General features: G+C 48.9%; 41 protein-coding genes and 1 tRNA gene. 17 read left to right on the plus strand and 25 right to left on the minus strand.

Annotated features, from left to right (window positions below):
- Positions 1-399: 399 nt before the first annotated feature.
- The 5 genes from H8S52_RS13910 to H8S52_RS13930 all read right to left on the minus strand — a co-directional run bounded on the left by H8S52_RS13910 (position 400) and on the right by H8S52_RS13930 (position 3,150).
- A tRNA-Ile gene (locus tag H8S52_RS13910) sits at positions 400-473 on the minus strand.
- Between the two features lie 91 nt (positions 474-564).
- A complete protein-coding gene (locus H8S52_RS13915) occupies positions 565-876 on the minus strand; it encodes a DUF4491 family protein (protein WP_117954172.1) in 312 nt (103 codons plus the stop codon).
- Positions 877-973: 97 nt separating this feature from the next.
- Positions 974-1,438: an Lrp/AsnC family transcriptional regulator gene (locus H8S52_RS13920; protein WP_005655574.1), complete on the minus strand. Its 465-nt coding sequence runs from the start codon at positions 1,436-1,438 to the stop codon at positions 974-976.
- A gap of 241 nt (positions 1,439-1,679) precedes the next feature.
- Entirely contained in the window at positions 1,680-2,543 is an 864-nt protein-coding gene (locus tag H8S52_RS13925) for an FKBP-type peptidyl-prolyl cis-trans isomerase (protein ID WP_186910038.1), read from the minus strand.
- A 13-nt stretch (positions 2,544-2,556) separates the two neighbouring features.
- Entirely contained in the window at positions 2,557-3,150 is a 594-nt protein-coding gene (locus H8S52_RS13930) for an FKBP-type peptidyl-prolyl cis-trans isomerase (RefSeq protein ID WP_005655571.1), read from the minus strand.
- Between the two features lie 196 nt (positions 3,151-3,346).
- Here H8S52_RS13930 and H8S52_RS13935 point away from each other — a divergent pair, with 196 nt between their 5' ends.
- Positions 3,347-4,045: an NAD-dependent deacylase gene (locus H8S52_RS13935; protein WP_005655568.1), complete on the plus strand. Its 699-nt coding sequence runs from the start codon at positions 3,347-3,349 to the stop codon at positions 4,043-4,045.
- A 109-nt stretch (positions 4,046-4,154) separates the two neighbouring features.
- On the opposite strand, the gene H8S52_RS13940 is transcribed toward H8S52_RS13935, so the two are convergent.
- Positions 4,155-4,901: a glycosyltransferase family 2 protein gene (locus H8S52_RS13940; RefSeq protein WP_186910039.1), complete on the minus strand. Its 747-nt coding sequence runs from the start codon at positions 4,899-4,901 to the stop codon at positions 4,155-4,157.
- Positions 4,894-6,159, minus strand: a complete 1,266-nt coding sequence (locus tag H8S52_RS13945; protein WP_186910040.1) for a glycosyltransferase family 4 protein — start codon at positions 6,157-6,159, stop codon at positions 4,894-4,896. Before H8S52_RS13945 ends, H8S52_RS13940 begins: the two co-directional genes overlap by 8 nt.
- 226 nt (positions 6,160-6,385) lie before the next feature.
- Here H8S52_RS13945 and H8S52_RS13950 point away from each other — a divergent pair, with 226 nt between their 5' ends.
- The 5 genes from H8S52_RS13950 to H8S52_RS13970 all read left to right on the plus strand — a co-directional run bounded on the left by H8S52_RS13950 (position 6,386) and on the right by H8S52_RS13970 (position 10,641).
- A complete protein-coding gene (locus tag H8S52_RS13950) occupies positions 6,386-7,237 on the plus strand; it encodes a hypothetical protein (RefSeq protein ID WP_186910041.1) in 852 nt (283 codons plus the stop codon).
- Entirely contained in the window at positions 7,234-7,986 is a 753-nt protein-coding gene (locus H8S52_RS13955; protein WP_186910042.1) for a cytidylyltransferase domain-containing protein, read from the plus strand. Before H8S52_RS13950 ends, H8S52_RS13955 begins: the two co-directional genes overlap by 4 nt.
- Before the next feature lie 215 nt (positions 7,987-8,201).
- Positions 8,202-9,245, plus strand: a complete 1,044-nt coding sequence (locus tag H8S52_RS13960) for an N-acetylneuraminate synthase family protein (protein WP_186910043.1) — start codon at positions 8,202-8,204, stop codon at positions 9,243-9,245.
- On the plus strand, positions 9,242-10,105 hold the full coding sequence (locus H8S52_RS13965; RefSeq protein ID WP_186910044.1) for a glycosyl transferase family 2: 864 nt from the start codon (positions 9,242-9,244) through the stop codon (positions 10,103-10,105). The genes H8S52_RS13960 and H8S52_RS13965 overlap by 4 nt, the downstream gene beginning before the upstream one ends.
- 38 nt (positions 10,106-10,143) lie before the next feature.
- Positions 10,144-10,641 carry an HAD family hydrolase gene (locus tag H8S52_RS13970; RefSeq protein WP_186910045.1) on the plus strand — a complete coding sequence of 166 codons (498 nt, stop codon included), beginning with the start codon at positions 10,144-10,146 and terminating at the stop codon, positions 10,639-10,641.
- Positions 10,642-10,682: 41 nt separating this feature from the next.
- Here H8S52_RS13970 and H8S52_RS13975 read toward each other — a convergent pair whose 3' ends face one another.
- From H8S52_RS13975 to metG, 3 genes are read right to left on the minus strand one after another with little or no spacing between them, the layout of a single operon-like run.
- Entirely contained in the window at positions 10,683-11,684 is a 1,002-nt protein-coding gene (locus H8S52_RS13975; RefSeq protein ID WP_186910046.1) for a glycosyltransferase, read from the minus strand.
- On the minus strand, positions 11,674-13,125 hold the full coding sequence (locus tag H8S52_RS13980) for a lipopolysaccharide biosynthesis protein (protein ID WP_186910047.1): 1,452 nt from the start codon (positions 13,123-13,125) through the stop codon (positions 11,674-11,676). The genes H8S52_RS13975 and H8S52_RS13980 overlap by 11 nt, the downstream gene beginning before the upstream one ends.
- Positions 13,126-13,130: 5 nt before the next feature.
- Entirely contained in the window at positions 13,131-15,173 is a 2,043-nt protein-coding gene (gene metG, locus H8S52_RS13985) for a methionine--tRNA ligase (protein ID WP_005655552.1), read from the minus strand.
- 218 nt (positions 15,174-15,391) lie between these two features.
- Here metG and H8S52_RS13990 point away from each other — a divergent pair, with 218 nt between their 5' ends.
- Complete coding sequence (locus H8S52_RS13990) at positions 15,392-17,455, plus strand: acetate--CoA ligase family protein (RefSeq protein WP_118086887.1); 2,064 nt, start codon at positions 15,392-15,394, stop codon at positions 17,453-17,455.
- A gap of 82 nt (positions 17,456-17,537) precedes the next feature.
- Positions 17,538-17,999: a radical SAM-associated putative lipoprotein gene (locus H8S52_RS13995; RefSeq protein ID WP_118086888.1), complete on the plus strand. Its 462-nt coding sequence runs from the start codon at positions 17,538-17,540 to the stop codon at positions 17,997-17,999.
- 13 nt (positions 18,000-18,012) lie between these two features.
- Here H8S52_RS13995 and H8S52_RS14000 read toward each other — a convergent pair whose 3' ends face one another.
- The 4 genes from H8S52_RS14000 to xerD form a co-directional block, all read right to left on the minus strand.
- A complete protein-coding gene (locus H8S52_RS14000) occupies positions 18,013-19,551 on the minus strand; it encodes a YifB family Mg chelatase-like AAA ATPase (RefSeq protein WP_186910048.1) in 1,539 nt (512 codons plus the stop codon).
- A 49-nt stretch (positions 19,552-19,600) separates the two neighbouring features.
- Positions 19,601-20,680 carry a TlpA disulfide reductase family protein gene (locus tag H8S52_RS14005; protein ID WP_186910049.1) on the minus strand — a complete coding sequence of 360 codons (1,080 nt, stop codon included), beginning with the start codon at positions 20,678-20,680 and terminating at the stop codon, positions 19,601-19,603.
- A gap of 113 nt (positions 20,681-20,793) precedes the next feature.
- Positions 20,794-22,485, minus strand: coding sequence for a tetratricopeptide repeat protein (locus H8S52_RS14010; RefSeq protein WP_005655544.1), 1,692 nt, complete (start codon positions 22,483-22,485; stop codon positions 20,794-20,796).
- A gap of 135 nt (positions 22,486-22,620) precedes the next feature.
- Positions 22,621-23,571, minus strand: a complete 951-nt coding sequence (gene xerD / locus H8S52_RS14015; RefSeq protein WP_186910050.1) for a site-specific tyrosine recombinase XerD — start codon at positions 23,569-23,571, stop codon at positions 22,621-22,623.
- Between the two features lie 66 nt (positions 23,572-23,637).
- Here xerD and aroQ point away from each other — a divergent pair, with 66 nt between their 5' ends.
- From aroQ to H8S52_RS14030, 3 genes are all read left to right on the plus strand, one after another.
- On the plus strand, positions 23,638-24,063 hold the full coding sequence (gene aroQ / locus H8S52_RS14020; RefSeq protein WP_186910051.1) for a type II 3-dehydroquinate dehydratase: 426 nt from the start codon (positions 23,638-23,640) through the stop codon (positions 24,061-24,063).
- Between the two features lie 15 nt (positions 24,064-24,078).
- Complete coding sequence (gene pyk, locus H8S52_RS14025) at positions 24,079-25,536, plus strand: pyruvate kinase (RefSeq protein WP_005655539.1); 1,458 nt, start codon at positions 24,079-24,081, stop codon at positions 25,534-25,536.
- 76 nt (positions 25,537-25,612) lie between these two features.
- Complete coding sequence (locus H8S52_RS14030) at positions 25,613-26,242, plus strand: O-methyltransferase (protein WP_060385733.1); 630 nt, start codon at positions 25,613-25,615, stop codon at positions 26,240-26,242.
- 88 nt (positions 26,243-26,330) lie between these two features.
- On the opposite strand, the gene H8S52_RS14035 is transcribed toward H8S52_RS14030, so the two are convergent.
- From H8S52_RS14035 to H8S52_RS14045, 3 genes are all read right to left on the minus strand, one after another.
- Positions 26,331-27,563, minus strand: coding sequence for an FtsX-like permease family protein (locus H8S52_RS14035; protein ID WP_005655537.1), 1,233 nt, complete (start codon positions 27,561-27,563; stop codon positions 26,331-26,333).
- A gap of 16 nt (positions 27,564-27,579) precedes the next feature.
- Positions 27,580-27,912 (minus strand): 30S ribosome-binding factor RbfA, encoded by a 333-nt coding sequence (rbfA, locus tag H8S52_RS14040; RefSeq protein ID WP_005655535.1) that lies wholly within the window; start codon positions 27,910-27,912, stop codon positions 27,580-27,582.
- 416 nt (positions 27,913-28,328) lie between these two features.
- Positions 28,329-30,842, minus strand: coding sequence for a YfhO family protein (locus tag H8S52_RS14045; protein WP_186910052.1), 2,514 nt, complete (start codon positions 30,840-30,842; stop codon positions 28,329-28,331).
- A 202-nt stretch (positions 30,843-31,044) separates the two neighbouring features.
- On the opposite strand from H8S52_RS14045, the gene H8S52_RS14050 reads away from it, so the two are divergent.
- Positions 31,045-31,749 carry a 5'-methylthioadenosine/adenosylhomocysteine nucleosidase gene (locus tag H8S52_RS14050; protein ID WP_060385663.1) on the plus strand — a complete coding sequence of 235 codons (705 nt, stop codon included), beginning with the start codon at positions 31,045-31,047 and terminating at the stop codon, positions 31,747-31,749.
- Between the two features lie 24 nt (positions 31,750-31,773).
- Entirely contained in the window at positions 31,774-32,262 is a 489-nt protein-coding gene (locus H8S52_RS14055) for an S-ribosylhomocysteine lyase (RefSeq protein WP_005655530.1), read from the plus strand.
- 129 nt (positions 32,263-32,391) lie between these two features.
- On the opposite strand, the gene H8S52_RS14060 is transcribed toward H8S52_RS14055, so the two are convergent.
- The 3 genes from H8S52_RS14060 to H8S52_RS14070 form a co-directional block, all read right to left on the minus strand.
- A complete protein-coding gene (locus tag H8S52_RS14060) occupies positions 32,392-34,038 on the minus strand; it encodes an AMP-binding protein (protein WP_151878354.1) in 1,647 nt (548 codons plus the stop codon).
- Between the two features lie 210 nt (positions 34,039-34,248).
- Positions 34,249-34,824, minus strand: a complete 576-nt coding sequence (locus tag H8S52_RS14065) for a helix-turn-helix domain-containing protein (protein ID WP_005655526.1) — start codon at positions 34,822-34,824, stop codon at positions 34,249-34,251.
- Between the two features lie 228 nt (positions 34,825-35,052).
- Positions 35,053-35,541, minus strand: a complete 489-nt coding sequence (locus tag H8S52_RS14070) for a DUF4251 domain-containing protein (protein WP_117907252.1) — start codon at positions 35,539-35,541, stop codon at positions 35,053-35,055.
- A 96-nt stretch (positions 35,542-35,637) separates the two neighbouring features.
- Here H8S52_RS14070 and H8S52_RS14075 point away from each other — a divergent pair, with 96 nt between their 5' ends.
- Complete coding sequence (locus H8S52_RS14075) at positions 35,638-36,165, plus strand: GNAT family N-acetyltransferase (RefSeq protein WP_186910053.1); 528 nt, start codon at positions 35,638-35,640, stop codon at positions 36,163-36,165.
- Positions 36,166-36,267: 102 nt separating this feature from the next.
- On the opposite strand, the gene rpsO is transcribed toward H8S52_RS14075, so the two are convergent.
- Positions 36,268-36,537, minus strand: coding sequence for a 30S ribosomal protein S15 (rpsO, locus tag H8S52_RS14080; RefSeq protein WP_005655520.1), 270 nt, complete (start codon positions 36,535-36,537; stop codon positions 36,268-36,270).
- Positions 36,538-36,693: 156 nt separating this feature from the next.
- Here rpsO and typA point away from each other — a divergent pair, with 156 nt between their 5' ends.
- Complete coding sequence (typA, locus tag H8S52_RS14085; protein ID WP_005655518.1) at positions 36,694-38,493, plus strand: translational GTPase TypA; 1,800 nt, start codon at positions 36,694-36,696, stop codon at positions 38,491-38,493.
- Positions 38,494-38,602: 109 nt separating this feature from the next.
- Here the strand turns inward: typA and H8S52_RS14090 are convergent, their stop codons facing one another.
- Both H8S52_RS14090 and pckA read right to left on the minus strand, forming a co-directional pair.
- Entirely contained in the window at positions 38,603-39,250 is a 648-nt protein-coding gene (locus H8S52_RS14090; protein ID WP_186910054.1) for a nitroreductase, read from the minus strand.
- Between the two features lie 94 nt (positions 39,251-39,344).
- A complete protein-coding gene (gene pckA / locus H8S52_RS14095) occupies positions 39,345-40,952 on the minus strand; it encodes a phosphoenolpyruvate carboxykinase (ATP) (RefSeq protein ID WP_005655514.1) in 1,608 nt (535 codons plus the stop codon).
- Positions 40,953-41,264: 312 nt separating this feature from the next.
- Between pckA and upp the strand changes: the two genes are divergently transcribed.
- Positions 41,265-41,924, plus strand: a complete 660-nt coding sequence (gene upp, locus H8S52_RS14100) for a uracil phosphoribosyltransferase (protein WP_117985584.1) — start codon at positions 41,265-41,267, stop codon at positions 41,922-41,924.
- Positions 41,925-42,080: 156 nt separating this feature from the next.
- Here the strand turns inward: upp and H8S52_RS14105 are convergent, their stop codons facing one another.
- A complete protein-coding gene (locus H8S52_RS14105; protein ID WP_186910055.1) occupies positions 42,081-43,775 on the minus strand; it encodes a SusD/RagB family nutrient-binding outer membrane lipoprotein in 1,695 nt (564 codons plus the stop codon).
- Positions 43,776-43,810: 35 nt separating this feature from the next.
- Positions 43,811-47,191, minus strand: coding sequence for a SusC/RagA family TonB-linked outer membrane protein (locus tag H8S52_RS14110; RefSeq protein ID WP_060385668.1), 3,381 nt, complete (start codon positions 47,189-47,191; stop codon positions 43,811-43,813).
- A 176-nt stretch (positions 47,192-47,367) separates the two neighbouring features.
- Here H8S52_RS14110 and H8S52_RS14115 point away from each other — a divergent pair, with 176 nt between their 5' ends.
- Positions 47,368-47,532 carry a hypothetical protein gene (locus H8S52_RS14115; RefSeq protein ID WP_153881346.1) on the plus strand — a complete coding sequence of 55 codons (165 nt, stop codon included), beginning with the start codon at positions 47,368-47,370 and terminating at the stop codon, positions 47,530-47,532.
- The last annotated feature ends 283 nt before the right edge of the window (positions 47,533-47,815 follow it).

Genomic DNA, 47,815 nt, shown 5'->3' on the forward strand with positions numbered 1-47,815 from the left:
TTTGGCTGCTAAACCTTATTTGCGGGGGAATACCTAAAGATACAAAAAAGCCAACTAATTCGCAATACTTTGTGTATGAATTAGTTGGCTAATTTTATACTATTTAATGAATGTCCCTATTTAATGAATGTCCCTATATTAGCCTACCAATTGGCTTATTCTTTGTTTCCAACGGCTTACAAATATACTTAATGGAAAATCCTGTTTTCAATTTGAAGTGTGCATCATGTTTCGCAATATCAAGTCCACAGTAGGATAAAAATCTATAAAAATTCTCTGCAATCCAATGAAATTTCAGAAGGTCACTTTTATAAAGTTTCGCTTTAAAAAGGTCACCTGAAGGTCACCAGTAAAAGAAAAAGCACCTACAGAAACTCTGTAAGTGCTTGATTTTCTTCGTGGACCAGCCTGGGCTTGAACCAGGGACCTCCAGATTATGAGTCTGTTGCTCTAACCAACTGAGCTACAAGTCCGGTGTATCCTTATATCGGATAGCGGGGACAAAAGTAGTATTTTCTCTTGAAATATGCAAGCGTTTCAGATAAAAATGCGAATGCTTTTTGTTTAGAATTTATATGTTCGTTTAGGATTCTTGGGAAACCACCCTTTTTTTACCCGCTCTTCTTGTTCAAATACTTCTTTGATGGTCCAAAATGAGGAGAAGGCGAATACGCCTAGCAGCGAGGCTACCAAAATATTATCGGTACACAGTGAAGCAATGGTACCGCCGATTCCCAACAATAGGAAAATCCACCAGCATTTAGTTCCCCAATAATATTCGGCTTTTACTACTATGGGGTGGAAGATGCCTATGATAAGGAAAGTACAGATACCGATTACAAGTCCTGACAGGTGATATTCGTTTAAGAAATCCATATTTATATAAAGTGATAAGGTGATGAAATCATGGGGTTATGTCAAAACAAATAATAAGTGTTTTTTGTTTCGGCACAACCCCATTGTTTTATTTATCTTACTTTTCCGGGCAAATAGGAATTTCTTTCTTGATGCTTTGTTCCAGTGAAATTAATGTTTCTGTTGCAGTGACGCCGGGGATTTCCTGCATCTTGTTATTCAGCAAGTCCATTAGGTGTTCGTTGTCACGCGCATACACTTTGGTCAGCATGGTGTACGGACCGGTGGTAAAATGACATTCCACGATTTCGGGAATCTTTTGCATCTCGGTAACAACAGCCTTGTACATGGAGCCTTTTTCCAGTTTGATTCCTACATAAGTACAAGTCCTGTAGCCCAAAGACTTAGGGTTTACATGGTAGCCGGATCCGACAATAACGCCCAAATCAATCAAGCGCTGTACGCGTTGGTGAATGGCGGCACGTGATACACCACATTCAGCAGCTACATCCTTAAAAGGAATACGGGCATTTTGGGAAATGATTTCCAGAATCTGCCGGTCAAGATTGTCTATTTTTTCCATAATAGTAAATAAGTAAAGTTCTTGTTCTTATCAAATAGTAAGCAAATATAGGACTTTATTTTAATTTATCTATAGAATGGAGCGAAAAAAAGAATAAAAGTGATAATACGATAAAGTGATAGGGTAATAAGGTGATAAAGTGATAATGGATGGCAAGGTGATAAAGTGGTAGGGGGATAATGGAATAGGGCGGTGAAGTATCGTCGCTTCACCGCCCTATCGCTTTTATGGCATGATCGTTTTATTTTTCGATACCTACCAGTTCCACTTCAAAAATCAGAGTAGAGAACGGTTTGATTGGACCGCCGGTTTCTCTTGCGCCGTAAGCCAGTTCTTGCGGGATGTAAAGTTCCCACTTAGAACCTACAGGCATCATAGTGAGGGCTTCTGTCCAGCCTTTGATAACTTGGTTGGCACGGAACGTAGCAGGTTCTTTACGCTTGTAAGAGCTGTCGAATTCGGTTCCGTCAATCAGCGTACCTTTGTAGTTTACTTTTACTTTGCTGCTATCAGCGGGGATTTCACCGGTTCCTTTGGTGATAATTTTATATTGCAGACCGCTCGGAGTGGTTACAACACCTTCTTTGGTCTTGTTTTCAGTAAGGAATTTTTCACCGGCAGCTTTGTTGTCGGCGTATTTCTTTTCCATGGCTTTAGCCTTTACTGCATCCATCTGGGTCTGCATGAAAGTCTGAGCTTCTTCTTTGGTCATGATGCCTTTGCCTACAACTCCGGCAACGAAACCTGCCAACAGGTTTTCACGGCTGATGGTTTGTGTAGAGTCTCCACCGAAAATCTGTTGGTTGAAGCTTTCTACCCATTGCTTGCTTACCATCTGTCCGATTTGCAGACCTGCCATGTAAGCAACGTCTTTCTTGTCGATTTTGCTTGCACCTTCGTTGAAACCTTTCAGGAAGTCTGTCATTTGAGTAGAATCGATACCCTGCTGTGCGAGATATTGATCCAGGCCTTCGGTACGTGCCATACCGATGGCGTAAGATAATGAGTCAACGTCTGTTTTGAGGTTCGCTTTCGGGCTTTGTGCAGTACAGGATGCCAAACCGGCAGCTGCTGCAAGAGCCATGATAAATGTTACTTTTTTCATTTTGCTTTTAAAATTATTTGTTTAATACTTTAAGTAGTTCCACTTCAAAAATGAGTGTACTGTGCGGTGGAATCATCTCACCTGCTCCCTGGGCGCCGTAAGCCAGCTCGCTGGGGATGTAGAGTTTCCATTTGGCGCCTTCGGGCATCAGTTGCAGGGCTTCCACCCAACCCGGGATTACCTGGCTGACGCCGAATGTGGCAGGCTGGCCGCGCTTGATGGAGCTGTCGAACAGTGTTCCGTCAATCAGCGTACCTTCGTAGTGGCATTGTACCTGGTCGGTAGCTTTGGCATAAGTGCCTGTGTTGCCTTCGTTGATAACTTCGTACTGGAGCCCGCTGGGCAGCGTAACCACTCCCGGGCGTTTTTTGTTTTCTTCAAGGAACTTCTTGCCGGCCTCGATATTGGCGGCATTCATTTTCTGTTCCAGTTCTTCGAAGTACTTATTTACTATTTCGCGGGCTTCCGTATGGCTGATAGCCGTCTGGTTGCCTTCCAAGACATCTTTGATTGCTTGTGCAAAGTCATCTACTGCGATGCCTTTAGCACCCATACTTAAAAGATTCTGACCTATTCCAAGGCCGATAGCATAACTGAATTTATCCATAAAATGTTTTTGTTGGCGGCTGAAATCATTTCTTTTCCAGCCTATTGCAAATTAATGAATGGCAAAAATACGTCTTTTATTTGAATGATTTTGTTTTTTTCAGATTAAAAAATCTTAGTAAGTGAAAATAACTTCCCTCTTTTGGGGTATTATTCATACATTTGTATGACTATATGAACTTTAAGGAGATATAAAGATGAAGAACTTGGTTGTTTTGTCCGGTGCAGGTATGAGCGCCGAGAGTGGTATCAGTACTTTTCGCGATGCGGGCGGACTGTGGGATAAATATCCGGTGGAACAGGTGGCGACTCCCGAAGGCTATGCCCGTAATCCGGAGTTGGTTATCAACTTTTATAACGAGCGTCGCAAGCAATTGCTGGATGTAAAGCCGAATGCCGGACACATCGGGCTTGCAGAGTTGGAAAAGGACTTCAATGTAACGGTCGTTACGCAGAATGTTGATAATCTGCACGAGCGTGCCGGGAGCAAACGCGTGATTCATCTGCATGGCGAGCTGACAAAGGTCTGTTCCAGCCGCGACCCTTATAATCCGCACTACATAAAGGAACTGAAACCGGATGAGTACGAAGTGAAGTTGGGAGATAAAGCCGGCGACGGTACTCAGCTTCGTCCGTTTATCGTTTGGTTCGGCGAGTCGGTTCCTGAGATTGAAACGGCTGTGGATTATGTGGAGAAAGCGGATATATTCGTCATTATCGGTACTTCGATGAATGTATATCCGGCTGCCGGATTGCTCAACTATGTGCCTCGCGATGCCGAAGTGTACCTGATAGACCCTAAGCCGGTGGATGTACATTCCATGCGGCAGATACATGTAATTCAAAAAGGAGCATCGGAAGGCGTGCAGGAGTTGCGCTCGTTGCTTAAACCTTAGGCGTGCCGTTCACAGTCTATGTATGTGCCACTTTAATGGCACGCTTATGCCTATATACTGGCACAAGATTGCCAATGAAGTGGCACATACAATTTTCAAGCTGTACGGATTATTTTTTCAGTACCGCCCTCAGTACGAACCAGGCATGATAGGCTGCCGTACTTATCAGACCGTAATATTGCGCCATAATGCGGAAACGTTCTTTAAGCGAGGCTTTCCTGTTCCGGGTAGTCATTCCCTCGTCCAGATAGTCTATTATCGTAAGGCGGGTATTGTGCAGCGTGTGCGCCTTTTTCATGATGCGGATGCACCAGTCAAAGTCGGCAGAGAAGCGGTACTTCAGGTTATATGGCTCTACTAAAGTGCGTTTGGCAAAGAAGGCCTGGTGGCAGACGAGCATGCCTTGTCTGAAGCTTTTCCACGTCAGCATCTTCGGGGCGGAAAGGCGGCGCATGCGTACGAAATGCCCTTCTTTGTCTACCAGAGCCGTTTCGCCGTACATCACATCGGGCAGCTCGCTTCCCGGCAACGTATGCACCATTTGCTGCAACGTATCGTCTTCGTGAAAGCTGTCGCCTGCATTGAGGAAGCACAGATAATCGCCCGTAGCCAGCCGGATGCCTTTGTTCATGGCATCGTACAGGCCTTTATCGGGTTCGCTTGTTACCTTTGCGATGTGATCCTTGTAACGGTCTATGATGGAGAGTGTCTTATCCTTCGACGCTCCGTCCACAATGATATACTCTACGTGGCGGTAGGTTTGCGAGATAACGCTCTGGATGGTATCTTCCAATACCGTCTCGGCATTGTAGGTCACGGTAATGACGCTGAACTTGGGGGTGGGATGGTTATGCATTTCTTCCGGTGACTTTATTGTACAGGTCGATATATTTCTTGGCGATAGCGCTTTCCGAATAGTGGGTGACGGCTTTCCGGTAGGCCTGCTCGGCGAGGCTGGGATAATCCGGGTCGGTCAGTGTCCAGTAGATGCCGTTGGCAAAATCCTCGGAAGACTTGTATTGCGCCACGTATCCGTTGTGCAGGTGGTCTATCATTTCGGGAATGCCGCCCACGTTGAAGCCGACGCAGGGAATGCCGCATGCCATGGCTTCCATAATCATGTTGGGCAGGTTCTCTTCCAGCGAAGGGGTGACGAAGAGGTCTACCGCATTGTATATGTTTACCAACTGGTGCTCGTTGCTTACAAAGTCCAGCGGGTAGACCTTGAAAGGCAGCAGGTTGGCCAGTTGCTGCGACTCTTTGCCGAAAACGACGACACCGAGCTCCGTTTTCAGTTCGGGGTGTTTTTCCGCCAGCAGTTCACACGATTTTACCAGATAGTCTATACCTTTCCGTTTGTCCGTTATCTTTACCGAGCCGAACAGTACGAGTCTGGCGTCCTGCGGCAGTTGGCATCTGCTGCGTGCTTCTTGCTTGTTATGCGGCTTAAACAGGTTGGTATTGATAGGGTTGGGGATGCAGGTAATCGTGTGTCCGGCGAGCAGGGCGCTTTTCTTGGCCAGTCCTTCCAGCCAGTGGCTGCATGTTACGAAATTGATGTGCCGTCCCTGATACAACTCCTGCTTCTTGCGGAAGGTCCGGTAGGAGAGGTCTTTTCTGCTGCCGTTGCCGTGGATGAAAGGACAGTTGCCACACTCCTGCTGATAGCGGGTGCACTCGCGGGCATGGTGGCAGATGCCGGTACACGGCCACATGTCGTGCATGGTCCATACCACAGGTTTGCCCGATGCAAGGATTTTCTCGATATTCTTCAAAGATAACATTCCCTGGTTTATCCAGTGGAGATGAATGACATCCGCCTGCTGGAACTCCGGAAGAGAAGTAATGTCCGTACCTGTATTGGCGATGTCCACGGCAAAGATATTCTCCTTTTTGAAGCGGTTGGCTTTCCATATGACGATACGCTCCCAGACGAATTTCCATATCATGCGCCAGTTGTAGTTTAATGAAACCACGGTGATTTGGTCGGTCTGCTTGTCGCGTACCAGAAGTTTGGCCTTGATGCCGTTGTTCTTGAGCGACTCCATCAGTCTGCTGGCCGCTACGGCTGCCCCGCCGATGCGTTCGGATGTATTGATTAATAGTACTCTCATTTTTGCGGAATGTTTGGACAAAAGTACTGCTTTTGCCGCTTTCTGCTCTATAAATCTTTTATTTTTTTAGTCTGTAACCGCTAAACTCCCTATCTTTGCCGAGGTTAAAAGCTCGTAATGCCGGGAGCAGTGGAGATGTTGCGCTGAGCAACGGATTGAACGTCGTGGAAAACGAGTTTTTTGCCGGAAGAAACCTATGGTTCATCGGTAGAAAATAAATGTGAATATGGGAGATAAAGGAATGAAAAAGCTGGAGCAACTGTGGCAGACTTTCCTGAGTGTGGTGAAGATTCTGTTACAATCCAAATGGCGTACGCACCTGCCGTCGTCGTTCAGTAATCCGGAAGAGCTGTTGATACTTGCCAACGGCCCTTCATTGAACCGTACGGTTCGGGAAGCTCCGGACTTTGTACAAGGCAAGACGTTGCTGGCGGTGAATTTCTGCGTCACTTCTCCCATGTTTGAGCAGCTCCGCCCGGAGATATATCTGATAGCCGACCCTCTGTTTTGGATTGTTCCCGAGAAGCGGGTGCAATTGTTCCGGACACTTGCCGAAAAAACCGCTTGGCCGATGAACCTGTTTATTCCCGCCCGTGCTTTGAAGAATAAGGAGTGGCAGCCTATGCTGGCGGGCAACCGGAATATCCGCCTCTGTATTTATAACACTACTCCGATTGAAGGTTTTCAAGGCTTCTGCAATTGGATTTTCGGGAAAGGGTGGGGAGTGCCGCGTCCGCACAATGTACTGATACCCTCTATCGCCATAGGCTTGCGTTTGCCTTTCAAGAAGATATATCTGGCTGGAGCCGACCACTCCTGGTTGCCGGAAATCACAGTGACGGACGACAACGTGGTACTGATGCACCAAAAACATTTCTATGACCAGAATAAGTCGCAGGCGGCAACGGTGACGCAGGAGAATCTGCATAGCGCACGGCTTTATACAATACTTTACCACATGTATGTGGCCTTTAAGTCCTACTTCGTGCTCGAAGCCTATGCGCGCCGGTTGGGCAAGGAAGTGATCAACGTTACGCCGGGCAGTTATATAGACGCTTTTAAACGAATGAAAGTATGAAAGACGGAATCATCATTCAGGCACGTACCGGTTCTACCCGGTTGCATAATAAGATACTGCTCCCTTTTTATGGCGGGCAGCGCATTATCGACATTTTAATCGGAAATATCAAGCAGGCCTGCGCCGGTAAGACGATTGTGCTTGCCACTACCGACCGTCCGCAGGATGATATACTGGCAGAGGTTGCCCGCGAAGCAGGTATCTGTTGCTATCGGGGAGATGAGGACAATGTGCTCGACCGCTTTATCCGGGCTGCCGCAACATTCAACCTTGACCGCTTTATCCGTGTCTGTTCGGACAATCCTTTCCTGCGTCCCGACAGCTTCCGGGCTTTCTTCGAGGAGCACGATGCCCGCCCGGCAGATTATATCGCTTACGGCTTTGCAGACGGCCGTCCCACTATCAAATCTCATTTGGGCTTGTTTGCCGAGCTGACGACTGCCGATGCCCTGCGCCGTGCAGCCGCCGCTACACAGGAAAAACTGTACATAGAGCACGTTACGATTTATCTCTATACACATCCCGAAGCGTTCAGCGTTCGCCTGCTTCCGTTGCCCAATGAGCTGGAAGGGCGGTTGGACCTTCGCTTTACGCTCGATACAATGGAGGATTTCACACTGCTGCAAGAGCTTTATGCCGCTTTCTGCGAGCAGACCGACCATAGCATCCATGCACTGCTCCGGTTGGTGGAGGCACATCCGGAGTATAGGGCCAAGATGCTGGCAAATATAGCGAAAAACGAGAAGTAAGAAATAAGCTCCGGCTTTATCGCGGGGAGACTTCTTGTAAAAGGAAAAAAGATTATACTGCCGGGAAGAGGCCGGTAACAGTTGCTGGCCGAACTCCATTCAGCCACTGACTGAAAGGGGATGACTCCCTGACTCATTGTCTCCCTTTCTACAGTGTATTGTGGCAGGGAAGGAAGATAGATTTGATGATAGTAAATAAAAATAACAGTTGCCGAATGAAGAGTACATACATTATCGGAGAAATAGGACAGAACCACAACGGCTCCGTCGATATAGCCAAGTTGATTGTCGACCTGGTGTCACGTCCCGTACGCGAAGAAGTCTTTAATCTGGAACTCCGTCCTATGGACGCGGTAAAGATGACCAAGCGGGATTTGAATGAAGAGTTGACCGATTCGCAGATGAACCGTCCGTACGACTCTCCCCACTCTTTCGGACGCACCTATGGCGAGCACCGCGCTTATCTGGAACTGACGGATGAGGAGCATTTTGAAGTTTACAAGCATGCCAAGTTATTGGGCCTAGACTTCGTGGAAACACTGTGCTCAAAAGGCTGCATGTCTTTGTTGAAGCTCTTTACGCCCGACCGCCTCAAGGTGGCGAGCCGAGACCTTACCAACCTGCCGCTGCTGGAAGTGATGGCCGAAACCAGGATTCCTATCATCCTTTCCACCGGTATGGCAGGCAAGAAGGAACTGGACGATGCTCTGGAGGTTATCACCCGTTATCACAACGATATATCCATACTGCATTGCGTATCGCAGTATCCCACTCAGCCCGATAACCTGAACCTGAAAACGATAACTTATCTGAAACGGCATTACGGACAATACCATATCGGCTTTTCCGACCACACCATTGGCATTGCCGCTCCTGTGGTTGCCGTAGGAATGGGTGCGGAGATTATAGAGAAACACGTCACCATTGACCGCCGCATGAAGGGAACGGACCAGCAAGGTTCTTTGGGACCGGACGGTGTGAACCGCATGATTCGTGATATCCGCATCGCCGAGCATTGGCTGGGCAGGGAGGAACTGTATATCGACCCTGCCGTCTCTGCCGCCAAGGTGAAGCTGGAACGTTCCATTGCTACGAACAAGGCGCTGCATCCCGGCGATATTATCACGGAAGAGGATATTCACCTGCTTAGTCCGGGCGACGGCTTTAAGTGGGCGGAACGAGATAAGGTGGTAGGCCGTCGGGTACGGAAGGAGATACCGCGTAACGAGATTATTTATCCGTCATTGATTGAGGAATGAGACTGTTAGCTGTCGTTGTTCTCTATCATCCCGGCAAGGATCTGGCCGGGAATATCAACAGTTATCTGCCGCAGGTGGATAGATTGCTGTTGTGGGATAATACGCCCGGAGGCGGAAAGGAACAGTTGCCCTTGTCGGGCGTCACTCATCCGGAGCGTCTGGAATACAGAGGGTGTGGACGGAATGTAGGCATCGGCACTGCGCTGAATGATGCCGTGGCTTACGCCCGCGAGCATGGATATACGCATCTTCTGACGCTGGACCAGGACAGTTACTTCCTGCCAGAAGTTTTCCGGGATTATACGGCTGCCATCCGGAGTTACGGGGAGGAAAAGCGGGTTATTTTCTCCGTCAATTATTTTATAAAGTCTCAGCAGGCTCCGCTTTATCCCGTTGCCGACAGGGTGGATGAGGTCTCTTCCGCCATGACTTCCGGTACTGTTTATCCGGTCGGCTTGTTCGAAGAACTGGGCGTTTTTATGGAAGAGTTGTTTGTATGGGGCATCGACTGCGAGTACTGCTGGCGTGCAGCGCGTAAAGGAGTACGGACGGTTTGTTTCAAAAATATCCTGTTGCAGCACGATTTAGGGTATCAGAAGAAGAAACACCGCTTGTTGGGTAAGGAAGTTTTTCCGAACGAGTATCCGCCGGCACGTACTTATTACAATGTGCGCAATGGCATGGTGCTTCACAGACTCTATCCTGAGAGCCTGAACCTGAAAGCCCATTTACGCTATCATCTATATAAACGGATTGTCTTTGTGCTGTTGTATGAAAAGCAGAAGATAGCCAAATGGAAGGCTCTGTGGGACGGTTATCGTGACGGAAAACGCGGTAAATTGGGCGAGCGTAGGCAATAGATATTCTTACATTCTTAATCTTAAAAGAAATAACAGGTATGTTACCGAAATTAGTTATTACCGATATTGACGGTGTATGGACCGACGGCGGAATGTATTATACTGCCGAAGGGGACGTTATGAAACGCTTTTCCGTGAAAGATGGCTGGGGAGTGATTTTTTTGCGCGAGCTGGGCATACCCGTCGCCATTATGACCGGCGAGAATACGCAAATCGTGCAAAAGCGGGCCGACAAGTTGAAAATCGACTATTGTTATTTAGGGGTCAAGGATAAAGTGGCGCAGGCTGAGGAGTTATGCCGCGAATTGGGTATTTCGTTGGGCGAGGTTGCCTTTATCGGTGACGACCTGAATGATTTGCCGCTACTGCGTCTGGTGGGTTACAGCGCCTCTCCCAGCAATACGCCCGAATATGTGAAGCGGGAGGTAAAGTATGTAACGGCTGCACATGGCGGTTATGGAGCTTTTCGCGAGTTTGTGGAGAAGCTGCTGAGCGATAACGGCGTGCTGGAAAAGACGGTTGGGAAATTCCTGTAATGTCCTCTTTGCGTGTGGATGGGTCGTTTTCGCCGGACGTGTCAGATATGCGGTAACGGTATTACTCTGGAAACGGCGGCTCTTCCCCGTTTCATCATGCCTTTGACAAATCCTGCCAGCCTTTGTGTGGCTGATTGCGGGCGGGGCAATTCCATACGTTTCACATCTTCCATAGTCCACTGCGGTTGGTATTGCAGAAGCCGTTTTTCCGTATTCTCTATTTGCTCTTGCTGTCCTTTGCCGGTGTAATGGCGGATGAGGTTCAGGCATATCTGCGCATGGGATTGCCGGAGATTGTCGTATACGTCACTCCTCCTTTCTTTAAAATAATCCATTAGCAACTCCCGGACAACGAGTGCAATGTCCAGTTTCCGATCTGTTCCGGCTTCACTCCAGATTGCTTTTCCGTGTTGGCGGTAGACAGCCATCGGACGCTTTATATAATGTATCTTCCCGAATTGTGCATTCAGCAAATGTATGGCATAGTCGTAGGTGCTGACACGGGCAAACCATTCGGGCAGTTCGCCAAACAAGCCCCGGCGGAACAAGGCGGATACGTTGGAGATGTAATTGCTGCGTGCAAGGTCTGATATGTCTGTATCCTGCTTCTGCCCGCCATTGCTGAGGCTTTTGGTTCCACGGTCTTCGTAGTAGTTGATAACCCGGTGAAAACAGGTGGAGTAGTCGGGATGCGTATCCAGAAAATCTGCCTGGATTTGCAGTTTCCGTTTGTCTGTCCAGAAGTCATCGCCCTCGCAGATGGCGATATATTGTCCCCGGCATCGGGCGTAGGTTTGTATGAAGTTCTGTTGCAGTCCCAGATTTTTCTTCCGGTTGAATAGGACGATTTGTTCCGGATATTTCCTTTGCCAGTCCTCGCAAATCGTTCCCGTACAGTCCGTACTGGCATCGTTCCCTATGACCAGTTCAAAGGGGAAGTTTGTCTCTTGCAGCATTACGCTGCGGATGGCCTCGTTGATGTAACGTTCCTGATTGTAGGTGAGCATCAGGACGCTGACTTTAAGTCCGGTATTATTGTTCATGTCCTTTTTTCTTTCGTATTAATTCCAGCGAGTCTTTCAGTATCTTCGAACTGGTGATATAGGCCGTACCTATATAAATGACCGTGCCGGCTGCCGCTTGTGTGACGAGCAGTAGCAACTGGTTCTCTATCCATCCGCCAATGGGCAGTAGTAATAAGGTCATCAGAATGCTGAGTCCGGCATATGGCAGTAAATCCATAAGTTGCATGGAAAAGCGGTATCCCGTGTAATGGGCGGTGTAAATCATATTGATAATGTATACCAGCAGGCGGGTGACTACAAGACCTGCTACCATCGTCAGCACATCTTCCCGATAGGTAAGCAGCACTACTGCCACGGTGAAGGCTATCTTGTAATATTCTATTTTGAGTATGCCGTCCGAACGTCCGCTTACTTTAATGAAATTATTGTTGATGGCAGTCAGTATGGTGAAGCAACCGCCAAGGCAGAGCAGTTGGAAGAAAGGAATGGAAGGCCACCATTCCTCTTTCAGCAGCAAACGGATAACGGGACCTGCCGTAACGAACAGACCTGCCATGATGGGGAGTGTGATGAATGCCGTAAAACGGATGGTCTTGCGATAAGCCCTTATCAGCCTTTCCCGTTCGTTCTGGATGGTACTGAATATGGGGAAGGTGGCATTCTGTATACTTCCGTAAATCAGGCTGACACCCATATCGCACATTTTGTTTCCTTGCGTATAATATCCCAGTTGTTTTTGCGGAAACAGTTTGCCGATGATAACAGAATAGATATTCAGGAAGCAGGTATTGATGAGGCTTGCCAATAACAGGCTTGAAGCGAATCCGAACAGTGACCGTATGACCGCGAAGCGGAAAGTCCGTTGCGGACGCCAGTTCTCGCGGCTCCATAGCAGGGTGGCGCGCGCTCCTGCCAGTATTACCGGTTGCAGGGCCAATGTCCATACTCCACAGCCGGTCAGTGCCATGGCAAGCGAGGCTATGCCCGAAACCGTCATGGAGTATAGGTTTATTTGCGTCAACGGCTTGAAACGGATTTGCTTGTTCAGTATGGTGCTTTGTATGATAGTGAGCGCATTGATGGGAAGTGCCAGAAAAATGACAGCCGACAGTTCCACCAGCCTGGGCTGGTTAAAGAAGCGGGCTATCAGCGGGGAACAGCCCATCAGCACTCCATACAGCAGGATACTCATTCCCAGATTGAACCAGAAGACGGAACTGAACTCTTCTGCAGTCGTCTCTTTCTTCTGAATGAGTGCGGCACTGAATCCGCTATCTTGTATGATATTGGCTATGGCGCTGAAAATGGCAAGCATCCCTACCAGCGCATAGTCTTCAACGGAGAGTATATTGGCTACGAGGATACCGACAATAAACAACAGAACTTGCTGGCCCATACGGTCCAGCAAGTTCCAGAGCAATGCTCCTATTGTTTTTTGTTTCAGTGAAGACTCGCTCATAAGGTTTATTTCACTTCACTGCCGGGCTTTACTTCACGCAACAGTGAGGTTACTGCCAGTGAGCCGTCATAGTTTTCGGCAGAAAGTATCATGCCTTCGCTCACCAGTCCGTTCTTGAATTGGCGGGGAGCCAGGTTGGCGATGAACAGTACCTGCTTGCCTACCAGCTCTTCCGGTTGGTAGTGCTGGGCGATGCCGCTGACGATAGTACGGTTTTCCAGTCCGTCGGCTATCTTGAACTTCAACAGCTTCTTCATCTTGGGTACGGCTTCGCATTCCAATACGGTTCCTACGCGGATATCCAGTTTCTCGAAGTCCTCGAATGAGATAACGGGCTTGACAGGATTGGCTTTGTAGCCGGCTGCCTCGTTTGCTTTCTTGGTGGCGAGCAGTTTGTCTACCTGTGCCTGAATAACATCATCCTCAATCTTCTCGAACAGCAGTTCGGGAGTTGCCAGTTGGTGTCCGGCGGGGAGCAGGTCTGTATGACCGAGCTCTGCCCAGTCGAAGCTGTCCATGTTCAGCATCTTGCGGAGCTTTTCGCTGCTGAACGGCAGGAACGGCTCGAAAGCGATGGCAAGGTTGGCAACCAGTTGCAGGGAGATATTCAGGATGGTGGCTACACGCGGCATGTCTGTTTTGGCAAGCTTCCAGGGTTCGGTATCTGCCAGATATTTATTACCGATACGTGCCAGATTCATGGCTTCCTTCTGCGCATCGCGGAATTTGAATACGTCGAGCAGCTTCTCCACTTCTTCTTTTACATCGGCAAACTCTTTCAGTGTTTCGCGGTCGTAGTCGTTCAGTTCGCCGGCAGCGGGCACTACACCGTCGAAGTATTTCTTGGTGAGTTGCAGGGCACGGTTTACGAAGTTGCCGTATACCGCTACCAGCTCGTTGTTGTTACGTGCCTGGAAGTCTTTCCAAGTGAAGTCGTTGTCTTTTGTTTCCGGAGCGTTGGCAGTGAGCACATAGCGCAGCACGTCCTGCTTGCCGGGGAAGTCTTCCAGATACTCGTGCAACCATACGGCCCAGTTGCGTGAAGTGGAAATCTTGTCTCCTTCCAGATTCAGGAACTCGTTGCTGGGCACGTTGTCGGGCAGGATATAACTGCCTTCCGCCTTCAGCATGGCGGGGAATACGATGCAGTGGAATACGATGTTGTCTTTTCCGATGAAGTGAACCAGACGTGTTTCAGGGTCTTTCCACCATTTCTCCCAAGAGTCGGGCAGCAGTTCTTTGGTATTGCTGATATAACCGATGGGAGCATCGAACCATACATAAAGCACCTTACCTTCGGCGCCTTCTACCGGAACGGGAATACCCCAGTCCAGGTCGCGGCTCACGGCACGCGGCTGCAAGCCCATGTCGAGCCAGCTCTTGCATTGGCCGTACACGTTGGGGCGCCATTCTTTATGGTCTTCCAATATCCACTGGCGCAACCATGCTTCATGTTTGTCGAGGGGCAGATACCAGTGCTTGGTTTCGCGCATTACGGGCTGGCTGCCGCTGATGGCGCTTTTCGGATTAATCAGGTCGGTAGGGCTGAGGCTTGTACCGCATTTCTCACATTGGTCGCCGTAAGCGCCCTCTGCGTGGCAATGCGGGCATTCACCGGTGATGTAGCGGTCGGCAAGGAAAGTCTTGGCTTCCTCGTCGTAGTATTGCATGCTGGTCTTTTCGATGAATTCTCCCTTATCGTACAGTTTGCGGAAGAATTCGGAAGCTGTATCGTGATGCGTTTTTGAAGTAGTACGGCTGTATACGTCAAACGAAATGCCGAATTCCTCAAAAGACTTCTTGATAAGCGTATGATAGCGGTCTACTACATCTTGCGGTGTAATCCCTTCTTTTTTGGCACGGATGGTGATGGGCACTCCGTGTTCGTCGGAGCCGCCGATAAAGACCACGTCTTCTTTTTTCAGTCTCAGGTAGCGGACGTAGATGTCGGCAGGTACATACACCCCTGCCAAGTGTCCGATATGAACGGGACCGTTGGCATAGGGCAACGCCGATGTCACGGTGGTACGCTTGAATTTCTTTTCCATTGTATCTATGTATCTCTTTTGTTATGAACGCTTTTAAGCAGTGCAAAGATAACGGTTTTCTCTTAAACCTACAAAAAGAGCCCTATATACTTCGTGTCCGGAATATTTCGTCTTTGGAAGAACAAGGATACGGTAATATTAAAAGGTTATCTTCTTGTCATTATGTATATAAATTGTATATTTGTGCGATTGTCGTACTTTACTAATATGAACAGACTATGATAACAAACCAATTGCTGCGTCCTGCCAGTATTGTGGTGGTGGGAGCTTCCAACAATGTACATAAACCCGGTGGAGCTATTTTGAGAAATCTGATTAATGGCGGTTATACCGGAGAACTGCGTGCCGTCAATCCGAAAGAAACAGAAGTACAGGGAGTTACAGCGTATGCTGATGTAAAGGATATTCCGGATACGGACTTGGCAATACTTGCCATACCGGCATCTCTTTGTCCGGATGCGGTAGAATTACTTGCTGCGGAAAAGCAGGTACGTGCGTTCATCATTCTCTCTGCGGGTTTTGGAGAGGAAACGCATGAAGGGGCGTTGTTGGAAGACCGTATTCTGGAAACAGTGAATAAGTACGGCGCTTCATTAATAGGTCCCAACTGTATCGGGCTGATGAATACGTGGCATCATAGCGTGTTCAGCCAGCCTATTCCCAATTTGAACCCGCAGGGTGTTGATTTGATTTCCAGTTCCGGGGCCACTGCGGTGTTTATTCTGGAAAGTGCGGTAACTAAAGGTTTGCAGTTCAATTCCGTATGGTCTGTAGGCAATGCCAAACAGATTGGAGTGGAAGATGTGCTGCAATATATGGACGAGCATTTCGATGCTGAAAACGATTCCAGGATAAAACTGCTTTATATAGAAAGTATAGGCGACCCTGACAGATTGCTGTTCCATGCTTCTTCGCTGATAAGAAAAGGATGTAAGATTGCGGCTATCAAGTCGGGAAGTAGCGAGAGTGGCAGCCGTGCGGCATCCTCGCATACGGGAGCTATCGCCAGTTCCGATTCGGCGGTGGAGGCTTTGTTCCGTAAAGCGGGTATCGTACGTTGTTACTCCCGTGAGGAGTTGACTACGGTAGGATGTATCTTCACTTTGCCGGAGCTGAAAGGGAAGAATTTTGCCATTATCACCCATGCCGGCGGACCGGGGGTGATGCTGACCGATGCCTTGAGCAAGGGCGGACTGAATGTGCCGAAGCTGGAAGGTGAGCTTGCCGAAGAGCTGAAAAGCAAGCTTTTTCCGGGAGCTGCTGTTGGTAATCCGATAGATATTTTAGCTACGGGTACGCCTGAGCATCTGCGTCTTTGTTTGGAATATTGCGAAGAGAAGTTTGATAATGTGGATGCGGTAATGGCTATTTTCGGTACACCGGGACTGGTCACCATGTTCGAAATGTACGATGTGCTGCATGAGAAGATGCAGACTTGCAGGAAACCGATATTCCCCATCCTTCCGTCCATTAATACGGCAGGAGCCGAAGTGGCCGCTTTCCTTGCCAAAGGTCACGTGAACTTTGCCGATGAAGTGACGTTGGGTACGGCATTGTCGCGCATTATGAATGCCTCGAAACCGGCGAATAATGAAATAGAGCTGTTTGGCGTGGATGTTCCGCGCATCCGCCGCATCATTGATTCCATCCCCGAAAACGGTTATATAGAACCGCATTACGTGCAGGCTTTGCTGCATTCTGCCGGTATCCCTGTAGTGGAGGAGTTTGTGTCTGCAAACAAGGAAGAGGTGCTTGCATTTGCCCGTCGTGCCGGATTCCCGGTAGTGGCAAAGGTGGTGGGGCCTGTGCACAAATCCGATGTAGGCGGTGTGGTACTGAATATAAAGAGTGAACAGCATCTGGCGTTGGAGTTTGAACGGATGATGCAGATTCCGGAAGTAACGGGTATCATGGTGCAGCCTATGTTGAAAGGAACTGAATTGTTTATTGGAGCCAAGTATGAGGAGAAATTCGGGCATGTAGTGCTTTGCGGCTTGGGCGGTATCTTTGTGGAGGTGTTGAAAGACGTATCTTCCGGTCTGGCTCCTTTGTCTTATGAGGAGGCTTATTCGATGATTCATTCGTTGCGCGCCTATAAGATAATAAAAGGCACGCGCGGGCAGAAAGGGGTGAATGAGGACAGGTTTGCCGAAATTATTGTCCGCTTGTCCACTTTGCTGCGCTTTGCTACGGAAATTAAGGAAATGGATATCAATCCGTTGCTGGCCACGGAAAAGTACGTAATAGCAGTGGACGCCCGTATCAGAATAGAAAAGAACTGATTATACGTTAAAAATTGGGCTGTTGTGCAGTATTTTGTTGAGATAGGCGTTTATAGGATATAACTTAGACTATAAACGCACTATGAAGAGAGAAAAAGAACAATGGCTTAGAATTTTCAACGGCGTGATGTTCGGTGCATTGATTTTATTGGGGTTCGCATATTGCGATGAAAACAGTATGGGGGCAGGAAGTGAGAATTGTACTTCTTATGCCAAATATGAATTCAGGGGTAAAGTACTGGGAGAGAGCCGACAGGTTGTGCCCGATGCCAGGATTTTGGTAAAGCATATAGCTTCTCCTGCCGACGGCTCATATGGTTATGTTGTTTTATCCGATACGGTTTATACCAAAGAAAACGGAGAGTATCTTTATCAGAATACCATAACCGGTTATCAGGACTTCCGCATTATCTGTGAGGACCTTACCGGGGTTTACCAGACCGATTCTGTGGATATAAAGATGAATCCGAGAGGTGGAAACGGCAGGTATGAAGGTAAGGATAACAGAAAGGTAGTCTTTAAGCTGAAAAAGAGGATTATATAAGACTTATACGGGGCTATCCGGCCCAATCTTCCCTGTCCAGATTTCTGTATCCGATTGCTTCTGCCAAATGTGAGGGTTGTATCTGTTCGCATCCCTCAAGGTCGGCGATGGTGCGTGCAACTTTTAAGATGCGGTCGTAGGCGCGTGCCGAGAGGTTGAAGCGGTTCATGGCCGTTTTCAGCAGTGCCAGCCCTTTATCATCGGGACGGGCATAACGGGCAAGTAATTTGCTGTTCATCTGTGCATTGCAATATACACCGGGAATTTCGGCATATCTTTCAGATTGGGCTTGACGTGCGCGTATTACGCGTTCCCGAATGAGGGTGCTCGATTCACCGGGACGTGCATCCGACATCTTCTCAAAGGGAACGGGGATGACCTCGATTTGCAGGTCGATACGGTCGAGTAAAGGTCCCGAAATACGGTTCAGGTATTTCTGTACTTGCCCCGGGCTGCATACGCAGGCTTTGGTAGGATGGTTGTAGTATCCGCAAGGGCAGGGGTTCATGGATGCTGCGAGAATCAGGCTGGCCGGGTATTTGACATTGCATTTAACCCGGGAGATGGTGATTTCCCGGTCTTCCAGCGGCTGGCGCAGTACTTCAAGTACATTTCGATTGAACTCCGGCAGCTCATCGAGGAATAAGACTCCGTTGTGTGCCAGGCTGATTTCTCCCGGTTGCGGGAAACTGCCGCCTCCTGTCATGGCTGCTGTGGAAATCGTGTGGTGAGGGGCACGGAACGGTCGTTTGGAGATAAGCCCGCTTTCCTGTTCCAGCTTTCCTGCAACAGAGTGTATCTTGGTGGTTTCAAGGCTTTCGCCCAATGTTAACGGGGGGAGGATGGAGGGAAGGCGCTTGGCAAGCATGGATTTTCCGCTGCCGGGAGCACCTATCAGTAGAATGTTGTGTCCGCCTGCAGCCGCTACCTCTAACGCGCGTTTTACGTTTTCCTGTCCTTTCACGTCGGAGAAATCCAGGTCAAAGTCATTCTGTCGGGTATAGAACTCTTTACGGGTATCGACATGTACCAGCTCCAGTTCCTGTTTGTCGTTGAAGAACTCGATGACCTCTTTCAGGTTCTTTGCTCCGTAAACTTTCAGGTTATTTACAACAGCAGCTTCCCGTGTATTCTGTCTGGGTATGATAATTCCTTCGAAACCGAGTTCTCTGGCTTTTATGGCAATGGGCAGGGCGCCTTTAATGGGTTGCAGGCTGCCGTCGAGACTTAGCTCTCCCATTAACAGATAGCGGCTCAACTTGTCCGGTTTGATTACTTCGCTGGCACCTAACATGCCGATAGCCAACGGCAGGTCGTAGGCGGCGCCTTCTTTGCGGATATCAGCCGGTGCCATGTTGATGACGATATTGCTGGTAGGCATCCGGTAACCGTTTACTTGCAGTGCGGAAATGATGCGTTGATGGCTTTCCTTGACAGCAGAGTCCGGCAAGCCGACGAGATAGAACATACAGCCTCTGGAGCTGTTGACTTCGATAGTGATGAGGGTTGCATCAATACCTTGAACAGCCGCTCCAAAAACTTTGATGAGCATGTAATTTGAGTGTTTAGTGATTAGGGTTTAGTGATTACCGATAGAAAAGTTATCGTTTCTTTTTCCTTTCGTTCTCTATCTCCCTCTTCTTTTCTTTTTCTTTCTTCTCTTGTTCTTCTATGTCTTTCAGTTTCTTTTCGATAGCCGCTTCGCTCAGGTTCTTTCCTTCAATCCTTCCGGAAGGGCTGAGCAGTACATTGGCAGGCAGGGTTCTTATGGCAAGTTGCTTTACAACTCCGATCTCCCAGCCGGAAAGGTCGCATGCTTGCTCCCATTTCAGGGTATCTGTTTCGATAGCCTTTTTCCAATTGTCTTTGTTGAGGTCTAAAGAAATTCCTAAAAGCGCGAATTTCTTATTTTTTTGTTCTTTCTTGTAGATTCTGCGGTAAACGGCATTGCTGTCGCGGCTCACGGTATCCCAGGAAGCCCAAAAGTGTATTAGCAAGTATTGGTCTTTGAAGTTCGAACGGGTAATCTGCTTCCCTTCGGCGTTGGGCAGGCGGAAGTAGGTGGCAGTCTTTCCGGTCGCAGCCTTTTCTTCTTCCTGGATGCGATCGAGCAGCCCGTCGATATAGGGACGGTCTTTCAGTTCTCCCGTCATGTGTTCGGTCAGTTGTTTGATTAGGGTATAATCCGGCTTTTCTTTTTGTGCGAAGTACTTGTCAAGCAGGTAGATACTCGCTAAAGAGGAATGATGTTCATTGATAAATTTGCCGGCTTTCTCTTCCAGGACTTTTTCAGATGGTTTGCCTAATCCTTTCAGCTCTTTCTGGAAGGCGGTCAACTCTTCATTGTGCGGGTTGCCGGTTATTTCCATACTGTTTAGTTCGGCAGCAGAGCCTTTTATGTGTATTTTGTCACCTTTATCCATGAAGAAAGGGTATCGGCTGCCGTCGCTGAACAACAGCCATGCAGCTACCAAGGTATCCGGAGAGAGTGTTTTCGAGAATTTGCCGTTCTCAACGGGCAGGGTATCCATGCGGTCGTACATTTCGTCTGCACCGTATATATATAAGGTGTCATTTCCCAAACTTTTGATTTCTCCGCTCAGACTGACTGTGTCGGAGCTTTTGCCACCGCAAGCGGATAGCATGATAATCAGGAAATATGCAAGATAAATATTCTTCATACGGCTTTCTTCTTCTGATACGTTGCTGCGAAAGTAGTTCTTTTTGGTGTGAATAAAAAAAAATGCCCGACATATTTCTATGCCGGGCACTTCTTTTCATCTTATAACCTTTATTATTTGATGATATTCATGAAGTCTGCATTCGTGAAGTATTTGGAGAATTCCAAGTCAGAAGCAGCTTTCTTAGCCAATGAAGAATCTTTGGCAACAGCTTTCTTCAGGTTGTCCATAACCATAGAAGAGTTGTTGGTTCTTGCACCTACAACAGCCATCAGGTAGTCAGTGTAAGCGTCCGGTTTAGCGATGCTTGACAATGTGCTCTTAGCCTTGTTGTAGTCCTTAGCCAGGATTTGTGCCAAAGCTGCACTGTTGGTCTTAGTGTCGCCAAATGCGTTAACAGCTCTGTCATATTGACCTTGAGCGATGTACAGGTTACCCAGAGCTTCGTTCAGTTCCTTAGTACCGGAAGCTTTGCCCAGGTAAGTTTCAGCTGCTGCCTTGTCGCCTTTTCTCAAAGCTACGAGACCCATGTTCATGTTAGCTTCAGCAGAATCCTTGATAGAAAGAGATTTCTTCAGGTAGCCTTCAGCCTTGTCCAAATCACCGGCTTGGTAAGCTAACTTACCGAGGTTGTTGTATGCACGGTAGTCGTTCGGGTAGATTTGAGTAGCTTTGGTGAAGATAGCTTCTTGCTTAGCAGGATCGTTAGTCAGAGTAGCTGCATACAGCAGTTCTTCGATGTTCAGTTGCTTAGCATCGCTGTCAGCCAAAGATGCGATTTCTTCGTCAGACTTACCGATTACGTCATAGTTCAAAGTCAGACGAGAACGACGCAGTTGCGGAAGGATTTCTTCTGCCAAAGTGCTGTATACAGAAGAGATATTCTTGATTTCCTGTTCTCTTTGTTCAGGATCAGAGTACATTGACAAAACGCGGAGAATCAACTCTTTGTCTTGGATGTTGGATTTGCTGACCAGTTCTTGGAAACCTTCCCAGTCCTGTGCAGTATATTTAGTATCTACAGCTGCTTCGATTTTGCTCTTCTTCAAATCCTTGTTGATAACTTTGGCTGTATTGTTCTGACGGTTTTCAGCCAGACCTGTATTCAGCTCAACGCCACCATCGGGAGAAGCGTATGCAGAGATTTCGATGTTGCTGATCTTCTTGTTGGCAGCTTCGTTGATGTTCTTAACTTCTTCGTTGAATGCTTTGGCAGTTTTCAACTCACTTGAACGGATGTTAGCCTGTTGGATCAAGAACATGATGTTTGCATCATATTTTTCTTTGATTACGCGTTGGAAAGCGTCGTCACCGTTAGCAGGATTAGCGCTGCCCAAAGTCTGGCCAACCAGTTCGGAAGTAGAGATAACGCCGTCGGCTACTTTTACAGCAGGGATAGTAACTTCTTTCTTTCCAACTTTAGCTTTGAATTCCAAGTACAACTCAGACTTAGCCATTTCGGGAACATAGTCGAAAGAAGTCTTCATTGTGTAGCTACCACCAGCCTTGTAAGAGATAGTCTGGTCGTTGCCTTCTACTTTTTCACCCTGGAATACGGCAGGCTGGCCTTTAGCTTCGCCGCCTTCCCATCTCAAAACCGGAGTAACTTCCACTACAGCTTTTTTCTTGAAATACTTTTCGGGGAATTTACCGTTAATTGTAGCAGGTACCTTACCGCCTACGGCTTCCAATACTTGCGGAGTCACTGTGAAATAGTCAGAAGACAGTTCACCCATTTTGCTGCTGCATGATGTCAAAACAGCAACAAGTGCCACTAACAAAGGCAGATACAATTTTTTAGTCATTTTAGATATAAATTAATTGTTTGTAATTGAAATTTGTCCATTCACAATTAGTTGCTATACTCCTATATATATAGCTTTGCAAAGATATTAATTCTCTTGGCAATTTGTTAATAATACTATCACATTTATTATAATTTAATAAACGCCGTGTTCTTTCCTGTATTTAATATTGCGGGGATGATGCTCGATAATTTCGCTTCGGAGTCTGTTCCGGTCGATATGTGTATAGATTTCAGTGGTGGCGATGGATTCATGTCCCAGCATGCACTGGATGGCCCGTAGATTGGCGCCGCCTTCCAGCAGATGGGTGGCGAAGGAGTGGCGGAACGTATGGGGACTGATATTCTTGGTGATGCCGGCTTTTTCCGCCAGCTCTTTTATCATGTGAAACACCATGATGCGGGAGATATTATTGCCCCATCGTGCCAGAAATACGTAATCTTCGTATCCTTTCTTGATTTTCCCCAGATTACGGTCTGCAAACCAATATTTTATTTCTTTGATTGCACGAGGCGAGATAGGTACTAAACGCTGTTTGCTGCCTTTACCTTCCACCTTGATAAATCCTTCCTCGAAATAGAGGTCGGAAATTTTCAGGTTACATAACTCCGACACGCGTAACCCGCAGCTGTACAGTGTCTCCAGGATAGCCCGGTTGCGTTGTCCCTCTTTCTTCTCCATGTCTACGGTGGAAATGATTCTGTCAATTTCCTCTACGGTGAGTACTTCGGGTATCTTGAACCCGATTTTGGGACCTTCCAGCAACTCGCTCGGGTCGTCTTCCCGAAAGTCGGCAATCACCAGAAAGTGGAAGAACGATTTGATTCCGGAGAGTATCCGGGCTTGGGAACGGGGATGGATACCGATGTCGTGTAGCCCTGCGGCAAAGCGTTGCAAATCATTCGGCGTTACATCCGGAATTTCTATATTCTCTCCTTCCAGAAAGTGCAGAAGTTTCTGTAAATCCGTCATGTAGGCATCGAACGTATTGGGTGAAAGCGACTTCTCCAGCCTGAGATATTGCTGATACTTTCTGATTATCGTCGCTCGTTTTTCCTTATTCGTTAATTTCTCTTCTACTTTCATTACTTTTTCGTATCTTTGCACCTTGAAAGAATGTTCTCTGTGGACAAAGGTATAAAAAAATGTGTTATGAGGATACAGATTATTAACGGCCCCAATATAAATCTGTTGGGAAAACGCGAACCTTCCATTTATGGCAGTGTTTCTTTTGAAGACTACCTTGCCGGACTCCGTAAAAAGTATGCGGATGTACAGATAGACTATTTCCAATCCAACATCGAAGGAGAGTTGATAGACAAGATACAGCAGGTGGGTTTTGATGCGGACGGCATCATCCTGAATGCGGGGGCCTATACCCATACGTCCATTGCCTTGCAAGATGCGATCCGGTCGGTCACTGCTCCGGTGATTGAGGTTCATATCTCCAATGTGCATGCCCGGGAGTCGTTTCGCCACATATCCATGATAGCTTGTGCCTGCCGGGGTGTTATTTGCGGCTTTGGGCTGAACTCCTACCGTCTGGCATTGGAAGCGTTAAAGGAATTATTAATATAAAATAGGTACAAGATTATGCTATTGAAACAGACAAAAATCGTTGCAACGATTTCCGATCAGCGTTGCGATGTTGATTTTATAAAACAGTTGTTCGACGCAGGTTTGAACGTAGTACGTATGAATACGGCTCATGCAGGCCGCGAAGGTTTCGAGAAGCTGATAGCCAATGTGCGTACGGTTTCCAACCGCATCGCTATCCTCATGGATACGAAGGGTCCCGAAGTGCGTACGACTGTCCTTGACGAGCCTATTCCCTTCAAGGCAGGCGATCGTGTAAAAGTGGTAGGTAATCCGGACCGGCAGACTACCCGCGAATGTATCTCCGTTTCTTATCCCAACTTTGTACACGACCTCAATGTGGGCGGTCATATCCTTATCGACGACGGTGACCTGGAACTGGTTGTTGTGGAAAAGAATGCCGACCACCTGCTGTGCGAGGTGCAGAATGAAGCTACCTTGAGCAGCCGCAAGAGTGTCAATGTGCCGGGTGTACGCATCAACCTGCCTTCACTGACGGAAAAAGACCGCAACAATATCCTCTACGCCATCGAGAAAGACATCGACTTCATCGCTCACTCTTTCGTGCGCAACAGACAGGATATTCTGGATATAAAGGCTATTCTCGATGCCCACAACAGCGACATCAGAATCATTGCCAAGATTGAGAACCAGGAAGGTGTGGACAATATCGACGAGATTCTCGAAGTGGCCGACGGCGTTATGATAGCCCGTGGCGACCTGGGTATCGAAGTTCCGCAGGAACGTATTCCGGGCATCCAGCGTTTGCTGATTCGCAAATGTATCCTTGCCAAGAAGCCGGTTATCGTTGCCACGCAGATGCTCCATACCATGATTTCCAACCCGCGTCCTACCCGTGCGGAAGTTACCGACATCGCCAACGCCATCTATTACCGTACGGATGCTTTGATGCTGAGCGGTGAGACGGCTTACGGCAAATATCCGGTTGAAGCCGTCAAGACAATGACGAAAGTTGCCGCCCAGGCGGAAAAAGACAAACTGGCGGATAACGACATCCGTATTCCTTTGGACGAAAACAGCAACGATGTAACGGCTTTCCTCGCCAAGCAAGCGGTAAAGGCCACTACGAAGTTGAAGATTCGCGCCATCATCACCGACAGTTACAGCGGCCGCACTGCCCGCAACCTTGCTGCATTCCGCGGCAAATACCCGGTGCTCGCCATCTGCTATAAGGAAAAGACCATGCGTCACCTGGCGCTTTCATACGGTGTAGAAGCCATCTACATGCCCGAACTTGCCAACGGACAGGAATACTACTTCGCCGCTCTCCGCCGCCTGCTTCAGGAAGGCCGTCTGCAACCTACCGACATGGTGGGCTATCTGAGTAGCGGTAAGGCCGGTACGCAAACATCCTTCCTCGAAATCAACGTAGTGGAAGATGCCCTGAAACATGCTGAAGACAGTGTACTTCCGAACAGTAACAGATACTTGTAAAATTATAAATTGAGAATTAAAAAATGACAGTCTGCTGGCAGGGTGTTTGTTTTTTAATTCTCAATTCTCAATTTATATGACTTTAGACGAATATATCCTGCAACACATCGATGAAGAGGGCGACTATCTGAAGGCTCTTTATCGCGATACGCACCTCAAGTTGCTTTATCCCCGCATGGCTTCGGGACATTTGCAGGGGCGTATGCTCAAGATGTTTGTCAGGATGATACGTCCCCGTCAGGTGTTGGAGATCGGGACATATAGCGGATACTCTGCGCTTTGCATGGCAGAGGGGTTGCCGGACGACGGAATGCTGCATACGTTTGAAATCAATGACGAGCAGGAAGACTTTACCCGTCCGTGGTTGGAGAACTCGCCCTATGCCGATAAGATAAAGTTCTATATAGGTAATGCTTTGGAACTTGTTCCCCGGCTGGACATCACTTTCGACCTTGCTTTCATCGACGGTGATAAGCGCCGTTACATCGATTATTACGAGATGGTGTTGGCGCGTCTTTCGGACGGCGGTTATATCATTGCCGACAATACCTTGTGGGACGGGCACGTTCTTGAAGAACAGCCGCATCGCACGGACTTGCAGACCATCGGGATAAAGGCTTTCAATGATCTGGTTGCCGCAGACCATCGGGTGGAGAAAGTTATACTGCCGTTGCGCGACGGACTGACGATTATACGTAAGAAATAATAAGTTTGCATCCTCCCCCCTTCACCCTTCACAATCCCTTTGCATCATCCTGTTCATGGGATTCTGCGGGTGAAGGGGGAGGATGCTTTTATTTTTTAAGCAACCGCTTGCTCAAGTACCGCACAGGATACCACACCGAGAGGAACCCTACGGTGATAACCGTTACGAATACCAGTATAATGTCCGTTGCATGCACGCTCACCGGATAGGCGTCCACTACAAAACTTCCGTTGCCGCCGCCCAGCGATATAAGTCCGAAGCGTTGTTGCAGGAAACACAGCAACAGCCCTAATACAATCCCGGCAATTGCTCCGAACACCGAAATCAGCCGCCCTTCAAAAAGGAAGATGCGGGCTATCAGCCGGTCATCGGCGCCCAGATTGCGCAGCGTCTCCGTATCCTCGCGCTTATCCAGTATCAGCATGGACAGCGAACCGATAACATTGAAGCAGGCAATTGTAAGTATAAAGGTAAGGAACAGGTAGGAGATGAGTTTCTCAATCTCCATGATACGGAATACATCCGCTTGCTGCTCGTAGCGGTTTTGCACGATGAAGCGATCGCCCAGGATGCGTTCCATTTTCTTCTGCACGGCATCGGTGTTGCTGCCCGGTTTCAGTTTCAGTTCGATGGCGGAGACTTCCGTGTCATAATTGAACAGCCGCCGGGCAAAGCCCAAGGATGTGAGGATATAGCGTGAGTCGTATTTCTGCTGGTTGACAACAAACACCGCTCCCGGCGAGAACAGATAATCCTGGTTGAAAGCCGCTGACGGATTGGCGATATTGACACGTACATTCCTTTTAGGTGCATACACCCGCAGCGGGTCGACAAACTGAAGTCCCGTGCCCAGTTCGGAAACCAGCTCCACACCCATAAAGCCGTAGTCCACAACGGAATCGTTCAGAATGAACTTCCCCGTACCGTACAGCAGGCTGTCTATGGATGTCAGTTGCTCGAAGTTATCCTCCACGCCTTTGATAACCGCCATTGCCTGGCGATCCTTGTACTGCACCATTGCGTTTTCTTCCAGCGTCTCCGTCCATACATCTATCTCGGGCAGGGCGCGTACTTGTTGCACGCGCGATTCGAGCGGGTCGAACACCTTTCCTTCCCGAACGGTGATTTTCAGCTCCGGGTCGAAAGCCGTGAAGAACCCCGCTACCATATCCTGAAATCCGTTGAATACGGACAATGTGCACACCAACGCCAATGTAGCCAACGCCACCCCGCACACCGAGATGCCGGATATAATATTAATGGCATTATGCTTCTTCTTAGAGAAGAGATAACGGCGGGCTATAAAAAAAGGAAGATTCATGGTTAGGGATTAACCACTATTTCAGTAGTTCATCGATTCTTTCCAGATAATCCAGCGAGTCGTCCACGAAGAACTTCAGTTCGGGAATGATGCGCAGTTGGTGACGTACGCGGGTTCCCAGTTCAAAGCGGATGGACTTCATGTTGGCATTGACGTTCTTGATGATTTCTTCGCTCCGTTCAGAGGGGAAAACGCTGAGGTAGGCGCGTGCCACGCTCATATCGGGACTGATGCGTACGGCGCTGACTGAAATCAGTATGCCGGGCATTGATTTGGTCTGTAACAGGAAGATGTCACTCAACTCCTTTTGGAGCAGGCGGGCTATTTTATTCTGTCTGGTAGTTTCCATACTCTATCGTTTTTTTTGATTTGAAGAGCAAAGTTACTGAAATATATCGTTCTGCCGGTGATTTATACCATTTTTTTCATTCTTTTCCTTGTAGGAGAATCTGATTTATGACGTTGCAGGATTGTATTTTCATCTATACGGTATTTGCTTCGGCTACCGGGAACATCAGGTGTTGACTACTGTCAACAGAGCTGTTTACTGCTGTCAACGGAACGGCCGGCTATTGTCAACCGGGCTGTTGACAGTAGTAAACACCCGATGTTCTTCCTGAGAAAAAAGAATTCTCTCTATAGCAATGCGTTTTTCTTCATAGTCTTATGCCAAAGACATACAGAGGAAAATCAAGTATTGCTATAGAGAGAAGTACGTATTGCTCTGTTATATTGAATACAACCCGGCTGTTTCGTAGATTCTATCTACTCTTGCGCTTTTTTGCGTGCAATCAGCGTAACTGCCGCGACTCCGATGACCAGCAGTGCCAGTGCTCCGTAGGCAATGCCTTCCGTTACATGCAGACTTTTGGGGTCGAAGCGCATTTCAACGGTATGCTTGCCGGCAGGGATATACAAGGCGCGCAGTACATAATCCGCACGTCCCAGTCCGGCAGGTTTCCCGTCAATGGTTACTTGCCAGCCGTTCGGGTAGTATATCTCGGAGAATACGGCAATGCCGTCTCCCGCGTTTTCCGTTTCGTAAACCAGGCGGTTGGGTTCATAGCTCGTCAGGCGGATGGAGGAAAGGCTGTCTTTATGAGCCTCTGAAATCCCTTTCAGCACATCCTTGAAACGGGCATCGACAACGGCGGTTTCGGTGGGAAGGATGGTTTTGAGCGCATCAATCTCCTCATTGGCATTGTTTACGTATTGCACGTTCTTCACAAACCAGGCATTGCCGTTGGCATAAGGGTTGAGGACGGGAACGGTCTGTCCCTGCTGTCCGGCGGGGAGGATGAAGTACTTCGTGTTCAGCATGTTCAGCACACGGAACTTGGAGGCGTCCACACTGTCCATTTCTCCGCCTGCGGCGGCTATCGCTTGGTAGGCGGCCTGCATTTCGGGAGAGATGTGACGTTCTATCAGTTCCTGGTAGCGACGCAGTTTGGCGGCATGGTATCCGCCTATGTTCTTATGCCAGTAGGAAGTGTTGTTCTCGTTGAAGGCATCGGTTGCAAAGTTCAGTACGCGGTAGTCCGGGCTTTTGTCCTGCAGGATGAGTTCGTCGGTCTTGGTTTTGCTGAACGTTTCCGTTTGGATGGAACGGGGCACGAACTGCTCGTCGTGCAGGTAGCGTTTGTTTACACTCCACATATCTACAAGGCAGAGAGCCGTAATGCCTGCAACGGTCAGCGACTGCCGCAGCTTGCCTGCCGCGTGGAGCCAAAGCAGCGCGCATCCGATGCAGATGATGATGAAGCTCCGCAATGCGTCGGCGCTGACAAGCGCACCCCGCATTTCTGAGAGATTGGCAAGGATGCCGGACAGTTCATTGGCGGGTATCATCTGCTGGTCGACGGCATTTTGCAGCATCTGCGCTTCTTGTGCGGGCACGAAGCCGGAGCCGAGGCTACCCGGCGCTACGGTAAGCAGCAGGGCTACACCGGCGGTCAGCGCAAGGCTGATGCCGAACGCTTTCTTGTTCGCTTTCCATATTCCGGGTTCTTCCAACACGCGCTTCAAGGCAAAGATTGCCAGCAGGGGAATGGTGAATTCCGCTATGACGAGGATGGATGATACGGCGCGGAACTTGTTGTACATCGGGACGTAATCGATGAAGAAGTCCGTCAGCGGCATGAAGTTCTTACCCCATGCCAGAACGATGGAGAAGAAGGTTGCTCCCAGCAACGCCCATTTCAGCGGGCCTTTTACGATAAAGCAGCCCAGCACGAAGAGGAACAGTACGAATGCACCCACATAAACGGGGCCTGCCGTCCAGGGCTGGCTGCCGAAGTACTGCGGGAGTGAGTTGTATAGGCTTCCGTACATCGGATTGGCCTTTTCCATGGCGGCTTCGCTCTGGCTGAGGGGGGCGGAGGAAGAACCGCCTTTGAAGTTGGGAACGAGCAATGTCCAGGTTTCGCCGATGCCGTAGCTCCAGTTGGTGATGTAGTCGCGGTCCAGTCCGCTGCTGGTTTGCTTGGCGGCATCACCGGTCTGCACCAGCTCGCTCTTGCCGCGCATGGTTTCCTTGCTGTACGTGTAGGTGTGGTAGAGGTTGGAGAGGTTGGCGGCCACACCGATAAGGGCGGAAACCAGCAGTACGGCGCTTGCCTTGAAGAACTGGGGAAGCGTCTTGTTGCGCCACGCATCTTCAAAGTATGCTCCTGCGATGAACAGGATGACGAACAGGAAGTAGTAGGACATCTGCACGTGGTTGGACATGATTTGCAGGGCGATGAAGAAGGCTGTGAGTATGCCGCCTGCCAGCAGCTTGCCCCGGTAGGCGAGCACGATGCCCGCTATTGTGGGCGGGATGTAGGCAAGGGTGATGAACTTCCAGATGTGTCCTGCCGAAATCAGAATGAAGAAGTAGGACGAGAAGGCCCACATGATGCCGCCCAAGCCTGCCAGCCATGCCGGTATGCCGAATGCCCGCAGCAGGATGTAGAAGCCCAGCAGCAGGATAAACGTCAGGTTGACGTAGGTGGGCAGGAAGAGCTGGTATATTTTCTGTGTCCATTGCAGCGGTACGGTAGAGTCGTAGGACGGGGATATCTGGTAGGTAGGCATTCCGCCGAAAAGGGAATTGGTCCAGCGGGTGCGTTCGCCTGTCTGTTCGTAATACTCTTTGGCTTCTTGTCCGGCGCCGGCTCCGGCGGCGGTGTCGTGCTGGAACAGAATACGTCCTTCTATATCCGCCGGAAAAAAGTAGGCGAAAGAAATCAGGACGAATGCCAGGATGGCAATTAAGTCGGGAAGAATCTTCTTTATCATCTTTGCTGGGTTATGGTTTATGTGGGGGAGCCGAAAGGGTGAGGAGTCGACTCCCTTGACTCCTAATCTGAATTTCAGCGGCAAACTTATACATAAATATTGATTTATGCACCAGTTGGATAGATAAATCTGCTGAAATATCGTACCTTTGCCTTCCCTAAATCATATAATTCATAAATCTGAAATTTGGAAATCGGTAAGCATGACGATAGGTGTTATCAGTGCAATGGATAGCGAACACCGCCAACTGGCGGAACGTTTGCAGGAGAAGAAGGTAGCGGATTACGGGAATCTGCACTATGTGGAAGGTATGCTTGGCAGCAACCGCGTGATACTTACGCAATGCGGCATCGGTAAGGTGAATGCGGCGGTGGGAGCTACGGAGCTGATACGCCGTTTTGCCCCGGACTGTATTGTGAGTACCGGTGTGGCGGGCGGCATCGACGCTTGCCTCAAGGTGACGGATGTAGTGGCGAGCGACTCTCTGGCGTACCACGATGTATGGTGCGGTGACGGTAACGAGTACGGTCAGGTGCAGGGATTGCCTGCAGTGTACAAGGGGTGCGCCCCGCTTTTGGAACATGCTTTGTCTCTGAACAAGACCGGATTGGAAAGCCGTATTCATAGCGGACTGATATGTACCGGCGACCGGTTTATCACCAACCGCACAGAGCTGGATGCCATCAAACGCCGCTTCCCGGCTGGACTGGCTGTCGATATGGAGTCCGCTGCCATTGCGCAGACCTGCTATCTGTACGACATTCCTTTCCTCAGCTTCCGTATCATCAGTGATACGCCGGGCGTGGAGGACCACTCTTCGCAATATGCCGATTTTTGGGGTACGATGGCGGAACGTTCTTTCCTTACGACATGGACTTTCCTTTCCACCCTGCCCGACAACTTATAACTCATAACTCACAACTTATAACTTATGAAGAAAATACCCAGCTTTACCATCGATCACATCCGTTTGCTGCGCGGTATTTACGTATCGCGCAAGGATGAAGTGAACGGAGAAGTCATCACGACTTTTGATATCCGTATGAAAGAGCCCAACCGCGAACCGGCATTGGGACAAGGCGCCCTGCACACTATCGAGCATCTGGCTGCCACCTACCTGCGCAATGAACCGCAATGGCAGGACAAGATTATCTATTGGGGCCCCATGGGCTGCCTTACCGGCAATTATCTGCTGATGAAAGGCGATTTGCAGCCGCAGGACATCGTACCGCTGATGCAGGATACGTTCCGCTTTGTTGCCGGATATGAGGGCGAAGTCCCCGGTGCTGCTCCGCAGGATTGCGGCAATTACCTGCTCCACGACCTGCCCATGGCAAAATGGGAGTCTGCCAAGTATCTGCATGAAGTGCTGGAACAGATGACGGAAGAGAATATGAACTACCCCGAGAAAGCGGAGTGAGTGGTTGAATGAATGTTGAAAAATACATTTATGTTAAGAGTATCTGTCATTCAGAGCTTCTTTGCGATGCTCTGAATGACAGATAGTATAAGCTAATTCCCCATATTTACTTGGTTTACTCCTAACTGCTTAAATGATTTCTATTCCTTGCTCCTTGCAAAGTTGCAACCCTATGTCTTTCAGCTTGAATTTCTGTATCTTGCCGCTTCCTGTCATGGGGAACTCTTTTACAAAGAAAATATATTTGGGAATCTTGTAACGGGAAATCTTGCCGATGCAGAAGTCGCGTATATCCGATTCGTGCAGGTCTGCCCCCTCGTGCCGGATAATGAATGCGCCGACCGCTTCGCCGTACTTCTTGGAAGGGATACCGGCTACCTGCACATCCTTGACGCCTTCCAGTTGATAGAGAAACTCTTCGATTTCGCGCGGATAGATATTTTCACCGCCGCGGATAATCATGTCTTTGATGCGTCCGGTGATGCGGTAGTTGCCGTCTTCGTCTTTTACACCCAAGTCTCCGGAGTGCAGGAAACCGTTCTTGTCGATGACCTCGGCTGTGGCCTGCGGATTCTTATAATATCCTTTCATGGTGTTGTAACCGCGGTTGCACATTTCACCCTGCACGCCTACCGGGCACTCTTCGCCGGTTTCCGGGTCGATGACTTTCACTTCGGTATGCTCAAAGTCGCGTCCTACGGTGTTGCAGCGTACATCGAACGAGTCGTCTATTCGCGTGGCGGTCATGCCGGGAGCGGCTTCCGTCAGGCCGTAAACGCTGGTTACTTTCATGTACATCTTTTCCTCTACCTGCTTCATCAGCTCGACGGGGCAGAGAGAGCCGGCCATGATACCCGTGCGCAGACTGGACATATCGAACAGGTCGAACATCGGATGGTGCAGCTCGGCTATGAACATTGTGGGTACGCCGTAGAGTGCGGTGCATCGTTCTTTGTGGATGGATGCAAGCACCACCAACGGGTTGAAGCGTTCCACCATGACTTGTGTACAGCCGTGGGTAAGGCAGTTCATCGTGGCAAGCACCACGCCGAAGCAGTGGAACAGGGGGACGCAACAGCAGAGTTTGTCAGCGGCAGTGAATTTCATATGCTCGCCGGTAAGGAAACCGTTGTTGGTGATGTTGTAGTGGGTAAGCATTACCCCTTTCGGGAATCCGGTAGTGCCCGAAGTGTACTGCATGTTTACTACGTCGTGGCAACTTACCCGGCTTTTGAGCTCATTCAGACGGGTGTCTTCCACGTTGTCGCCTAAAAGCAGAATTTCGGAAGTGTTGTACATTCCTCTGTGCTTTTCCTGCCCTACGTAGATTACATTCTTCATATAAGGGAAGCGCTCGCTTTTCAGATGTCCGCGCTGGCAGGTTTTCAGTTCAGGCAGCATGGTGTAGGTCATCTGCACGAAGTCGCTGTCTTTCTCGCCGTTGACGATACAGAGCGTGTGCATATCCGAATTTTCGCACAGGTACTCCAGTTCGGCTTGTTTATAGTTGGTGTTTACCGTTACATAAACGGCGCCTATTTTGGCGCAGGCATACAGCAATGTCAGCCAGTCCGGTACGTTTGCCGCCCAGATGCCGACGTGTGTTCCCCGTTCCACGCCGATAGCGATAAGTCCTTTTGCCATGTCGTCCACTCTGCGGTTGAACTGGCTCCAGGTGAAGCGCAGATTACGGTCGGAGTAAACAATATATTCTTTGTCAGGTGTAGTTGTGGCCCAATGCTCCAGCCATTGGCCAAGCGTTCTTTCGTATAACATAACGATGCTAATTAACGTATGAAGTATGAAATATAAGAGGGTATGTCAAAACTAAAATTCGCTTGCCGTTTGTTTCTTTTTAGGCACGGATTACACGGATTTCACGGAAAAAGAACAAAGAAAATCTGTGTTTCCGTAGAATCCGTGTAATCCGTGCCTAAAAGAAATCATCAAGTGTATTTTGACACACTCCCTTATGCCTTATACTTATCAGATTGGTGTATAAATTACTGCCAGTATTTTGGCTGCCTGTCCTTCATAGGCGTGTACATGGTGCGGTACGATGGAATCGTAGTAGATGCTGTCCCCTTCTTCGAGCAGGTAGGTGTGTTTACCGTAGCTGATTTCCATGGTTCCTTCCATAACCATGATGAATTCTTCGCCTTCGTGTGAGGAAAGGACGAAATCGCTGTCGTCCGTGGGAGCTACGTCGATGATGAACGGCTCCATGTGGCGGTCTGCTTTTGATTTGGAAAGAGAGTGGTACTCCATGTGTTTGCGCGAGTGGATAGCGTTGTTGGAGAAGCTGATGCTGTCCTTTGCTTCCGACTTGCGGCATACCACAGGACCGTTCTCGTCCTGGTCGTCAAGGAATGTGCCGAGACGCACGCCCAGTACGCGGGCTATTTTGATGAGCGGAGCCAATGAAGGCAGGTCGATATTGTTTTCGATGCGTTCGATTTGTTCGATGGCTAGCCCCGAACGTTGCGCCAACTCTTCCATGCTGATGGACTGGCTTTCGCGGAGTGATTTGATTTTTTCTCCTACAATCTTACTTGTATCCATAATTTGATAGTATTTTCAGTCTAAAAGGTTATGATTAATAGCTGTAGATTGCAAAAATAAGATATTCTTTTACTTGGTGCAACATTCTATGACGAAAAGTTTGCTTATGGTCTTTGCAGGTGTACAGGAGATTTTGTCTGTATGCCATCGCTATTCCGGCTTTCTCAGAGGAAGAGTGATATTCGCAGACGTATGGTTTATGATTACATGAAGCCCGATAGAGGTTCCTTACTCTTTTATATCCAACTCTCCGGAGTATGAAATGGCTTGTCTGTTCATCGGCTGGATATGTATGTTGGCCGAACCGTCGGAATAGATAGTAAGGCTGTATTCATATTTATCTTCCTCGTTGCCGGTTTTGAAATCAATCCGGGTTTTCCCTTTTTTGAGGCTTTCTTTCCTGTATCCGGTTATCGGGGCATTAAATATCAATCCTTTCCCGCCGCCGTAAGGTACATTGTATGCCACTCCGAAGTAGGGCAGGTAAGAAAAGACGGAATCATTCCTGATTTCGATGGAGTAGTCGGATGTCAGGGCGCGGCTGCGACCTTTCATGGGTTGCATATAGTCTACGTTGATTTTGTAGTGATCGGCATTTATCGCTTCCCTGACGTTACGTTCGGTCTGTGCTTTCTTTTCACTCCGGCTTTGTGCTGTTGCGGATTGCATGGCAAACATTCCCGACAAACATAATAGAATTAATTTAGCTGTTTTCATCGTTGTTTGGTTTTAGGTATCAACAAAGATAAAGATAATGTTTTTGAGAAGTAAAACGGATTCAGTATTTTTGTATGAGAATAAAGATTATTAAGTATGGTATATATTGAAACTCCCCGTTTGATATTGCGCGATTGGAAAGAAGAAGACTTCATTCCTTTTGCAGAGATGAACGGGAATCCGTCTGTCATGGAGTTCTTTCTGCATCCTTTGTCCGGGGAAGAGTCCCGCAATCTTTTTGATACTGTCAGGAACGAGTTTCTTCAGTACGGATATGGCGGATATGCCATTGAGCAAAAGTCCGATGGAGCCTTTGTGGGTTTTACGGGTTTTCATAACTTTATGTTTGATGTGGACTTTGCTCCGGGTATTGAGATACTGTGGCGATTAAGGCAGGAATATTGGGGTCGGGGATATGCTACCGAAGCAGCGAAGTCATGTCTGGCTTATGCCAAGGAGAATCTTCCGTTTTCTATGGTCCGGGCTTTTACTTCGCTGACCAATAAACATTCGCAACGGGTGATGCAGAAGATAGGGATGGAATTTGAAAAGAATTTTATGCACCCAGCAGTGCCCGACGGGCATCTGCTGAAAGAGCACGTACTCTATAAGATACAATTGTAATAGGCTTTTAAAACCCTTGTACAGGGAAGACAGTGATAAAAGTAAAACGGCGATATTCTCATTGGAAAATACCGCCGCTTTAATAAGTTTACCGCAAGTAAATTACTTACGCAAGCCGAGTTCCTGAACAATGGCACGATATCTGTTGATGTCGCGGTCTTTCAGGTAGTTCAACAGCGCGCGGCGCTTACCTACCAACATTGTCAAGGCTCTTTCTGTACTATAATCCTTTCTGTTGAGCTTCATATGCTCAGTCAGATGAGCAATACGGTATGAAAACAAAGCTATCTGGGCCTCTGCTGAGCCAGTATCAGTGTTAGACTTCCCGTATTTGCCGAAGATTTCTTGCTTTTTAGCAGCGTCTAAATACATAGTGTTTAATTAAAAAGTTGATAATTCTTTTCTCTTTCGAGCGTGCAAAGATAGATATTATCTTTTATATTGCAATGATATTCAGCAAAAAAATCTTTTCTCTGTGATGTATATACTGTAAAATTCGTACCTTTGCGGTCAAATAATAGGTATTATATGCAAAATATTAGAAACATTGCAATTATTGCCCATGTCGATCATGGGAAAACGACGCTTGTAGATAAGATGCTTCTGGCAGGAAACCTTTTCCGCAGCAACCAGAGCACAGGTGAATTAATGTTGGATAACAATGATTTGGAGCGTGAGCGAGGGATAACAATCCTTTCCAAAAACGTTTCTATCAGCTATAAAGACACGAAAATTAATATTATCGATACTCCGGGACACAGCGACTTCGGTGGCGAAGTGGAACGTGTATTGAATATGGCCGACGGATGTATCCTGCTGGTGGATGCTTTTGAAGGCCCGATGCCGCAGACCCGTTTTGTATTGCAGAAAGCTTTGCAGATCGGTTTGAAACCTATTGTTGTAGTCAACAAGGTGGACAAGCCCAACTGTCGCCCCGAAGAAGTCTATGAAATGGTGTTCGACCTGATGTTCAGTCTGGAAGCTACGGAAGAGCAGTTGGACTTCCCCGTTATCTATGGTTCGGCAAAGAACAACTGGATGAGCACGGACTGGCAGAAACCGACGGACAATATCTATCCGTTGCTGGACTGCATTCTGGAGAACATTCCCGCTCCTACACAGTTGGAAGGTACGCCGCAGATGCTGGTGACCTCATTGGACTACTCCTCTTATACCGGCCGTATCGCCGTAGGCCGTGTACATCGCGGTACTTTGCGGGAAGGCATGAACGTGTCTTTGGCAAAGCGCGACGGTACAATCGTCAAGTCGAAGATTAAAGAACTGCATACGTTTGAAGGTATGGGCCGTGTGAAGGTATCGGAGGTATCTTCCGGTGATATCTGCGCCTTGGTGGGTATCGAAGGGTTTGAAATCGGAGATACGATTTGCGACTACGAGAACCCCGAAGCATTGCCGCCTATCGCCATTGACGAGCCTACCATGAGTATGCTGTTTACTATCAACGACTCTCCGTTCTTCGGCAAAGAAGGTAAGTTTGTAACTTCCCGCCATATACATGACCGTCTGATGAAGGAGCTGGACAAGAACCTTGCGCTTCGCGTACGCAAGAGCGAGGAAGACGGAAAGTGGGTGGTGTCCGGTCGTGGCGTACTTCACCTTTCCGTGTTGATTGAGACGATGCGCCGCGAGGGATATGAGTTGCAGGTAGGCCAGCCGCAGGTTATCTTCAAGGAGATAGACGGCGTGAAGAACGAGCCTATCGAGGAGCTCACAGTCAACGTTCCCGAAGAGTATGCCAGCAAGATTATCGATATGGTAACCCGCCGTAAAGGTGAAATGGTGAAAATGGAAAGCGCCGGCGAGCGTGTGAACCTTGAGTTCAATATGCCGTCGCGCGGTATTATCGGTTTGCGTACCAATGTGCTGACTGCCTCTGCCGGTGAAGCTATCATGGCGCACCGCTTTAAGGAATACCAACCCTATAAGGGTGAAATCGAACGCCGTACCAACGGTTCCATCATTGCCATGGAGTCGGGTACAGCCTTTGCCTATGCCATCGATAAATTGCAGGATCGCGGTAAGTTCTTCATCTTCCCGCAGGAAGAAGTGTATGCCGGACAGGTTGTAGGCGAGCACTCTCACGATAACGACCTTGTGGTGAACGTTACCAAATCAAAGAAGCTGACCAACATGCGTGCTTCCGGTTCCGACGAGAAAGCGCGTCTGATTCCGCCGGTACAGTTCTCTCTGGAGGAAGCGTTGGAATATATCAAGGGAGACGAGTATGTAGAGGTTACTCCCAAGTCCATGCGTATGCGTAAGGTTATCTTGGATGAGACAGAGCGCAAGCGTGCCAATAAGAACTGATTTTACTTTTTAGTTGTTATATATAAGAAGGAGTGCTTTGCTGTAAAGGTGGAGCACTCCTTCTTTTATTGCAGGACAATGGGGTATCCCGAAGTTTTTATTTTATCGGTCAGTCTACGTATTTCACTTTGGCGGCATCTCTCGGCTTGGCGGCAGGCGCTTCATCCGGATATCCGAAAGCAATGCAGTAAAGCAGCCGGTATCCTTCGGGAAGTTCCAGTCTTTTGAGGTATTCGGCAGCTTCGGGCGTATCGGTCATAAAGCGTGTGGGGCTTGCCAGACAGCAGGAGCCTACGTCCATAGACCAGGCGGCAAGTACCATATTCTCACCTAGCAGTCCGCAGTCTATCTGCGAGCAGTCGTACGAAGTGTCATTTCCGATGAACACTACCGTGGGCGCATTGCGGAACATATTCTTGAAATTGGGGTCTTCCGCCGCTTTCGGGTTCTTCTGCTTGAAGATTTCACTTATCCCGTTCAGGAATTCCGGATTGTCTACTACGCGTACCGCCCAGGACTGTTTGTTCTGACCGTTGGGGGCGTTGATACCGCACTCCAAGATTACCTTCATCGTGTCCCGGTTCACTGCTTCCGGTTTGTACTTGCGGACGCTGCGGCGCGATAGGATTGTCTCGATTACCGCTTCCGAATTGCTTTTCTCCGTAACTGTGGCTTCACTCTCTTTCTGTACCTGCTGTCCGCAAGCGGACAGCATCAATAGGCTTGCGCCTAACAGCATAATCTTTAAGCTCTTCATTCTCTGTTGTCTATTAAATTGTTTCTTCGCAAATCTAACAAAAAAAGCGGCTTCCGAGAACGAAAGCCGCCTTAAAATATATAATCTGGTTCTATTAGAGTTTCGGACCAGCAGCAACCAAAGCCTTACCGGCTTCGTTACCTGTGAACTTAGCGAAGTTCTTGATGAAACGTCCTGCCAGGTCTTTTGCTTTTTCTTCCCATTGGCAAGCACATTCGTAAGTGTCGCGAGGATCAAGAATCTTCGGATCAACACCCGGCAATTCTGTCGGAACAACAAAGTCGAAGTAAGGAATAACCTTTGTCGGAGCCTTGTCGATAGAACCGTCGAGGATAGCGTCGATGATACCACGTGTATCTTTGATAGAGATACGCTTGCCGCTACCGTTCCAGCCGGTGTTAACCAAGTATGCCTTAGCGCCGACCTTGTTCATCTTCTTAACCAGTTCTTCTGCATATTTAGTAGGATGCAAGCTCAGGAAAGCAGCACCGAAGCAAGCAGAGAATGTCGGAGTCGGTTCAGTGATACCGCGTTCCGTACCGGCCAGCTTAGCGGTGAAACCGGACAGGAAGTAGTACTGAGCCTGTTCGGGGTTCAGGATAGATACCGGAGGCAATACACCGAAGGCATCAGCCGACAGGAAGATTACCTGATGAGCGTGAGGACCTTTAGATACCGGCTTAACGATGTTGTTGATGTGATAGATAGGATAAGAAACACGCGTGTTTTCAGTTGTGCTCTTATCGGCGAAGTCAATCTTGCCGTCAGCGTCAACAGTTACGTTCTCCAGCAGAGCGTCACGTTTGATGGCGTTGTAGATATCGGGTTCGCTTTCTTTGTCGAGGTTGATAACCTTAGCGTAGCAACCGCCTTCGTAGTTGAATACACCTTCGTCATCCCATCCGTGTTCGTCGTCACCGATCAGCAGACGTTTCGGGTCGGTAGACAAAGTAGTCTTACCTGTACCTGACAGACCGAAGAAGATAGCAGAGTCCGTACCTTCCATGTTGGTGTTGGCAGAACAGTGCATGGAAGCGATACCGCGAAGCGGGTTCTTGTAGTTCATGATAGAGAACATACCCTTCTTCATTTCACCGCCGTACCAAGTGTTCAGGATAACCTGTTCGTTGGTCTTCAAGTTGAATACAGTAGCTGTTTCAGAGTTCAGACCCAGTTCCTTGTAGTTGTCAACTTTTGCTTTGGAAGCGTTGAATGATACGAAATCAGGTTCGCCGTAGTTAGCAAGTTCCTCAGCAGTCGGGCGGATGAACATGTTAGTTACGAAGTGAGCCTGCCAAGCTACTTCCATGATGAAACGTACTTTCATGCGGGTAGCTTCGTTAGCACCGCAGAAAGTATCGACAACGAACAGACGCTTGCCGCTCAGCTGGTTTACAGCTTTAGCTTTCAGGTCGGCCCATGCTTCTTCAGAGCAGGGTTTGTTGTCGTTTTTGTATTCTTCTGAAGTCCACCATACAGAATCCTTGCTGGCTTCGTTCATTACAAAGAATTTATCTTTAGGAGAACGTCCGGTATAGATACCAGTCATTACGTTCACAGCACCAAGTTCAGTTACTTGACCTTTTTCGAAGCCTTCCAGACCCGGTTTGGTCTCTTCAGCGAACAATACATCATAAGACGGGTTGTGGATGATTTCCTTCACGTCTTTGATACCGTACTTGCTTAAATCTAAATTTGCCATTTCTTTTTAAGATTTTAAAATTGGTATTTGGTTTATAATCTCTCTTCGCATTCGTATGCTTCATTGCAAGGGGGCGAGTTTGTGGAAAACCGCGTTGTTCAGTAAGGCCCTTGTTTTTGCGACTACAAAAGTAATACTTTATTTTTAAAGAAACATCCTATTAGAGAAATTTTTCTGTAATAGGAAATCTTTTATAGAACCGTAACAATATCTGCAAACTGAATGTTGCAAATTGAGTGGAAATCGTTTACTTTGCACCTCTGTTCTATCAATATACGGAATAACCAATACATATTTTAATCTGATAATATAATGAAAGTTATCAACTTTGCCGAGACTAACTCAGTCTTGAACCAATACATGGCGGAGATACGCGATGTGCAAGTACAGTCCGACCGTATGCGTTTCCGCCGGAACATCGAACGCATCGGCGAAATCATGGCGTACGAAATGAGTAAGGAACTCACCTATTCCGAAAAGCAGGTACAAACGCCGCTGGGGATAGCTCCCGTCAGCACTTTCGATGATGATGTGGTGATTGCCACCGTCTTCCGTGCCGGGCTTCCCTTGCATGCCGGTTTCCTGAATGTGTTCGACCGTGCGGGCAATGCTTTCGTTTCCGCTTACCGTTATTATAAGGATAAAGAGTGCCGTACGGTGGATGTGCACATAGAGTATATCGCTACTCCCGACCTTTCCGGCAAGACTCTGTTACTGGTTGACCCGATGCTTGCTACGGGCGAAAGCATGGAACTTGCCTGGAAGGCTTTCCTTACCAAGGGCACGCCTGCCAAACTGCAGATTGCCTGCGTCATTGCCAGCCGGCAGGGAGTAGAGCACTTGCAGAAACTCTTCCCCGGCAACGAGGTTTCCTTGTGGTGCGGCGCTATCGACCCGGATATGAACGAGCATTCGTATATAGTACCGGGGCTGGGCGATGCCGGAGACTTGGCATTCGGCGACAAGCTGTAATCAGCAGGGCGGTTGCGGCCGTCCAATCCGAACCCCGGCACTGTTCATTGAACCATAAAGAGAGCCGTATCAACTCCGTTTGTGAGTAATGATACGGCTCTTTTATGTTTGCAAGCTACTGCATCAGGATATCCATTCCCGCTTCGCTTTCATTGTTCACTTGGCCCAGAACAGCTTTTCCGTATACGTGTCTGTGCCGGCTACATCCTTATAGTACGGATTGTAGTTTACTTCCGTGCTGGGGTATCTCCAGCGGTTCGGCACATTGGGGATAGTACCCGACACTTCCGGGAACACCAGTCCCGAAGGATAGCCTGTGCGGCGGATGTCACTCCATGCCTCGCGGCTGACGAGGAAACCGAAGTGCAGCCATTTCTGCGTGATGATGGCATCCAGTTTGTCCACGTATGCCGTACTGTTCCATCTGGCATTGGCAAAGTCTGCAATCTCTTTATCGGTAGGAGCGTCGTAACGGCGGCAATTCTCTCCCGAGCCTATCGAATCGTAATAGTAATACAGGGCGATGGATTGGCTGACAGCCGTCTTGAATTCCTTTTCCGCCTTTGCCATATCCTGTGCCACACCGTACCCCATGGCATAGGCTTCCGCTTTCAGGAAATGTATCTCTGGCGAAGCCATTATCAGCATATCGAATTTATCGTTTTCCCAGAAAAAACCTCTTTGGGTAATCTGCGAGAAACCTTTGTTGGCGGTGTTCACTTCGTCTTGTGCCTGAGCGCTGTAATACTCCGTCAGCTCGTCTGCTACCGTGAGGTCCGTACCCAGGTAACGGTGTTCGTCCATCTGTCCGGTTTCGCGGTTGGTGATGCTCACGGGATTGTAGTTCAGCAGGATGCGGGGGTCGTCTTCGCCTTTGACGTAGACGCCGCTTAGCGGATCGCTGCTGGTCATGTCATAGTTGCCGTGGCCCAGCATACGGTCTATGATGGCGCCCGAAGCAAGACGGTTCGTAACCCAGTCGCCCAATCCGTGGCCGGCGGTGAAGTTCAGTTGCCCGGACTTCTGGTTGACGATGAAGATGTTGTTTCCCTGCTCCTCTACGAGCGGATAGTCGGCGGGGTTTTCCAATATCTCCTTGATAACCGCACGTCCTTCCGCCTGCAAAGCTCCCTGCGTGGCTACACGCATGGCAAGGCGCAGGCGCAGGGAGTTTGCATAGCGTTCCCATTTCTCCATATCTCCCAGGTTGATGAAGTCCTGAGTACTGAAGTTTTTCGGTACGGTTGCCGAACGGAAACGCGGGGCGATGTCTTTCAGCTCGTCAAGGATTGTATTATAAATATCTTCCGCCTTGTCGTAGGGAGCGTAAGAACCGTTTACGTCGTTGGTCAGCGGCAGGGTGCATGCTTTGAAGAAAGGCATGTCGCCGAAAATATCCACCGTTGCGGCAAAGAAGTCGTACAGTTGCACTTTGGCTGCCAGCATAAAGGCTTCGTCCTGTGCTTTCTGCGTATCGTTCTCTTCATTGTACAGCGATTCCATCTTGCGGTATTGCATCAGTGCCGAATACAGGTTGTCCCATTGCCCGTCTATGGCAGGCGCATATCCGGGGCTGTACATACCGCCCGAATAGCTGTAGCCGAAGGTCTGCGCGTACTTGCCCACAAACTGCGAGTCGAAGCCGAAGAAACGTCCGTACTCATATACGTCATAATCTTTCACTTTCTGGAAAACTCCCACCATGAGGTTGCTGATGGTAACCTGGTTGACCTTTGAGGGGTCTTCGTATTTGCTGTCGAAGTCGGAATCCGTACAGCCGGAAGCTGTCATCAGCATGGCTCCCGCTATAACGAACGCTCCTATATTTATCTTTTTCATATCCATTGTCATTTACTCTAAAGTCTTATTTTTCAATTCTCTATTTTCTAAAAGCTTGCCCGCAGCGACACTCCGAAATTACGTGTTGCCGTAGTGGAGCCGCCCACTACCGCCTGGCTTGCCCAGGATGTTCCTACGGAAGATTCCGCATCGTAATTCTTCAGTGCCTTGTAGAAGTAGAACAAGTTGCGTCCGAATACCGAAACGCTCAGCCGCGTCATGCCCAGTTTGGAAATCAGCTTTTCCGGAAACTGGTAGCCGATGGTCAGCTCGCGCAGCTTCACATAGCTGTTGTCGAATACCGAGTGGCGGTACGTAAGCTGTTCGGGCTGAGTACCCCAGTTGTAGGTCTGGTTGTAATAGTAGCCGGCAGGGATGATGCGCGTGTTCTTCTCGCCGGTGGAGGCCACTACGCCCGGCAGGATAACGCCGTCGTGGTAAACGGTTTCTCCGTTAGGCCCTGCACCCAGTGACGGGTCTACCTGCACGGGCACGCCGCTGGCGTTGTTGTTGCCCGGATAGTAGTAGGACAGGCCGCCGTGTTCCGTATCGCGGAATTGCAGCGACTCCGGTGTCAGACCCGATGCGGTGGAATACTGGTACATCTCGTTGATGACGTCGCCGCCTATGCGGAAGTCGATACTGAAATCCAGGAAGATGTTCTTGTAGGAGAACGAGCTGAACAGACCGCCTACGCCGTCGGGGTTGATGTTTCCTACTCTTTGCAGTTCGGTCTGGTTCATGTAAAGTCCCTTGTCCGATACGAGATACTCTCCGTTTTCGTTCATCTGGGGCACTTGCACGTAGATGTCACCCATCGGGCGTCCCTCTACGGCCTGTATCTTGGCTCCGCCACCGCCTATGTTGGATATTTCGAGGTACGGTACGCCGTCGGCGAGCTTCACGACCTTGTTGCGGTAGATGCCGTAGTTGGCCGTCAGGTCCCAGCGGAAATTCTTGGTCAGTACCGGAGTGGCGCTTACGGAGATGTCCCAGCCTTCGTTGGCCACCTCTCCCACGTTCATCAGCACGTACTTCACACCCGATGTGGAGGGTTGCGGCGTGGAGAGTATCTGGTCTTTCACGCGGTTGTTGTAGTAGGATACATCGAAGCCCAGCCGGTTGTTGAGGAACTTGCTTTCAAAACCTATTTCGTATTCGTACTTCTTTTCGGGGCGGATATTGGCATTTCCCCACGAAGAAGGAACGTAGTTCCATGTGAAGCCGTTGTCCGAACCCTGCTCGTAGATAATGTTGGCGGCATACGTTTCCGGTGCGTTACCTACGACGCCGTAGGAGAGGCGGAGTTTGCCGTGATTCCACCATGCAGGCATGCGGAAGGCGTTCGAGAACAGGAAACTGAGGTTGGCGGAGGGGTAGAAGAAACTTTGGTCTTTCAGTGTGGACGAACGTTCCTGACGCCCGGTGAGTTCGAGGAACAGGTAGTTGTCCCAACCCAGGCTCAGCGTACCCATGTATCCCGTTTTCAGCAGTTCCATACGTTGCAGCGTGCTGCTGGCGGTGTAGCGGCTGGCGTTGAGGTCGAACCAGTTTTCCGTAACCAGACCGCCGTTGGTGGAGACGCGCATGTTGTTCATGTTTTCGTAACGTCCCGTCCAGCCCAGTGTGGCGGCAATGTCGAAACGGCGGATGTTGTAGTTGAAGTTCAGCATCACATCGCCGTACACGATGTCGTAGCGTCGGTTGATGTTCTGGAAGCTGCCGCTGGGGTCGTACAGGGAGTTGGGGCGTTCCGTCTCGTACTCCAGCGTCTGCTTGGTGTCCGTGATGTCGGTAGAGAGCTGGGCGCGCAGGCTCAGCCAATTGGTTATCTGCCAGGTGGGACGTATCATACCGATGAGGCGGTTCTCTGTCTCCTTGCTGTGGTGGTGATACATGTTCCAGAGCATATTCGATACGCCGTTCAGGTATCCCGGGTCGTATGCCCAGGCTTCGTCCGGTGTCAGTGTGGCATCGCCGCCTGCGTACGTGTTGCGGTAGCCCAGGCTGGTGACGTAGCTCTGCTTCAGATAGGGAATATCCATGAAGGAGGAGAACATGTTGCTGAAACTGCCGTACAGGTTCAGCGATGTTTGCGGGCGGTCCTTTACATCCTGCACGATGTAGTTCAGCGAGTATTCTATGTTCAGCGTCCTTGCCGGTTTGTAAGAACCCGTCAGCTTGAAGTTATGTTTGGTGAAGCTGCCCGTCAGCGAGTTGGGTGTTTCACCCATGAAGGTGTAGGAGAAGCGGTTGCTGCTGGTCTCCGTACCCTGCGAGATGGCAAGGTTGTAGGTCTGGTTCCAGCCCGTGCGGAACAGCTCTTTCCACGGATTGTCCGTAGCCGGTAGGTAGGGGCGCATCTTGCCGTCCCAGTACAGCACGTCGCTGCCGTCGTACTTCGGACCGAAAGACATGGTCGTATTATACAGACTTCTGTAGCTTTCGCCGTTCATGGTGCGCTGGTAGAAACCGCCCGTCTGTTTTTCGTAGTCGCTGTATTCCGTGTTGTAACGTCCCGGGCCGTATACGGTCTGTACTTTCGGCAGATAGGCGGGCAGGTTGGCGGTGACCTGCGCGGTGAAGTCCACCGTCAGTTTGCCGCTTTTGGCGCGTTTGCTGGTGATAACCACCGCGCCGTTTGCCGCTTCCGAACCATAAAGTGCCGTGGCCGAAGCACCTTTCAGCACACTTACGCTTTCAATATCTTCGGGGTTGATGTCCACCAGACCGTTGGAACGTATCTGCCCGTCGTTGCCGAATTCGGCAAAGTCGGTACTCTTGCCCGTTCCGCCGTTACGGATGGGTACGCCGTCCAGGATGATGAGCGGCTGGTTGTTTCCGGTGATGGACGTGAGTCCGCGTACATTGATAGACACGGCTCCGGCGGAACCGCCCTGCGTCTGCGTGATGCGGATGCCCGGCGCTTTACCGTACATGGCGGATGCAAAGTTGGTTGCTCCCGCCTTCACTATCTCGTCCGATTCGATAGTGCTCACCGCGTAACCCAGCCGTTTGGTATCCTTCTTGATACCCATGGCCGTGACGACCACCTCTTTCAACTGTTGCGAGTCCTCTCTCAGCGTTACCCTCAGGTCGCCCTGCTTCTTGCGTTTTGCCAGATGTATTTCGCGGGTGGCATAGCCCATATAGGCTATGGACAGCGTTGCATCGGCAGGCACGGTCAGTGTAAAGTTTCCGTCCACATCGGTAATGACACCGTTGTTGGTTCCTTTCTCTATGACGCTGGCGCCGATAAGCGGCTCTCCCGTCACATCCCTTACCATACCTTTGATTGTTTTGGTTTCCTGCGCACCGGCACTTCCTGCAAACAGAAGCGCCAATGCCACAATCATACTACCTAATACCTTTTGAAAATGTAGCTTCCTGTGCGAAGCCATACTCCGTTTTTTCTTGATAGACTTCATATTTCCACAATGATTATTTCCTTGTACAATTAAATCTGTTGGAATTTATTTGTATTTGTTATAAGCAAGCAGTATGCCAAAAAAGATACGTAGACTATGCGAAGTATTTATACCTATGATATTCAGTTTATTGCTTTTTTTATAAATACTTATAATATGTGTATGCAGGTTGTGGAATGTTGTGGAAAAAATCCACACTTGCAGGTTGCCATTCCACACTTGTGGCGTTTGCATCTTATTCCGGCGGTTTTCCGGCGGATTATACTTTGTGCCTGCATCCGGAAGACCGTGTGGAAAATAGGATTATACCGCGTGTGAGCGGGGCAATCTCCCGGGTATAATGTGCCAATGCTTGGTGGAAAACTTCCCGATGCACCTTGTAAAATGTGCTTGTCCCTTATGTATTTCTTCGTTTTCCGGTTGCGGGCTGTCCGGCCCGCAGCTGGCAACCGTACAGCCCGCAATTGGCAACCGCATGGCCCGCAGTTGGAAAACGGGGTTTTAGTAGGGATATTCAGTAAATGTCCCTAAAAAATAAGATGGCATATGAAGATGATAGGACATGACCACTTCATATGCCATTCTTATTGCCATTTTTCGGTGCTTTCTCACATAATTCTATCC

The sequence above is a fragment of the Bacteroides sp. NSJ-48 genome (assembly GCF_014287405.1).
Lineage (GTDB): Bacteria > Bacteroidota > Bacteroidia > Bacteroidales > Bacteroidaceae > Bacteroides > Bacteroides stercoris.

Bases quoted from the DNA above. Each gene is read 5' to 3' on its own strand.
- H8S52_RS13915 (WP_117954172.1), bottom strand. From the start codon at position 876: ATGGATTTCTTAAACGAATATCACCTGTCAGGACTTGTAATCGGTATC.
- H8S52_RS13920 (WP_005655574.1), bottom strand. From the start codon at position 1,438: ATGGAAAAAATAGACAATCTTGACCGGCAGATTCTGGAAATCATTTCC.
- H8S52_RS13925 (WP_186910038.1), bottom strand. From the start codon at position 2,543: ATGAAAAAAGTAACATTTATCATGGCTCTTGCAGCAGCTGCCGGTTTG.
- H8S52_RS13930 (WP_005655571.1), bottom strand. From the start codon at position 3,150: ATGGATAAATTCAGTTATGCTATCGGCCTTGGAATAGGTCAGAATCTT.
- H8S52_RS13935 (WP_005655568.1), top strand. From the start codon at position 3,347: ATGAAGAACTTGGTTGTTTTGTCCGGTGCAGGTATGAGCGCCGAGAGT.
- H8S52_RS13940 (WP_186910039.1), bottom strand. From the start codon at position 4,901: ATGCATAACCATCCCACCCCCAAGTTCAGCGTCATTACCGTGACCTAC.
- H8S52_RS13945 (WP_186910040.1), bottom strand. From the start codon at position 6,159: ATGAGAGTACTATTAATCAATACATCCGAACGCATCGGCGGGGCAGCC.
- H8S52_RS13950 (WP_186910041.1), top strand. From the start codon at position 6,386: ATGGGAGATAAAGGAATGAAAAAGCTGGAGCAACTGTGGCAGACTTTC.
- H8S52_RS13955 (WP_186910042.1), top strand. From the start codon at position 7,234: ATGAAAGACGGAATCATCATTCAGGCACGTACCGGTTCTACCCGGTTG.
- H8S52_RS13960 (WP_186910043.1), top strand. From the start codon at position 8,202: ATGAAGAGTACATACATTATCGGAGAAATAGGACAGAACCACAACGGC.
- H8S52_RS13965 (WP_186910044.1), top strand. From the start codon at position 9,242: ATGAGACTGTTAGCTGTCGTTGTTCTCTATCATCCCGGCAAGGATCTG.
- H8S52_RS13970 (WP_186910045.1), top strand. From the start codon at position 10,144: ATGTTACCGAAATTAGTTATTACCGATATTGACGGTGTATGGACCGAC.
- H8S52_RS13975 (WP_186910046.1), bottom strand. From the start codon at position 11,684: ATGAACAATAATACCGGACTTAAAGTCAGCGTCCTGATGCTCACCTAC.
- H8S52_RS13980 (WP_186910047.1), bottom strand. From the start codon at position 13,125: ATGAGCGAGTCTTCACTGAAACAAAAAACAATAGGAGCATTGCTCTGG.
- metG (WP_005655552.1), bottom strand. From the start codon at position 15,173: ATGGAAAAGAAATTCAAGCGTACCACCGTGACATCGGCGTTGCCCTAT.
- H8S52_RS13990 (WP_118086887.1), top strand. From the start codon at position 15,392: ATGATAACAAACCAATTGCTGCGTCCTGCCAGTATTGTGGTGGTGGGA.
- H8S52_RS13995 (WP_118086888.1), top strand. From the start codon at position 17,538: ATGAAGAGAGAAAAAGAACAATGGCTTAGAATTTTCAACGGCGTGATG.
- H8S52_RS14000 (WP_186910048.1), bottom strand. From the start codon at position 19,551: ATGCTCATCAAAGTTTTTGGAGCGGCTGTTCAAGGTATTGATGCAACC.
- H8S52_RS14005 (WP_186910049.1), bottom strand. From the start codon at position 20,680: ATGAAGAATATTTATCTTGCATATTTCCTGATTATCATGCTATCCGCT.
- H8S52_RS14010 (WP_005655544.1), bottom strand. From the start codon at position 22,485: ATGACTAAAAAATTGTATCTGCCTTTGTTAGTGGCACTTGTTGCTGTT.
- xerD (WP_186910050.1), bottom strand. From the start codon at position 23,571: ATGAAAGTAGAAGAGAAATTAACGAATAAGGAAAAACGAGCGACGATA.
- aroQ (WP_186910051.1), top strand. From the start codon at position 23,638: ATGAGGATACAGATTATTAACGGCCCCAATATAAATCTGTTGGGAAAA.
- pyk (WP_005655539.1), top strand. From the start codon at position 24,079: ATGCTATTGAAACAGACAAAAATCGTTGCAACGATTTCCGATCAGCGT.
- H8S52_RS14030 (WP_060385733.1), top strand. From the start codon at position 25,613: ATGACTTTAGACGAATATATCCTGCAACACATCGATGAAGAGGGCGAC.
- H8S52_RS14035 (WP_005655537.1), bottom strand. From the start codon at position 27,563: ATGAATCTTCCTTTTTTTATAGCCCGCCGTTATCTCTTCTCTAAGAAG.
- rbfA (WP_005655535.1), bottom strand. From the start codon at position 27,912: ATGGAAACTACCAGACAGAATAAAATAGCCCGCCTGCTCCAAAAGGAG.
- H8S52_RS14045 (WP_186910052.1), bottom strand. From the start codon at position 30,842: ATGATAAAGAAGATTCTTCCCGACTTAATTGCCATCCTGGCATTCGTC.
- H8S52_RS14050 (WP_060385663.1), top strand. From the start codon at position 31,045: ATGACGATAGGTGTTATCAGTGCAATGGATAGCGAACACCGCCAACTG.
- H8S52_RS14055 (WP_005655530.1), top strand. From the start codon at position 31,774: ATGAAGAAAATACCCAGCTTTACCATCGATCACATCCGTTTGCTGCGC.
- H8S52_RS14060 (WP_151878354.1), bottom strand. From the start codon at position 34,038: ATGTTATACGAAAGAACGCTTGGCCAATGGCTGGAGCATTGGGCCACA.
- H8S52_RS14065 (WP_005655526.1), bottom strand. From the start codon at position 34,824: ATGGATACAAGTAAGATTGTAGGAGAAAAAATCAAATCACTCCGCGAA.
- H8S52_RS14070 (WP_117907252.1), bottom strand. From the start codon at position 35,541: ATGAAAACAGCTAAATTAATTCTATTATGTTTGTCGGGAATGTTTGCC.
- H8S52_RS14075 (WP_186910053.1), top strand. From the start codon at position 35,638: ATGGTATATATTGAAACTCCCCGTTTGATATTGCGCGATTGGAAAGAA.
- rpsO (WP_005655520.1), bottom strand. From the start codon at position 36,537: ATGTATTTAGACGCTGCTAAAAAGCAAGAAATCTTCGGCAAATACGGG.
- typA (WP_005655518.1), top strand. From the start codon at position 36,694: ATGCAAAATATTAGAAACATTGCAATTATTGCCCATGTCGATCATGGG.
- H8S52_RS14090 (WP_186910054.1), bottom strand. From the start codon at position 39,250: ATGAAGAGCTTAAAGATTATGCTGTTAGGCGCAAGCCTATTGATGCTG.
- pckA (WP_005655514.1), bottom strand. From the start codon at position 40,952: ATGGCAAATTTAGATTTAAGCAAGTACGGTATCAAAGACGTGAAGGAA.
- upp (WP_117985584.1), top strand. From the start codon at position 41,265: ATGAAAGTTATCAACTTTGCCGAGACTAACTCAGTCTTGAACCAATAC.
- H8S52_RS14105 (WP_186910055.1), bottom strand. From the start codon at position 43,775: ATGACAATGGATATGAAAAAGATAAATATAGGAGCGTTCGTTATAGCG.
- H8S52_RS14110 (WP_060385668.1), bottom strand. From the start codon at position 47,191: ATGAAGTCTATCAAGAAAAAACGGAGTATGGCTTCGCACAGGAAGCTA.
- H8S52_RS14115 (WP_153881346.1), top strand. From the start codon at position 47,368: ATGTTGTGGAAAAAATCCACACTTGCAGGTTGCCATTCCACACTTGTG.